Source organism: Streptomyces sp. 142MFCol3.1, assembly GCF_000424945.1.
Taxonomy (GTDB): domain Bacteria; phylum Actinomycetota; class Actinomycetes; order Streptomycetales; family Streptomycetaceae; genus Streptomyces; species Streptomyces siamensis.
The window spans coordinates 9817-66639 of sequence record NZ_KE384280.1; the positions used below are offsets into that span (position 1 = coordinate 9817).

Here is a 56823-nt window from a genome sequence, read left to right on the forward strand (position 1 = left end):
GCTCCGGGCTCCGGGCTCCGGGCTCCGGGCTCCGGGCTCCGGGCTCCGGGCTCCGGGCTCCGGGCTCCGGGCTCCGGGGATCGTGGGCCGCCCGGGGTCAGCCGGCGAGGTTGTCCGCCATCTCCTCGGTGAGGTTCGACTCCGTACCGGGGATGCCGAGGTCTTGGGCCCGCTTGTCGGCCATCGCCAGCAGGCGGCGGATACGTCCCGCGACGGCGTCCTTGGTCAGCGGCGGGTCGGCGAGCGCTCCCAGCTCCTCCAGGGAGGCCTGCTTGTGCTCCATGCGCAGCCGACCGGCGGCGGCGAGGTGCTCGGGCACCTCGTCGGCGAGGATCTCCAGGGCGCGCTGCACGCGGGCCCCGGCGGCGACGGCGGCACGGGCCGAGCGACGCAGGTTGGCGTCGTCGAAGTTGGCGAGACGGTTCGCGGTGGCGCGGACCTCGCGGCGCATCCGCCGCTCCTCCCAGGCCAGCACCGACTCGTGGGCACCCAGCCGGGTGAGCAGCGCGCCGATCGCGTCACCGTCCCGGACGACCACGCGGTCCACCCCGCGCACCTCGCGGGCCTTCGCCGCGATCGAGAGCCGGCGGGCGGCGCCGACCAGGGCGAGCGCGGCCTCCGGACCGGGGCAGGTCACCTCCAGGGAGGAGGACCGGCCCGGCTCGGTGAGCGAGCCGTGTGCGAGGAACGCTCCGCGCCAGGCCGCCTCCGCGTCACAGGTGGCCCCCGAGACCACCTGTGGGGGCAGTCCGCGGATCGGACGGCCGCGACCGTCCACGAGACCCGTCTGGCGGGCCAGCTGGTCGCCGCCCGCGACGACGCGCACGACGTAGCGTGAGCCGCGGCGCAGTCCGCCGGGCGCCATCACGATCAGCTCGGAGCTGTGACCGAAGATCTCCAAGATGTCCCGCTTCAGGCGGCGTGCCGCCATCGCGGTGTCCAGCTCCGCTTCGATCACGATGCGGCCGCTCACCAGGTGGAGGCCGCCGGCGAACCGCAGAATGGCGGAGACCTCCGCCTTTCTGCAGCAGGTCCGCGTGACGGGAAGCCGGGAGATCTCGTCTTTCACCGCTGCCGTCATCGCCATGGGCCGATCCTTCCATGCATCCGAAAAATACGGTCGTACGCGGCTGCCAACAGCTCCGGGTCGTGCCGCGGAGATCCGTCGGGCCGGGCCACCGGCGCCAGCTCGACCGCGGCGCCGAACCCCTTGGCGGCGTCGGTGAGTGAGTCGCGGTCGGGCACGGCGGCCTCGTCGGCCAGCACCACGTCCAGGGCGAGTTTAGGGGCGTGTCGCCCCAAAACCTCCAAATGACGCTGCGGGGAGAAGCCTTCGGTTTCTCCGGGCTGCGGGGCGAGGTTCAGGGAGAGTACCCGGCGTGCCTTGGTCTGCGTGAGCGCGTCCAGCAGCTCCGGCACCAGCAGATGCGGGATCACCGAGGAGAACCAGGAGCCCGGCCCGAGGACCACCCAGTCCGCGTCCAGGACCGCCGCCACCGCCTCGGGGACGGCCGGCGGGTCGTGCGGCACGACGTGCACGGACTGCACCTCGCCGGGCGTGAGCGCCACCGTGGCCTGGCCCCGCACCGTGTCGACGTCGTCGGGCCGGTCCGGGTCGTGGCCCTTGACCAGGGCCTGCAGTTCCAGTGGGACGGCGGACATGGGCAGCACCCTGCCCTGCGCGCCCAGGAGTCTGCCGACCAGGTCCAGTGCCTGGACGTGGTCGCCGAGCTGCTCCCAGAGGGCGACGATCAGCAGATTGCCGACGGCGTGTTCGTGCAGGTCGCCCTTGGACTGGAAGCGGTGCTGGATGACCCGCGCCCAGGTCTGGCCCCAGTCGTCGTCGCCGCACAGGGCGGCCAGGGCCTTGCGCAGGTCGCCGGGCGGCAGGACGCCCAGCTCGTCGCGCAGGCGCCCGCTGGAGCCTCCGTCGTCGGCCACGGTCACGACGGCGGTGAGGTCGCCGGTGATCCGGCGCAGCGCGGCGAGAGAGGCGGACAGGCCCATGCCGCCGCCGAGGGCGACGACCTTGGGCTGGGTGCCCCGACGGCGCGGGCGCCCGCCGCGCGCCTCGGCGGGCGCACCACCCCGTCCCTCCGGGGTGGTCCGCCGCAGCCTGCTCAGCCGCAGTGCGGCACGTCCTGTCATTCGCGTCCCATGTCACGGTGCACGACGACGGTCTCCACACCCTGGGAGGCGAGTCGCGCGGCTAGCTTCTCGGAGGTGGCGACCGAGCGGTGCTTGCCGCCGGTACAGCCGACCGCGATGGTCACATACCGCTTGCCCTCGCGGCGATACCCGGCGGCGATGAGCTGCAGCAGCTCGGCGTAGCGGTCGAGGAACTCCTTGGCGCCGGGCTGGTTGAAGACGTAGGCCGCGACCTCTTCGTTCAGGCCGGTGAAGGGGCGCAGCTCCGGGACCCAGTGCGGGTTGGGCAGGAAGCGCATGTCCACCACGAGGTCGGCGTCGACCGGCAGGCCGTACTTGAAGCCGAAGGACATGACGGTGGCCCGCAGCTCGGGCTCCTCCTCGCCCGCGAACTGGGCGTCCATCTTGGCGCGCAGCTCGTGCACGTTCAGGCTGGAGGTGTCGATCACCAGGTCGGCGTCGCCGCGCAGCTCGCGCAGCAGCTCACGCTCGGCGTCGATGCCGTCGACGATGCGGCCGTCACCCTGGAGGGGGTGCGGGCGCCGCACCGACTCGAAGCGGCGCACCAGGGCCTCGTCGGAGGACTCCAGGAACACGATCCGCCGGGTGACGTGCTTCGACTCCAGGTCGGCGAGGGACTCGCGGAGGTTGTCGAAGAAGCGGCGGCCGCGTACGTCGACGACGACCGCGATCCGTGCCACATTGCCCTGGGACCGGGCGCCGAGCTCCACCATGGTGGGGATCAGGGCGGGCGGCAGGTTGTCGACGACGAACCAGCCGAGGTCCTCCAGACACTTGGCCGCCGTCGAGCGGCCGGCTCCGGACATGCCGGAGATGATCACCAGCTCGGGGATGGCCGTGTCGGGAACCCCGGCCGTCTCGATGCCCGTACCCACTTGTGCTCCGTCTTCCTGGGGCGCTTCGCCCGCCAGGTGATCCTCGCTCGCTTCCCTGTGCGCCTCGTCCGCGGGCGCCGCGTGCGGCGCTTCGTGTGCGGGCGCTTCGTGTGCGGGGCGGGCCCCTGGGCCCTGCGGCTGTTGTTGTTCTTCGTGTGCGTCGTGCTCGGTCATGTCTCCTGCCCCCGTCGCTCGTCAGAGGCGCCCGCGGTCACGGGCTCCTCCGGGGAGCCCGCCGTCGATTCGGGCGCCCCGTCTTCCTCGTCTCCCATGATCTCTCCAGTCGCCGTGTTCACGGCGGGCGCGGCCGGGGCCGCCTGGGCGAGTGCCACGGCGATGGTCTCCGCCGTCTTGCGGCCTATGCCGGGAACATCGCAGATCTGGTCGATTGTCGCGGATCGCAGCTTTTTGACCGAACCGAAGTGCTTGATCAGCGCCTGCTTGCGCGTCTCCCCCAGGCCCGGCACGTCGTCCAGGGGGCTGGACCGGAAGCGCTTGGCCCGCTTGGCGCGCTGGTAGGTGATCGCGAAGCGATGGGCCTCGTCACGGACCCGCTGGAGCAGGTAGAGGCCCTCGCTGGTGCGCGGCAGGACGACCGGGTCGTCCTCCCCGGGCAGCCAGACCTCCTCCAGACGCTTGGCCAGTCCGCACACCGCGATGTCGTCGATGCCCAGTTCGTCGAGGGCCTTCTTCGCCGCCGCGACCTGCGGCTGTCCGCCGTCGACCACGACGAGCTGGGGCGGGTAGGCGAACCGCTTGGGACGGCCGTCCTCCTCGGTGAGCGCGCCCTCGCCGTCGGCCCACTCCCCCGTCTTCTCCTTCTCCGCCAGGTAGCGCCGGAAGCGACGGGTGATCACCTCGTGCATCGACCGGACGTCGTCCTGGCCCTCGAAGCCCTTGATCTGGAAGCGGCGGTACTCGCTCTTGCGCTGGAGCCCGTCCTCGAAGACGACCATCGAGGCCACCACGTCGTCGCCCTGGAGGTGGGAGATGTCGTAGCACTCGATCCGCAGTGGCGCGCTCTCCAGGTCGAGGGCCTCGGCGATCTCCTCCAGGGCGCGCGAGCGGGTGGTCAGGTCGGACGCGCGCTTGGTCTTGTGCAGGGCGAGCGACTGGAGCGCATTGCGCTGGACGGTCTCCATCAGCGCCTTCTTGTCGCCGCGCTGCGGGATGCGCAGCGACACGTTCGAGCCGCGGCGCTCGGTGAGCCATTCCTGGACCGGCTCCACGGGCGCGGGCAGCGCCGGGACGAGCACCTCCTTGGGGACGGAGTCGCCCTTCTCCTCGCCGTAGAGCTGCTGGAGCGCGTGCTCGACCAGGTCACCGGTGGTGACGGCCTCCACCTTGTCCGTGACCCAGCCGCGCTGGCCGCGCACACGCCCTCCGCGTACGTGGAAGATCTGCACGGCGGCTTCGAGCTCGTCCTCGGCGACGGCGATCAGATCGGCGTCGGTCGCGTCGGCGAGCACGACCGCGCTCTTCTCCATGGCCTTCTTAAGGGCCTCGATGTCGTCGCGGAGGCGGGCCGCCCGCTCGTACTCCATCTCCTCGGCCGCGTCCGTCATCTGCTTCTCCAGGCGGCGGATGTACGTCCCTGTACGGCCTGCCATGAAGTCACAGAAATCCTCGGCCAGTTCGCGGTGCTCCTCCGCGGGGACACGTCCCACGCACGGGGCGGAGCACTTTCCGATGTAGCCGAGGAGGCAGGGGCGTCCGGTGCGGGCCGCGTTCTTGAAGACGCCCGCGGAGCAGGTGCGGACGGGGAAGACGCGCAGCAGCAGGTCCACGGTGTCGCGGATCGCCCACGCATGGCCGTACGGGCCGAAGTAGCGCACGCCCTTCTTCTTCTGGCCGCGCATCACCTGTACGCGGGGGAACTCCTCGTTCATCGTGACCGCGAGGTACGGATAGCTCTTGTCGTCGCGGTACTTGACGTTGAACCGGGGGTCGAACTCCTTGATCCAGCTGTACTCCAGCTGAAGGGCCTCGACCTCCGTGGACACCACCGTCCACTCCACCGACGCGGCCGTCGTGACCATGGTGCGGGTGCGCGGGTGGAGACTGGCCAGGTCCTGGAAGTAGTTCGCCAGGCGCTGGCGGAGGCTCTTCGCCTTTCCGACGTAGATCACCCGGCGGTGCTCGTCGCGGAATTTGTACACCCCGGGCGAGTCCGGGATCTGTCCCGGCTTGGGGCGGTAACTGGAGGGGTCGGCCATGTCACACACCCTACTGGCGGGGACCGACAGCGCGGCGGGCTCCCGGCCTGCCTGTGGACAGAACTGCCGGGGCGGCTCGGACGCTCCCACGTGGCCTCGTCATCGGCCCGCGACCGCAGGCCGGCAACGACCCGGCACCGCGGGTCGGCGCCGCCCCCTCAGCGCGACTCCAGGAACGTCAGCACCACGAGGACCCGGCGGTGGTCGTCGGTGTCCTCCTGAAGGCGCAGCCTGCCCAGGATGCTGCGGACGCGCTTCTCGACGGTGCCCTCGGCGACCCACAGCCGACGGCCGATCCCGGCGTTCGAGCGACCCTCGGCCTTCAGCTCCAGGACTTCGCGTTCCCGGGTGCTGAGCAACGTCAGGGGTCCCGCTCCGCCCCTACCGCCCGCCCCGTCGGCCCCGTCGGCCGGGGACGGGCCGGGCGTAGGCCCCGCCCCCGGACGCCGGGCCGATCGCGGCGACCATCCCCGCTGCCGGGCCCGGTGCGGCGCCGCCCCGGTGCCCAGCCGAGCACCGTGGCGGCGCCGTCGGCCCCGTACCTCAGGACGGCGACGGCCCCGGTGCCCAGGACGAGTCCCACCGCGCGCGACCGCGGAGAACACCTCGCGCGGCGCATCACCACGGGCGACCAGGGTGGCGACGCGCCGCAGCGCGGCCTGCTCACGGTCGGCGCGGCGGGTCCGGGTGACGTCGCGGGCGGCGGCGGCGCCTTCGGCGCACGGCCCGCACGGCGCTGAGGACGAGGGCGACGAACGCGCCGACGCCCGCGACGACGGACGCCACGACGACCGCCGGGTCGGTGTGTTCCGCGCGGGCGGCAAGCACGCACAGCACGCTGTGGCGCATCGCGATGCTCCCGGGTGGGGGTGAGGAATGGAGGAGGGCTCCGGACGCCGCGGTGGAGCATGTTGAGCATCAGGTGTTGTCGCGGCTTGGTCAACACGCTTCAATGCGGGGGAACTCGGGGCGTGAACGGCTGCACCTGCGTGTGAACGGGCTCCCATGCGCCGACCTGGCGACCCCCGCGCCCCACACGAACGGCCTGACCAGCCGTTGTGGACATTCACAGAAAGGCCCCTGCATGCGGCACGGCACACAGCAGGCGGACAGCGCCGCGGCGGAACTGGAGACGGCCCTGCGGGGCGGGCCATTCCACGTCGCGCTCCGCGCCGCCATCACCGCCCGCGGCCTCCCCCTCCAGCGCGTGCAGCACCACTTGACCCGGTACGGGGTCAAGGTGGGGGTGACGAGCCTCAGTTACTGGCAGCAGGGCGCCCGGCGCCCGCAGCGCCCCGAGTCCCTGCGGGCCGTACGCGCCCTGGAGGAGATCCTGCGGCTTCCGGACGAGTCGCTGATCCGGCTGCTCACCGAGGCCGACGAACGGTCCGGCCCGGAACGCCCCGCGGGCCGCACCTACCGTTCCCTGGTGGCGGCCTCCAGCGTCCAGGAGCAGCTGCTGGCCGAGCTGGAGTCACCGCTCGACGGGGGACTGCACACCATCGGCCACCACGAACGCGTACACATCGGCGCGCACCGCGAACTGCTCGGCCGCGAATCGCACCACATAGTGCGGGCCCACAGGGACGGCGTGGACCGCTATGTCGCGATCCACCACGGCGACCCCGGCTGCGTGCCCGAGCGGATGACGGTGCGGGCCCTGGAGAACTGCCGTACGGGGCGGGTGCGCCGGCACCACGACACCGGGTTGCTCGTGGCCGAGCTGCTCTTCGACACACGCCTGCGCGCCGGCGACACGTTCCTCTTCCGCTACGGCTTCGACGACGGCACGGCCGGCGCGTCCACCGAGTACGTCCGCGGGTTCGGCTTCGCGGGCGGGCAGTACGCGCTCCAGGTGCGGTTCGCCGAGGGCGCCATGCCCGTGCGCTGCCACCGCTTCACGCAGCACTCGGCGGCCGCTCCGCGCGGCGGCCGCCAGGAGCTGACGCTGAGCGGCCACCACCGTTCGGTGCATCTGGTCGAGCCGCGTGTGCGATCGGGGATCGTGGGGATCGGCTGGGACTGGGAGTGACCGGGGCCGGGCGCCGACTCAGGCGCCCGGCCCCGCGACGATCCTCCCGCCCTTGGCCTCGACGGAAAGTTCGTTCAGCGGCACGGTCGCCGGCGCGTGCAGCACCTCGCCCGTCGCGGCGTCGAACTCGCTGCCGTGGCACGGGCACGTCAGTGTCGTGCCCTCCAGCTTGTTGATGGGGCACCCGGCATGGGTGCAGATCGTGCTGAACGCCTTCAGCGAACCGTCCTCGGCACGGCTGACCACGACGTTGTGATCCCGGTACAGCTTGGCGCCGCCCCTGGCGATCTCGCTCTCAGCGCCCAGCTCGACCGGCGCGGTCGGTGTCGCGGGGGCCGCGCCGCCCGTACCGCCGGAACAGGCGGTCAGGGCGAACCCGGCGACCGGGGCTGTCGCGGCTCCCCGCAACACGGTGCGGCGGCTCGCGGACGGACGGCCAGGCATGGCATCTCCACTGGTCGAGGGCGTTCTCGAAGGGCATCGGGCGGCATGGAGCGAGCCCTGTGCGTCCCTGCCTTCGGCGCCCGAGCGCGCCTGGGCACGCTTCGGGCCGTTTCGGCCGCCTCGACGGACGCGATCGCGTCGTTCGTCGACGATACCGGTACCGGTCATTCCGCCCGAGCCGGGGGAGGCCGGAGCCGAGCCGCGGCGAGCGCCGGCAAGGACACCCGCGCGTAAACGCTTACGCGCATCCTTGCGTAAGCGTTTACGCCGTGCCGCGGATGAGATACGTTCCCCGGCTAGGAAGCGGCTACGGGCGGAGGGAACGCCATGGCGACGATGGTCGATGTGGCTCGGCGCGCGGGCGTGTCCATCGCCACCGTCTCGCACGTGCTCAACGCCACGCGCCCCGTGCTGCCCGCGACGCGCCAGGCCGTCCTCGACGCCATCGACGAGCTCGGGTACACGCCCAACACCCTGGCCCGCTCGCTGGTGACCTCCCGCACCCGGTCCATCGGGCTCGCGGTGTCGGCGATCAGCAACCCGTACTTCACGGAGATCCTCCAGGGTGTCGAGGCCGGCGCTCTGCAGCACGGCTACAGCCTGCTCATCGCCGATCCGCACGACGACCCGGAGCACGAGCGCAAGGTCGTGCAACTGCTGCACGAACGACGTGTCGACGGCATGATCATCGCGCCCTCGGCGGAGCCGGAGGGGCTGCTGCGTCACCTCGCGCAGCACGAGGTGCCCACCGTGTTCCTGGACCGACTCGTCGACTCCCCCGCCGGCTCCTCCTTCCGCTTCGACCAGGTGTGCACGGAGAACACCGAGCCTGTGGCGCACCTGGTCACCCACCTCGCCGAACGGGGGCACCGGCGCATCGCCCTGGTCGCGGGCCTGCCCGGGCTCAGCACCACGACCGAGCGGATCACCGGCTACCGGCACGGCCTCGCACAGGCCGGGCTCCCCTACGACGAACGGCTCGTGGCCCACGGCAACTCCCGGGCGGACGCCGCCGAGAAGGCCACCCACGGCCTTCTGTCACTCCCGGCACCGCCCACCGCGCTCGTCACCGCCAACAACGCGATGACCATCGGCGCTCTGCGAACCCTGCGCGGCCTGCGCCTGTCCGTGCCGGACGACCTGGCGCTGTGCTGCTTCGACGACTTCGCGTGGGCCGACCTGTTCACCCCGCGGCTGACCGCGATCTCCCAGCCCAGCAAGGAGATCGGCGCCCAGGCCGTACGCCTGCTCCTGGACCGGCTGGCGTCCCCCGATCGGGCGGGCCGTACCCTCCGGCTGCCGTCCTCCTTCGTCCATCGCACGTCGTGCGGCTGCCCCGACAACTCCCCCGAGCCCGAGCACCGCAGGAAAGGACCCGAGTCGTGATCGTCGTCGCCGGTGAGGCCCTGATCGATCTGGTACCGCAGGGCGCGGGCGCCCTCGTGGGCCTGCTGCCGCGCCTCGGCGGCGGACCGTACAACACGGCGGTGGCCCTCGGCCGCCTCGGCTCCCCCACCGCCTTCTGCTCCCGCGTCTCGGCGGACGCCTTCGGCGAGGCGCTCCTGGGCGGGCTGCGCGAGGCGGACGTCGACGTCTCCCTCGTGCAGCGCGGCGCGGAGCCGACGACGCTCGCCGTCGCGACGATCGGCCCGGACGGCTCGGCGGGATTCTCCTTCTACGTCGAAGGCACGGCGGACCGCCTCTTCTCGGCGGCCGACGGGCTCCCCGACGCCGCGAGGGCGGTGTCCTTCGGTACGTGCTCGCTGGTCCTGGAACCGGGCGCGACCGCGTACGAGGAGTTGATGCGGGCCGCCGCCGCGCGTGGCGTGTTCACCGCGCTCGACCCGAACATCAGGGCCGTGCTCATCCCCGACCCGGACGCCTACCGGGCCCGGTTCAAGAGCTGGCTGCCGTCCGTGTCGCTCCTCAAGCTCTCGCAGGAGGACGCCGAATGGCTCGGCGGGACCCCGCGCGAGTGGCTGGCGTCCGGCCCCGGTGCCGTGGTGATCACCCGCGGCGGCGACGGGCTGACCGTGTTCACCCTCGACGGCCGGGAACTCTCCGTGCCCGGCGAACCGGTCGAGGTCGTGGACACCATCGGCGCGGGCGACACGGTGAACGCGGCGCTGCTGCACGGTCTGGCCGCCCGAAATGCCCTCTCACCGGCCGCGCTGACGGAACTGGACACCGACGACTGGACCCGACTGCTGCGCTTCGCGGCCCGCGCCGCGGCGATCACGTGCTCGCGCGCGGGGGCCGAACCGCCGTACGCCTCCGAACTCGGAGCCTTGTGAGCGACGCGCTCAGCCGCCGACCGCCCGCAGAGCGCCCGGCTGCCGCCCGTCGAGCCGGTCGAGCGCGGCGGCCGTGGCCTCGTCCGCGGGCAGGTGCACGACCATGCGGTGGCCGTCGTCCGGCAGTGCGAGCGTCTCGTACGACAAGCGCAGCGGTCCGACCTCGGGGTGGGTGACGAGGTCGATCCCCGCGCGGCGGGGCATGGCCGGTACCGCGGCGAGCCGGTCGGCGAAGCGGGCTCCCGCCGTGACGGTCAGCTCGTCGGCCAAGGCGGTGACATGGGGGTCGTGGAGCGGCGCCTCGTGCCGCAGGTGCGCGACCTGTGTGTCGGCGACCTGGTCCCAGTCGGTGAATGCGGTGGGGGCCCGCTCGTCGGTGAACACGTACCGGAGGATGTTCGGCTGCCGGCCGTCGAGCATCCCCAGTGGCCCGGTGAGGCGGCGATAGCCGCTGGTGTACGCCAGGATGTCGCCGATCCAGTTCAGGAGAACGGCCGGTGTGGGTTCCAGCCGCTCCAGCAGGGCCTGGACGGAGGGGCGCACCGCGTGGGTGGGCGCCGCGGCCGCCGAGCAGAGGATGGCGTCGTGACCGGACTCCTTGGCGAGCCGGCGCAGCAGGAACCGTTCCGTCACGGGCAGCTGCAGGGCGTCGGAGAGCGCGCCCAGGACCTGGGGCGAGGGGTTGCGGTCTCGGCCCTGTTCCAGACGGATGAGGTACTCGACGCTGATTCCGGCGAGCGTGGCCAGTTCGGCGCGGCGCAGTCCCGGCGTGCGGCGGCGGGGGCCGACCGGCAGCCCCGCCTGGGCGGGTGTGATCGCTTCACGTCGTGTGCGCAGGAAGGTGCCCAGTTCGTTGTCGCTCACCTGTCGAACGTACAGCGCGCGTGGCCTCGGATCGTGGCCCTGTCACTACCACCATCCGTCCGGTCTCCCTCCTTTCCCTCCGGCCCCGCACGGTGGTGCCATGACTTACGACAACTCCCCTGCCACGCACGCTTCGCTGCCGCTGTCCGCCGGCGACTGGGAGCTCGATCCGCTGCACTCGGCTGTCAACTTCACCATCCGCCACCTCGGGATCGCCAAGGTGCGCGGACGTTTCGCCGACGTGCAGGCCTCGCTCCACGTCGGTGAGACGGCCGACGCCATCAAGGTGGGAGCCGAGATCGCCCTGGCCTCCATCGACACCGGCAACCCGGACCGGGACGCGCACACCCGCTCGGCCGACCTGCTCGACGTCGAGAAGCGGCCGACGATGTCCTTCGCTTCGACGCGGGTCTTCGGCGACGGCGAGGAGTGGTCGATGGAGGGGGACTTGACCATCGGAGGCGTGACCCGGCCGGTGACGCTCGCCGTCGAGTTCGGCGGGGTGGTGGACTCCCCCGCCGACCAGCGCAGGCATGCGGGCTTCGAGGCCACGGGTGAGATCCGGCGCAGTGATTTCGGTCTGGACTTCGGGACCGGTTTCCTCGGTGATGTTGTCAAGGTGCAGTTGGACATGCAGTTCGTCGAGCCGCAGGGACAGGGCGGCTGACTGTTCAACGGGCGGCGCCCCACGGGGAGTTCCCGTCGGGCGCCTTGTCTCTGGCGATTTGTCGGACTCGGCCGCGCGTCGTGCCTGCGGGCGGCCTGCCTTCGCACCGGCGGTGGGAAGGTCTTCCCACCGCCGGTCGACCGGCCGGGACCGCCGGCTGTGTCAGCCGGTCAGGCCTGGCGGGCTCGCGTGGCCTTCTTCGCGGGGGTGGCCTTCTTGGCGGCCGTCTTCTTCGTCGCCGCGGCCGCCTTCTTGGTGGCCGTGTTGTTGACCGCCTTCGTGGCCGTCTTCCTCGTCGTGGCCCTGGCCGCCACCGACTTGGCCGCGGCCTTGCGCACGGCCTTCACGGGAGCGGCGTCACTGATCCGGTCGGCGCCGAGGATCTCCCGCAGGAACTTGCCGGTGTGGCTGGCCGGGACTCCGGCGACCTGCTCGGGAGTGCCCTCGGCGATCACGAGGCCACCGCCGTTGCCCCCTTCGGGGCCCATGTCGACGACCCAGTCCGCGGTCTTGATGACGTCGAGGTTGTGCTCGATGACGATGACCGTGTTGCCCTTCTCCACCAGGCCGGACAGCACGGAGATGAGCTTGCTGATGTCCTCGAAGTGCAGACCGGTGGTCGGCTCGTCGAGCACGTACACCGTGCGGCCCGTGGAGCGCTTCTGGAGCTCACTGGCGAGCTTGACGCGCTGCGCCTCACCACCGGACAGCGTGGGCGCGGACTGGCCGAGCCGGACATAGCCGAGACCGACGTCGTTCAGTGTCCTGAGGTGGCGGGCGATCGCCGGGACCGCCTCGAAGAAGTCGAGGGCCTCCTCGATCGGCATGTCGAGCACCTCGGAGATCGACTTGCCCTTGTAGTGGACCTCCAGGGTCTCCCGGTTGTAGCGCGCACCGTGGCAGACCTCGCACGGGACGTACACGTCGGGCAGGAAGTTCATCTCGATCTTGATGGTGCCGTCACCGGAGCAGTTCTCGCAGCGGCCGCCCTTGACGTTGAAGGAGAAGCGGCCGGGCAGGTAGCCGCGGACCTTCGCCTCCGTCGTCTCGGCGAACAGCTTGCGGACGTGGTCGAAGACGCCGGTGTACGTCGCCGGGTTGGACCGGGGCGTACGGCCGATGGGCGACTGGTCGACGTGCACGACCTTGTCGACGAGGTCGTCGCCGTCCACGCGCGTGTGCCGCCCGGGGACGTTCCTCGCGCCGTTGAGCTCGCGGGCCAGGTGCGTGTAGAGGATGTCGTTGACCAGGGTGGACTTGCCCGAGCCCGAGACGCCGGTGACGGCCGTGAGGACGCCCAGCGGGAAGGACACGTCGATGTCCTGGAGGTTGTTCTCCCGGGCGCCGTGCACCGTGAGCCTGCGGCTCGGGTCGGTGGGACGGCGGATGTCCGGGGTCGCGATCTCCTTCTTGCGCGACAGGTACTGGCCGGTCATCGACTCGGCGTTGGCGAGGAGCTCCTTCAAGGGACCGCTGTGCACGACCTTGCCGCCGTGCTCGCCCGCGCCGGGGCCGATGTCGACGACCCAGTCGGCGACCTTGATGGTGTCCTCGTCGTGCTCGACGACGATGAGCGTGTTGCCCATGTCGCGGAGCCGGACCAGCGTCTCGATCAGCCGGTGGTTGTCCCGCTGGTGCAGACCGATGGAGGGCTCGTCGAGGACGTAGAGGACGCCGACGAGTCCGGAGCCGATCTGAGTGGCGAGCCTGATGCGCTGAGCCTCGCCGCCGGAGAGGGTGCCGGCCGCGCGGTTCAGCGACAGGTAGTCGAGGCCCACGTCGACCAGGAAGCGCAGCCGTTCGTTGACCTCCTTCAGGACGCGTTCGGCGATCTTCTTGTCGCGGGCGTTGAGCTTCAGCTCGCCGAGGAAGTCCGCGCAGTCGCTGATGGACATCGCGGAGACCTCCGCGATCGACTTCTCCATCACGGTGACCGCGAGGACGAGCGGCTTCAGGCGCGTGCCCTCACAGGTGGGGCACGGCACCTCGCGCATGTAGCCCTCGAAGCGCTCGCGGCTGGCGTCGCTCTCGGCCTCGCTGTGCCGCCGCTTCACGAAGGGGACGGCCCCTTCGAAGGGCGTGGTGTAGACCCGCTCGCGTCCGTACCGGTTGCGGTAGCGGACCTCGATCTGCGTCCTGTGCCCGTGGAGCAGGGCCTTCTTGGCGCGCTGCGGGAGTCCCGCGAACGGGATGTCGGTGCGGAAGCCCAGGGCGTCGGCGAGGGCTCCGACGAGGCGCCCGAAGTAGTCCTTGGTGTGTCCGTGCGACCAGGGGTGGATGGCGCCCTCGTCGAGGGACTTCTCCTCGTCCGGGACGATCAGCTCGGGGTCGACCTCCATGCGCGTACCGATGCCGGTGCACTCGGGACAGGCGCCGAAGGGCGAGTTGAAGGAGAAGGAGCGGGGCTCCAGCTCTTCGAAGGACAGGTCGTCGTACGGGCAGTACAGGTGCTCCGAGTACATGCGCTCGCGGTCGGGGTCGTCCTCGGGGAGGTCGACGAAGTCCAGCACGACCATGCCGCCGGACAGACCGAGGGCCGTCTCGACGGAGTCGGTGAGGCGGCGCTTGGCGGAGTCCTTCACCGTGAGACGGTCGACGACCACCTCGATGGTGTGCTTCTCCTGCTTCTTCAGCGCGGGCGGCTCGGTGAGCTGGATCGTCTCGCCGTCGACCCGGGCACGGCTGTACCCCTTGGTCTGGAGATCGGCGAACAGGTCGACGAACTCTCCCTTGCGCTCGCGCACCAGCGGCGACAGGACCTGGAAGCGGCTCCCCTCCGGCAGCTCCAGGACCTTGTCGACGATAGCCTGCGGCGACTGACGCGTGATGGGGCGACCGCACTCGGGACAGTGCGGCTTGCCGATGCGCGCGAACAGCAGACGCAGGTAGTCGTAGACCTCGGTGATCGTGCCGACTGTCGAGCGCGGGTTGCGCGAGGTCGACTTCTGGTCGATCGAGACCGCTGGGGAGAGGCCCTCGATGAAGTCGACGTCCGGCTTGTCCATCTGGCCGAGGAACTGCCGGGCGTACGACGAGAGCGACTCGACGTAGCGGCGCTGGCCCTCGGCGAAGATCGTGTCGAAGGCGAGGGAGGACTTGCCCGACCCCGACAGGCCCGTGAAGACGATGAGCGCGTCGCGCGGGAGGTCGAGCGAGACATTCTTCAGGTTGTGCTCGCGCGCTCCACGGACGATGAGACGGTCGGCCACGCCGGTCCGCACCTTTCTTGAGAGAAGTGACAGGGGCCGAGGCCCCCGTCTTTCTCAGACTAGGGGGAGCCACTGACAGCGCCGGTCGGTATTCGCTGGTTCACAACAATCCCCGGGCCTCCAGCATGCCCGACGCCGCACCCGAGCTTATAGCACGCACATTCGATTTGCGGGGGCGGTCGACCACCTTCACCCGAAGGGGTGGCGGGACTAGGGTCGACCTCATGATTGATCATGTGCGCGACCTGGCGTCTGTACGTGACGCGACCGAACGACTGCTCACCGCATCCACCAAACTGGACAACGCTTCCACGGCCGAGCCGTCACGGCTGCCCGGCTGGAGCCGCGGCCACGTGCTCGCCCACCTCGCCCGCAACGCGGACGCTCTGGTGAACGTCCTCGAAGGACGCCCCATGTACGTCTCCGGCGGCGCGCGCGACGCCGACATCGAACGGGACGCGCCGCGCCCCGTGGACGCGCAGCTCGCCGACGTGCGGGCGAGCGCGGCCCGCTTCCAGGACGCGGCGGCCGTTCCCGCGGACTGGTCCCGCACGGTGGAGCTGCGCAACGGGGTCACCGACACGGCGGCCCGGGTTCCGTTCCGGCGGTGGATCGAGGTCGAGCTGCACCACGTGGACCTGGGGATCGGCTACGAGCTCGAAGACCTCCCCGAGGAATTCGTGGCACGGGAGATCGAGTTCCTCACCGACCGCTTCCGCGGACACCCCGAGGTGCCGGCCACCCGCCTCACCGACGGCACGCGCGCGTGGAGCACGGGACGCGCCCCGCAGGGCGACCCCGATATCACGGTGACCGGTGCGGCGCCCGCGCTGCTCGGCTGGCTGGCGGGACGCCGTGACGGCGCCGGCCTGACCGTCGGCGGCGACGCGCTTCCCGCGCTCCCCCCGCTATAGGCTGCCGCCATGACGTACAGCGGAGCGGTGAAGGTCGGCGGCCCTGCCGATGTGCATGAGCTGCGGGACCTGATGATCTCCAAGATCGCGGTCGGCCCGATGGACAACAACGCCTATCTGCTGCGCTGCCGGGCCACCGACGAGCAGCTCCTGATCGACGCGGCGAACGACGCCTCGGCGCTGATCGGTCTGATCGGTGACGACGGCATCGCGTCCGTCGTCACCACCCACCGGCACGGCGACCACTGGCAGGCACTGGCCGAGGTCGTGGCGGCCACGGGTGCGCGCACCTACGCGGGCCGGGACGACGCCGACGGCATCCCGGTGCCGACCGACGTCCCCGTCGACGACGGCGACACGATCCGGGTGGGACATGTCGAGCTGACCGCGCGCCACCTGGTGGGACACACCCCGGGCTCGATCGCGCTCGTCTACGACGACCCGCACGGCCACCCCCATGTGTTCACGGGCGACTGCCTCTTCCCGGGCGGCGTGGGCAACACGCGCAAGGATCCGAAGGCGTTCGAGAGTCTCATCCACGACGTCGAGACCAAGATCTTCGACGCGCTGCCGGACGAGACCTGGGTCTACCCCGGTCATGGCAACGACACGACGCTGGGCGCGGAGCGGCCCCACCTGCCGGAGTGGCACGCGCGCGGCTGGTGAGTCACGCGCCGGGCCGTCGCGCGACCCGAAGCCTGTGTGCGGCCTGGCCCCCGGGCGCGATGCCGCTGAGCCCGCCGAGCCGCTGGGCGACTCTTAGGTCGGCGCTCTCCACGCACGGGCCGCGCGCCCTGAACACGCGCCCCGTGTGAACCGAGCGCACGCACCGGTGTCACGCGCGCGCTCCCGGCGCTGTCACTGGTGCAGTCCACTGGAGCCAGCCCCGCGCAGGATGACGGCTCCGGCGCGGAACGGGCCGCCGGCCTTCGATCCCCGCCCTCGGCCGGCGGCCCCGGCACACTCGGTTGACCGGCACGCGGTCCTGCACCGCTCGTCGCGTACCGTCGACGTGCCCCCGGCCACGTGCCGGGCGCACGTCGTGAGCCGGGTCGGCGCGACTGCCCGCGGCCCTCGGGTGTCTCAGCCCAGCGCCGCGGCGGCTCCTCGACACAGCAGCGGCGGTCGGTGACGCGTACGCCGCCCCTGCACCAGGCGTACGCGGGTTCGTACGCACCCCACGCCCTCGACGTGCCCCGGCTCCGACGCCCGCCGCCGGTTCAGGCGTCCGCCTTCCCCGTCCCGGCCAGCGCCGCCACCCGCTCCACCGCGAAGGCGTAACCCTGCACACCGCAGCCGGCGATGACCCCGTCGGCGCGGAGCGAGACGTACGAGTGGTGCCGGAACTGTTCGCGCTGGTGGATGTTCGAGATGTGGACCTCCACCACCGGAAGACCGTCGCAGGTGTTGAGCGCGTCCAGGATCGCCACGGAAGTGTGCGAGTAGGCAGCAGGATTGATCACGATCCCGGCATGGTGGACGCGGGCCTCGTGGATCCAGTCGACCAGCTCGCCCTCGTGGTTGGACTGCCGGAAGTCCACCGTGCCGCCGTGCGCGGCTGCCGCCTTCGCGCACAGCGCTTCCACGTCCGCGAGGGTGTCGGACCCGTAGATCTCCGGCTGACGCTGCCCGAGGAGGTTCAGGTTGGGTCCGTTGAGGATCATGATCGGGGCGTTGGCGAGGGTGCGGGGCACGGTTCCTCCGGTCCTTCCAGGTTCACGGCCCCTCGAGGACCGCTGCTCGGACCCGGTTTATCACGGTGCGGCGAAGCGGCGACGGCCCGTACCCTCCGGTCATGACGACGCCCCGCTATCCCCCCAAGCCCTCGCCCGGCGACCGCGTCGCCGTGCTCTCTCCCTCCGCGGGCCTGCCGGAACTCTTCCCGCGCCCCTACGAGCTGGGCCTGGAGCGGCTGCGCACGGAGTACGGCCTGGAACCGGTCGAGTATCCGACCACCCGCAAGATGGGGGCGACGCCGCAGCAGCGCGCGGACGACATCCACGCGGCGTTCGCGGATCCGGCGGTCAAGGCCGTGGTCTCGTCCATCGGCGGTGCGGACCAGATCACCGTGCTGCCGCTGCTGGACCGGGAGTTGATCCGCGCGAATCCGAAGCCCTTCTTCGGATACAGCGACAACACCAACCTGCTCGCGTACTTGTGGAACGCCGGAATCGTCGGCTATCACGGCGGCAGCGTGATGTGCGAACTCGGTCGCCCGGTCGCGATGCACCCGCTGACCGCGGAGTCGCTCCGCGCCGCGCTGTTCACCTCGGGACCGTACGAGGTGCGTCCCACTGACCGGTTCGGTGACGTCAACGGCCCCTGGGAGGACCCCGCGACGTTCGAGTCCGAACCCGCGTCGGAACCGGGCGGCGGCTGGACGTGGCACCGCCCGGACAGGATCGTGGAGGGCCGCTCCTGGGGCGGCAACATCGAGATCCTCTCCTGGCTGCTGATGGCCGACCGGGAGATCGCCCGCGATCCCGGCGTGTACGAGGGTCATGTGCTGTTCCTGGAGACCTCGGAGGACATGCCGAAGGCGGACGACGTGTTCTGGATCCTGCGCAGCATGGGCGAGCGCGGGCTGCTGCGGCGTTTCCCGGCGCTGCTGATGGGCCGTGCGAAGGCCTGGTCGTTCGAGCACCCCAACGACGCCGACGCCAAAGCCCGTTACACGCGGGAGCAGCGCGAGGCGGTGCTGCGGGCCGTCGACCGGTACGCGCCCGACACGATGGTCGTCTTCGACGTGGACCTCGGACACACCGATCCGCAGATCGTCATCCCCTACGGGGGCACGGTCCGGGTGGACGGCCCGGCACGGCGCATCACCGTGACGTACTGACACGGGCGCACGGCGGTCGCGACCGACGCGGCCGTCGTGCGCCGACGGCGTAGACCGACACCGTGGAGAGCACCCGCACGCCCCCGTAACCACCCGTCACCCTGGGTAGTTGACGCGGCATGCACGACGCACGCACCGTAAGGGCGCCCTCCATGCTGCGGCTGGCGGCCGCCTCCCTCGCCGGGACCGCAATCGAGTTCTACGACTTCTTCGTGTACGGGACGGCGGCCGCTCTGGTCCTGGGGCCGCTGTTCTTTCCGACGTTCTCACCGCTGGCGGGGACGCTGGCGGCCTTCGCGACGTTCGGTGTCGGGTTCGTCGCCCGCCCGCTCGGCTCGGTGCTCTTCGGGCATCTCGGGGACCGGCGCGGGCGGCGTCCCGTCCTGGTCGCCTCACTGCTGCTGACCGGTACGGCGACCGTCGCCGTGGGCTGTGTGCCGACGTACGAGCACATCGGCGTGAGCGCTCCGGTACTCCTTCTCGTGCTGCGGTTTCTCCAGGGCCTGGGCCTGGGCGGCGAGTGGGGCGGGGCAGTGCTGCTGACCGCCGAGCACGCGCCCGCCGAGCGGCGAGGGCTGTGGTCGAGCTTCCCGCAGGTCGGCCCGTCGCTGGGGTTCGTGCTGGCCAACGGCGTGATGCTGGCACTGTCGGCGACGCTGTCCGACGCGCAGTTCGCCGCCTGGGGGTGGCGAGTGCCGTTCTGGACCGCGGGCGTGCTCGCGGCGGCGGGGCTGTGGCTGCGCGGTTCGCTGGCGGAGAGCCCGCAGTTCCTGGAGATGCGGGACCACGCGCGCGTGCCGCTCGCCGAGGTGGTGCGCGACAACTGGCGGCTGGTGCTGCTGACGGCCGGCGGACTCGCGGTCGGCTACGCGGTGTTCTACGCGGTGACGACGTGGGCGCTCGCGTACGGCGTGGAGCGACTGGGCGTGAGCCGTACCGTCATGCTGACCTGCATCATGGCCGCGGTGGTGGTCAAGGGCTGTCTGACACCGGTGATGGCCCTGCTCGGCGACCGATTCGGGCGGCGCCCCCTGTGTCTGGTGGGCTGCACGGCCGCCGCGCTGTGGATGTTCCCCATGGTCGCCCTGCTGTCGACCGGCGAGCCGCTGCTGATGTTCGCCGGCTTCCTGGTGGCCCTGATCGCGTTCATCACGATGTTCGCCGTCATCGCCGCGTATCTGCCGGAGTTGTACGAGCCCCGCGTGCGCTGCACGGGCGCCGCCGTGGGCTACAACCTGGGCGGGGTTCTCGGTGGCGCGCTCACGCCCATTGTGGCGACCGCGGTGGCGAGCGGACCGGGTGTCCCCTGGGGTGTGGCCGCGTATCTGACCGGGATCGCGCTGCTCAGCCTGGGATGCTTCGCGCTGCTCCCGGAGACCCGGTCGGTGCCACACCTCGCGGTCGTACAAGCGGCCGACTGAGGGCGGGTGCCGTCCCTGGTGCGAGCCGCGCTCAGGGGTTGACCGCGAGTTCCAGATAGGCCGCGAACAGCACCAGATGGACACCGCCCTGGAGCGGGGTGGCGCGGCCCGGAACCACGGTCAGGGAGCTCACCACCACGGTGAGCGCGAGCAGCACCATGTGCGTGGCACCGAGGCCGAGGACGAGCGGTCCGGAGAGCCAGACGGACGCGAGGGCGACGGCGGGAATGGTCAGTCCGATACTGGCCATCGCGGAGCCGAGTGCGAGGTTCAGGCTGGTCTGCACCCGGTCGCGGCGGGCCGACCGGAGCGCGGCGATGGTCTCGGGCAGCAGGACGAGCAGGGCGATGATCACGCCGACCACGGCGGCCGGCATGCCGGCCGCCTCCACCCCGGACTCGATGGTGGGCGACACGCCCTTGGCGAGTCCGACCACCCCGACGAGGGCCAGGGCCAGCATTCCGAGGCTGAGCGCCGCCGCAGGACCCGAGGGTGCGTCGGCGTGGTCGTCCACGTGGATGACCTCGCCCTGCCGGGTGATCGGCAGGAAGTAGTCGCGGTGCCGCACGGTCTGGGTCGCGACGAACAGGCCGTAGAGGACGAGTGAGGACAGGGCGGCGAAGGTGAGCTGGGCCGAGGAGAATTCGGGGCCCGGCTTGCTGGTGGTGAAGGTCGGCAGGACGAGGCTGAGCGTGGCGAGCGTCGCGACGGTGGCGAGAGCCGCTCCGGTGCCTTCGGCGTTGAAGACGGCGAGCCTGTGGCGCAGGGAGGCGACGAGCAGACAGAGACCGACGATGCCGTTGCAGGTGATCATCACTGCCGCGAACACCGTGTCGCGGGCCAGCGTCGCGCTCTTGGCACCGCCGTCCGCCATCAGGGTGACGATCAGGGCCACTTCGATGATGGTGACGGCGACGGCGAGCACCAGGGACCCGAAGGGTTCGCCGACCCGGTGGGCCACCACCTCGGCGTGGTGGACGGCTGCCAGTACGGCTCCGGCGAGCACCAGTGTCACCAGGACCACCACCGGGCCGGGCACGTCGCGTCCCCAGGTGAAGACCAGCAGGACCACCGCCAGCATGGGCACGACGGCCGTCCACTGCGTGAGGGGTGACCGGAGCCGATCGATCATGCTGCGATCGTCGCAGTCCTTCGTGGGGCCCGCACTCCGGTCCTCCGGTGTCCGTTGCGCTGTCGTGGAGGACGATTCGCTTCCGGGATCGGCCGCCAGGTCGGCTCGGTCGTGTCCCGTGTGTCGCATCAGTCATCTCCCGTGTGTCGCGTTCGGCGGCCGGACGGCGGGACTGTGGGCCTTCGGATCGTCGCCGTGCCGTCCTGGTCGTTCGGTGTCGTGTGGTGCGTTCGGGGCTCCGTGGGGTCGGTGCACTCGCGGCCGCGGCCGGTGTGCCTGGTCGACGTCATGGGTGTGCTCCTCCGGACGAGTCGGGAGGAGCGGAGGTCGGTGCCGTCCGTCGCTGTGCCCGGACATGGTCCGGGAGCGGTGGTCGGCTCCTCGCCGCACGCCGCTCCCGGAGGCTGTTCGCGCAGTTCGACGCCGTCAGACGTCGACGCTCTTCGGGCTCTTGTCCCCGGCGCTCTCCTGCTCGTCGCGCGCCGCCTGCTTCCTGGAGGCCATCAGGCTGGTGATCGTGGTGACCACCAGGACCGCGCAGATCACGCCGAGGGAGACCGGGATGGAGATCTCGGGCACGTGGACGCCGGACTCGTGCAGCGCGTGCAGGACGAGCTTGACGCCGATGAAGCCGAGGATGACCGACAGGCCGTAGCTCAGGTGGACCAGCTTCTTGAGCAGCCCGCCGATGAGGAAGTACAGCTGCCGCAGCCCCATCAGCGCGAACGCGTTGGCCGTGAACACGATGTAGGGGTCCTGGGTGAGGCCGAAGATCGCGGGGATCGAGTCGAGGGCGAAGAGCACGTCGGTGGTGCCGATCGCCAGCATGACGACGAGCATCGGCGTCATGACGCGCTTGCCGTTCTGCTGGATCCACAGCTTGGTGCCGTGGTACCGGTCGGCCACGCCGAAGCGTCGCTCGGCCGCCTTCAGCAGGCGGTTCTCCTCGAACTCCTCGTCCTCCTCCTCGGTCCTGGCCTCCTGGATCAGCTTCCAGGCGGTGTAGATGAGGAACGCGCCGAAGATGTAGAAGACCCAGGCGAAGCTGGCCAGGATCGCGGCACCCGCGGCGATGAATATCGCGCGCAGTACGAGGGCGATGAGCACACCGACGAGGAGCACGCGCTGCTGGTACTGCGAGGGCACCGCGAACTTCGCCATGATCAGCACGAAGACGAAGAGGTTGTCGACGCTCAGCGACTTCTCGGTGATGAAGCCGGCGAAGAACTCTCCGGCGGGCTGGCCACCGGAGAAGACGAGCAGGCCGAGTCCGAAGAGGCCGGCCAGGGCGATCCAGACGATCGTCCAGATTCCGGCTTCCTTGATCGACACGTCGTGCGGCTTGCGGCCGATGAAGAAGTCGACCGCGATGAGGGCGGCGAGGCCCACGATCGTCAGGACCCACAGGGTCAGGGAAACATCCACTGCGCCTCCGGCAGTAAGTAACGGCAGGTCTCAGCGTCGTCGCTGCCGGAGGTCTCTTCCACCCGGGACGGCCGGGGCGCGTGATGCGCACGGTGTCCGCGGGCCGACGCCCCGGGATCTGGCCTGATCCGTATTGACGGGCACGTCGCCATAGGTAGGGAGTACTCCCCTCCGCACGAACGAGAGTACCCAACCACCAAGGAAAGGTAAAGCGATTGGTAAAAGAAGAGCCAAATCCCCAGGTCGGATGAGCTTTACCGTTACTTGACACACTCCAGAAGCTCGGCCCTGCGCATGCTCATCGATTCCACGGGCGCCGGGCCGCGGCCACCTGGGCCAGCACCTGCTGGAGCACCTGACTGCCCGATGGGACGAGCGTCGGCTCGTACGTCCAGGCGTGCCCCACCCACGGGTCGGCGAGGTGGTCGTCGGCCACCGGCGTGAGCCGCAGCAGCGAACGCCAGAGCGGGTCGAGCAGCGGCCCGTAGGCGGCGGCGTCCTCGCGGTCGGCCACCATCATCAGGTGCACCCCGACGGCCGGGCCCTCGTCCGCGAGATAGCGCAGCTGGGTCACGGCACGGTCGTCGAACCCGTGCGGGAAGTCATTGACGATCAGCAACTGCTCGGCGGTGTCGAACCCCGGCGGCAGCGAGTCGGACGCTCCGCCACGGATCGCCATCTGCACCAGGTCGACGCGCTGGGTGAGCCGGTCCAGGACCTCGGAGACGCCGGCGGCGCCGACAGCGGGCGGCACGTCGAGCACCCCGGACTGCGTCAGCGGTGCGAGAGAGGACGCTCCGGAACCGGCGGGGTCGATGACGTGCACCGTGAACTCGCCGGCGGGATAGACGGCGAGCAGCCGCGCGGCATGCGCGACGGCCGTGTCCATCGCCAGGCGGCGCAGCTCGTCGGCGTCGGCGAGGCCGCCGTCAGCGGAGGTGCGGCCGCAGTCGATCCACAGGCCGCGTTCCAGCGGCAGCCGCAGGAGCATCGGGATGCTCAGGCGTTCGCTCTCGGGCAGGCTGAGATCGCCCAGGCGCAGGGCCATGGGGATCTCCATCGGTACCCGGTAGCCGTGCCAGACGGGGTTGTCCCAGCGTGCGTATGCCATGGGTAGCGCGGGCTCGACGACCTCGGACTCGGCGACGAGCTGGGCGAGATCCCGGTCGAGTGCCGCGCGGGCCTGGTCGACGAGCTGGGCGTGCCTGGCGCGCGCCGCCTCACGGGCCGCGTCGCCCTGGCCGCCGATCCGGCTGCGCGGGTCGGAAAGCACCCGGTCGAGTTCCTTCTCCATTCGGGAGTCGGCGAAGTCGACGGCACTGCGGTAGGCGGCGGTGGTGCGGGCGAGGTCCTCGAACATGCCCCACACCTGGTTGTAGAGCCGCTCGTCCATGGACCAGCCGGTCGCGTCGCCCGCGACGGGCTGGGCGGGGCGGCCGGGTTCGGCCGGTGGCGCGGTCGGCGGAGGCGGGGGCGGTGCCGCGGTCTGCCGGCCGGGGTGGGTGTAGTCGATCCCGCCGCCGGCGGAGGCGGACGGCTGGGTGACGGCGGAGGGGTCGGGCGGTGTGGCGCCGCCCGGGTAGCCCTGCCCCTGCGTCGCACCCCCCTGTGGACCGGGCGTGTCGTACGGGGACTGCGGCGGCGTGACGGTCCCCGGGGCGCCCTGCGGTCCCAGGTACGGCTGGTCGGCTCCGGGCGCCGAACTGGCCGCCTGCCGCGACCGGTCCGCGTCCGCCGTACGCGGCGGGGGCGCGGCGACCGTACGGGCCATTCCGCGCGCCACCGCTTCATTGATGCTTCCGGCCAGCTGCTGGGCCTCGGGCAGGCCTTGGTCGGCGAGGAGTTCGGCGAGGCCGCCGGCGTACCCCTGGCCGACCGCGCGTACCTTCCAGGCGCCCTGCCTGCGGTAGAGCTCCAGGGCGACGACGGCGGACTCGGCGTCCAGGCCGGTGACGGTGTAGCTCGCGACCTCCGCGCCGTCGAGGCCGGTGACCGCGACGAAGGGGGCGGCGACGACGCCGAACCGGACCGGGCCGCCGACGCCGGACGGCAGTGCGAGCAGCACACTGACCCGGTGCACATGCTCCGGCAGGGCGTCGAGGTCGAACGCCAGGCGATGATCGGCCGCCGCCTGCTTGGAGACCTCCAGCCCCGGCAGTGTGGGCGCGCCCGGGTGAGCCACCCACTCGACGCCTCGGATCTTGCCCTGCTCGTCGCTGAGCGTGGCCCCGGCCACGACCGGTTTGCCGGCCGAGATCCGGACCTCGAGACGGACCTGGGAGAGCGGGTGGTTCTGCCCCCGGACCAGCTCGGCCGTCATCGCCTTGTCCCCCTGTGTCGCTATGTCGCTGTATCGCTTCGTGCGGTGTGGCGCGTCGCCTACAGGTGCGGCAGGATCGCCGGCATCAGGTCCTGGAACGTGCGGCCGTTGGCCGGCGTACCGAGGGCCGTCATCTGCCAGCCGGCTCCGGCCCGGTGCACCTTCGCCATGATCTGGGCCGTGTACTGCCCGCCGCCGGCGAGCGTGTAGCGGGCGAGCTCCTGGCCGTTGGTCTCGTCGACCAGACGGCAGAAGGCGTTCTGCACTTCCTGGAAGGTCTGGCCCGTGAAGGAGTTCACGGTGAAGACGATCTGGTCGATGTGGACCGGGATGCGCTGCAGGTCGACGAGAATCGACTCGTCGTCGCCGCCCTGACCCGCGCCGCCGACCAGGTTGTCACCGGTGTGCCGTACGGAGCCGTCGTCGCTGACGAGGTGACGGAAGAACACCACGTCGACGGGCTGCTTGTCCGCGAACAGCACGGCGGACGCGTCGAGGTCGATCTCCCGGGTGCGCGAGCCGAACAGGCCACGCCTCGGAGCGGCCTGCCAGCCGAGGCCCATGCGCACCGCGGTCAGCGTGCCCCCGTCGTTCTTCTGCAGACTGATGGCCTGACCCTTGGTCATGTTGACCGTCACGCGCTGTTCCCCTCTCGAACTGTCCCCTGTTGCCGCGGAGTCCGCGGATGACCAGAACCCTACGCAGGGGCACGGACAGCGCCGAACCCTGGGGCGCACTTTGTGTCGGTCTTGCAACACAGTGCGCATGTCCCGAGGTCCGGCGCCTCGGCAGGAGCGTCAGACCAGGCCCGCTTCCTTCATCTGCCGCAGCTCCTTCTTCATCTCGGAGACCTCGTCGCGCAGCCGGGCCGCGATCTCGAACTGGAGGTCGGCTGCCGCGGCACGCATCCGCTCCGTCAGCTCCTCGATCTGCTCGGTGAGTTCCGCCGCGGGCCGGTCCGTGGGCACCGTCTCCTTGGCCTTGCCCTTGGCCGTCTTGGCGGCCTTTCCGAGCGCGGGGACCGGCGCCTTGGCGCCCTTGCCGTCCTTCGACTTGCGGTAGCCCGAGCCGAGCAGCTGCTCCGTGTCGACGTCCTCGCGGGCGATCTGCGCCACGATGTCGTTGATCTTCTTGCGGAGGGGCTGCGGGTCGATGCCTCTTTCCTTGTTGTAGGCGATCTGCTTCTCCCGGCGACGGTTGGTCTCGTCGATGGCCTTCTCCATCGCCGGAGTGATCTTGTCGGCGTACATGTGGACCTGCCCGGACACGTTGCGCGCCGCGCGGCCGATCGTCTGGATCAGTGAGGTCCCGGAGCGCAGGAAGCCCTCCTTGTCGGCGTCGAGGATCGCCACGAGGGAGACCTCGGGCAGGTCCAGCCCCTCACGGAGCAGGTTGATGCCGACGAGGACGTCGTACTCTCCGGCGCGCAGCTCGCGCAGCAACTCGACACGGCGCAGGGTGTCGACGTCGCTGTGCAGATAGCGCACCTGGATGCCGAGCTCCAGGAAGTAGTCGGTGAGGTCCTCGGCCATCTTCTTGGTGAGCGTGGTGACCAGGACTCGCTCGTCCGTCTCGACACGCGTGCGGATCTCGTGCACCAGGTCGTCGATCTGCCCTTCGGTGGGCTTGACCACGACCTGTGGGTCGACGAGGCCGGTGGGCCGGATGATCTGCTCGACCTGGCCGTCCGAACGGGAGAGCTCGTACTGCCCCGGGGTCGCCGAGAGGTACACCGTCTGCCCGATACGCTCCTGAAACTCCTCCCACTTCAGAGGGCGGTTGTCCAGGGCCGACGGGAGCCGGAAACCGTGATCCACGAGCGTGCGCTTGCGGGAGGCGTCGCCCTCGTACATGGCACCGATCTGGGGCACGGTCACATGCGACTCGTCGATGACGAGCAGGAAGTCGTCCGGGAAGTAGTCGAGCAGCGTGTTGGGCGGGGAGCCGGGCTCACGGCCGTCGAAGTGCATCGAGTAGTTCTCCACGCCGGAGCAGGAGCCGATCTGGCGGAGCATCTCGAGGTCGTACGTGGTGCGCATGCGCAGGCGCTGGGCCTCCAGGAGCTTGCCCTGCTTCTCCAGCTCGGCGAGGCGCTCCTCCAGCTCCTTCTCGATGTCGTTGACCGCGCGCTCCATGCGTTCGGGGCCCGCCACGTAGTGCGAGGCGGGGAACACGTAGAGCTGGTCGTCGTCGCTGATGACCTCACCGGTGAGCGGGTGCAGCGTGGACAGGGCCTCGATCTCGTCACCGAACATCTCGATGCGGACCGCGAGCTCCTCGTACACGGGGAAGATCTCGATGGTGTCGCCGCGGACCCGGAAGGTGCCCCGGGCGAACGCCACGTCATTGCGTGTGTACTGGATGTCGACGAAGCGGCGCAGCAGGTCGTCCCGGTCGATCTCGTCGCCGACCTTGAGCGCGACCATGCGGTCCACGTACTCCTGCGGCGTACCGAGGCCGTAGATACAGGAGACCGAGGCGACCACGACGACGTCACGGCGGGTCAGCAGCGAGTTGGTCGCGGAGTGGCGCAGACGCTCCACCTCCTCGTTGATCGAGGAGTCCTTCTCGATGTAGGTGTCCGACTGCGGGACGTACGCCTCGGGCTGGTAGTAGTCGTAGTACGAGACGAAGTACTCGACCGCGTTGTTCGGGAGGAGTTCGCGGAACTCGTTCGCCAGCTGGGCGGCCAGGGTCTTGTTCGGAGCCATCACCAGGGTGGGGCGCTGGAGTTTCTCGATCATCCAGGCCGTGGTGGCGGACTTGCCCGTGCCGGTCGCGCCCAGGAGAACGACGTCCTTCTCGCCTGCGCGGATGCGCTTCTCCAGCTCGGCGATGGCGGTGGGCTGGTCGCCACTCGGCTGGTAGGGGCTGACGACCTCGAAGGGCGCCACCGAACGTTCGATCTTGGATACGGGCCGCATGGAATCAACCGTACGACCCCGCACTGACAACGGGGTCCGATCACCAGTTCTGCGGGGTGCGTGACCTCCGCTCTGCGCGGACCCGCCCGGGACGGACCGGGGGCCGGCCGCCGGTGCGCCGCACCGCGGTGTGGGCCGGGACACCCGGCCGGTTCTCCGTGGGAGTCCAGTCGGGCTTGCCCATGACCATCAGCGGATCGAACATCACGACGACGCCCGCGAGGCACAGGAAGGCCAGCGGGCCGATCATCATGGGCGCGAGCAGGGCGGCGGCCGAGTCCCCGCCGGGAGTGCTGGACGTGCCGTGCAGATGAACGCTGAGGGCGGCCATGCCCGTGTAGTGCATGCCGGTCACCGCCAGTCCCATCACGAGGCTCGCGCCCACGCTCCAGAGAAATCCCCGGACCTGTCCCGCCGCCCACAGGGCGGCTGTGGCGGCGACCACGGCTATGACGACGGAGGCGGAGACGGTGAGAGTGTTGTATTCGAGTTTCCCGTTCAAACGCATGCCCGCCATGCCGAGATAGTGCATCGAGGCCACGCCGAGGCCGGTGATCGTGCCCCCTGTGAAGAGCGCCGCCCCATTGGCACCGCGGTGGCCGACGATGAAGATCCCGATGCCCACCATCACGATGGCAACGCCCAGACTCGCGTACGTCGTCGGTCTGTCGTAGTGGACCGGCGTCTGCTCGACGCTGAATCCCATCATCGCGATGAAGTGCATGGTCCAGATGCCGGAGCCGATCGCGGCCGAGCCGAGTGCGAGCCAGCCGGCCCGCCAGGAGCGGGCGACCAGCATCGATCTGGTGGTGCAGCGAAGTCCGAGCGCTCCGCCCAGGCAGGCCATGAGGTAGGCCACCAGCGGTGTGACGAGTCCGTAAGTGAAGCCGTCGACCGTGCCCTGCATGCGCGGATGCCCTCCCCGCCGTGTTGCTCCTGAAAAGCCCTGAAATTCCCCCACCCGCAGGACCGCACGAGCGGACTGGGCCGAGGCGAAGAGTATGACTCCCACCGGAATGGTCGAACGATTTTCCGGCAAAGAATCACGGCCTCGCCGCACCTGTGCGGCGCCAGTGTGCGGACTTGGGCAACTCCATTCAATTTGTGGCCACCTCACACACCACCTTCATGACTCTCTGCTGTCACTCTTGTACTGTCCGTGATCGCACGATGCTGAGGAGGACGCATGTACGCGCGCGTAGCCGCCGCCACGACCGCCGCGTTTCTTGGAGGCGCTGCTGTGATAGTGCCCAGCCCGCACGCGCGCGCCGGGTCCAAGGGGACCGGTCCGGTCGTCGTCTCCCACCGCGGCGCCTCCGCCTACGCTCCCGAGAACACTCTGGCCGCCGTCGACAAGGCCGCCGACCTGGGGTTCGACTGGGTCGAGAACGACGTCCAGCGCACGAAGGACGGTGAACTCGTCGTCCTCCACGACGCCGGTCTGGCGCGCACGACCGACGTCGAGGAGCTCTACCCGGACAGAGCTCCCTGGAACGTCAGGGACTTCACCGCGGCCGAGATCGCCCGCCTGGACGCCGGGAGCTGGTTCGGCTCCCGGTACGCGGGCGCGCGCGTGCCGACGCTCACGCAGTACATGGACCGCGTCGCGCACAACCACCAGAAGCTCGTTCTGGAGATCAAGAACCCCCAGCTCTACCCGGGCATCGAACGGGAGACCCTCAAGCTGCTGAGCAACGAGGGCTGGCTCGACAAGGCGCACGTCACGGGCCGGCTGATCGTGCAGAGCTTCAACGCCGGCAGTGTGCGAACGGTGCACGACCTGCGCCCGGACATCCGCACGGCCTTCCTGGGCACGCCGTCGGTGGCGCAGCTGCCGCAGTACGCGCGATTCGCCGACCAGATCAACTCGGATCGGACCACGCTCTCCTCCGGCTACGTCTCGGCGGTCCACGCGTTCCGCGGCCCGCACGGCACGCCGATGAAGGCCTTCGCGTGGACCGTGAACGACGAGGACGGCGCCCGGCGGGTGGCGGGCTTCGGCGTCGACGGGATCATCACCAACGCCCCCGACGTGGTCCGCAAGGCGGTGGACGACTAGGGGGCTTCCCCGTTCAGGGCGGCGCGGCGGTCTCCTCCTCCGGGGCCCCTCGCGGCCGCTGTGCCGCCCCGGGCTCCACGACGACTCCCCCGCCCCTGGTGCGGACGCGCACCGGGGACCACACCACGGCCGGCCCGTCGGCGCGACGGGCATTGTCAGTGGCGGGCCGTACGGTGGGGCACATGGACAGCCACGGGCAGTACGGGCAACAGGTCGTGTGGACCGTCGTCGGGACGGACATAGGCCCGCTGCTGCTCGCGGCGACGCGCGCCGGCCTGGTGAACGTCGTGTTCCACGCCACGGACACGGTGCGCGACAAGGCCCTCGACCGGCTCGCGTCCCGGCTGGGCACCGACCCCGTCGAGGCACCCGGGTCCCCGCTGCTCGCGGAGGCGATACGCCAGGTCTCGGCTTACTTCGCGGGCGAGCGGCACGACTTCGAGCTGCCGCTCGACTGGTCCCTGATCTCCGGGTTCAACCGTCAGGTGCTGCGCGAGCTCGCGTCGGGCGTGCCGTACGGCTCCGTCGTGGGCTACGGCGACCTGGCCGGACGGGTCGGCCAGCCGGGCGCGGCGCAGGCCGTGGGCGTGGCCATGGGCTCCAATCCGCTGCCGGTCGTGGTGCCCTGCCACCGGGTGGTCGAGAGCGGCGGCGGCATCGGCGGGTTCGGGGGCGGCCTGGAGACCAAGCGGAAACTGCTCGCGCTGGAAGGCGTGCTGCCGGAGCCGCTGTTCTGACGCCGGCACCGCCGCTGACCGGGGCCCTCCGGCGGATGTTCGTACAGGGGTGCGAGCTGGGACACTGCGCCGGTGACCAGATCCTGTACCGCTTCCTGTTCCGTCGCGTCCCGGTGTCCCGCGTGACGTCCGTCGAGCGGCGGGCCGGCGCCCCCGTCGCCGCCGAGGCGATACCCGCGCTGCGCCGCCGCATCACCGCCGTGCTGATCGCCGGTCAGATCCTGGGCGGGCTCGGCGTCGCCACCGGCATCGCGCTCGCCACCGTACTGGCCCAACAGGTCAGCGGCACCGAGTCGCTGTCCGGACTGGCGCCGACCGCGACCGTGACCGGTACGGCGGTGCTGTCGGTGCCGCTGGCGGCGCTGATGACGGCGCGGGGACGGCGGCCGGGCCTTGTGCTGGGGTATCTCGTCGGTGCGGCGGGCTCGTGCGTCGTCGTGGTCGCCGCGAGCATCGGAAGCTTCCCGCTGCTGCTGCTCGGCATGGCCGGTTTCGGCGCGGCCTCCTCGGCGAATCTGCAGGCGCGGTTCGCCGCCGCCGACCTGGCCGAGCCCACGATGCGGGCCCGCGCCATCTCGAACGTGGTGTGGGCGACGACGATCGGTGCGGTGCTGGGCCCCAACATCGCCGCGCCCGCCGGACGCAGCGTCTCGGGACTCGGGATCCCCGAGGCGGCGGGACCGTTCCTGTGGGCGTCCGGCGTGTTCCTCGTGTCGGCGCTGCTGGTGGCCGTACTGCTCCGGCCCGATCCGCTGCTGACCGCCAGGGCGCTCGCACCGGCCGAGGAGCGGTCGGCCGACGCGCGCTCGCTGCGGGCCGGGTTCGCGGCCGTCGCGGCCTCGCCGCGGGCCAGGCTGGCACTCGTGACCGTGGCGGTCGCACACACGGCCATGGTCTCGGTGATGTCGATGACTCCCGTGGACCTCGGGCACCACGGGGCGAGCATCGATCTGATCGGGCTGGTGATCAGCGGACACATCGCGGGCATGTACGCGTTCTCGCCGCTGATGGGGCGGCTCTCGGACCGGCTCGGCAGGCTGTCCGGGATAGCCCTCGCGGTGGCCCTGACGGCGGCGGCGACGCTGCTCGCGGGGACGGCGGGTGCCCGCCATGAGCAGACCGCGCTGGGACTGTTCCTGCTCGGTCTCGGCTGGTCTTCCGCGCTCGTGTCGGGCTCCGCCCTCCTCACGGACTCCGTGCCGCAGGCGGCACGGGCCGCGGCCCAAGGGCTGTCCGACCTGACCATGAACACGGCGGCCGGTCTCGGTGGAGCGACCGCCGGAGTCGTCGCCGCGCAGGCGGGCTACGGCTGGCTGAACCTCGCCGCCGCCTGTCTTCTGGTGCCATTGGCCGGCCTGGCGCTGTTCACCCGGAACCGCCGCGGTCGATGAGCCGGGCCGGCGGATGCCGTCGAGCCCACCTGAGATGCCTTCAGACGTGCGAAAGCTCTGGGCTTCGGGCCTCAGGGCTTCCGGGCTTCAGGGTCTTCAAGAGCTGCTAAGGCTTCGAGGGCTTCGCTGCCTTCGAGCGCTTCGCTGCCTTCGAGGACTTCGCTGCCTTCGAGGACTTCGAGGCCTTCGTGGGCTTCGATGCCTTCAAAGGCTGATGTGGTACGCCTTGCGCAGCGTCTCGTGCACGGTCCACGTCGTGCGGTCGCCCTCGCGCAGGATCGCCGCGTCGCCCGGGCCCACCTCGATGACGTCGCCGCCCTCGAACTCGATCGTGGCGCGGCCGCCGACCACGACGAAGAGTTCGTTCGCCTCGGTGTCGGTCACCACGCCAGGCGTGATCTGCCAGATGCCGCGCAGCTGCTTGCCGTCGGGGGACTCCCACAGCACCTTGCCCGTCACGACCGGCTCGCCGGAGACGATCTGGGCCGGGTCCAGCGGCTCCGGTTCGAGCTCGGCGTCGGGGATGTGCACGGCGAAGGACGGGGTGGCCCCGGTGTTCGTGGTCATGGGCGGTCACCCTAAGGGCAGGGTCGTCGGGAGCGGCGACGAGGGTGCCCCGCCGCTCGACCGGCCGGATTCGCCGAGGGGCCCAGCAGGACTACTCGTAGTGCCGGGCCTCGAAGACGTTTCCGTCCGGGTCGCGGAAGTAGAAGCTGCGCTTGGCCGGCCCGCGGGCGCCGGACGCGTCGTAGGAGAAGCCCGAGACGGAGACGGACCGTTCCTCCAGACGGGCGCGCAGGGCGTCGAACTCGTCCTCCGGGAAGGACAGGCAGACGTGGTTCACCGGGTGGCCGGCGCTCTCCGTGCCGCCCGGGACCATGTTCATGTACTGCGCCAGGGACAGCGGCGCCAGGTCGAGGATGGTCTCCTCGTTGACGCGCACGGAGGGGAAGGACGCCTTTCCCGCGGCGTACTCGGCGACCATCAGGGGCTCCAGGCCGACGGCGTCCTCGTAGAAAGCGGCCGCGGCGGCCGGGTCGCGCACCCAGAGGACGACATGGTCGAGACGTGTCGAGTTGTCCGTCATGCCCCCAGGCTGGTGGCGTACGGCGCGGCTCGCAAGAGTTTGACCGGGTGCGCCGCCCGCCAGAGATCCAGATACGGGGGAACCTCGACCGACAGGAGGCAGACGCGTGATCGTGGTGTCCGAAGAGGTGCGAGAGGCGCTCGACGCGCGCCGGCCGGTGGTGGCCCTGGAGTCGACGATCATCGCGCACGGGCTGCCCCGCCCGCGCAATCTGCAGGTCGCGCTGGAGCTGGAGGAGGCCGTACGGCAGGAGGGCGCGGTACCCGCGACGATCGCGGTGCTCGACGGGCGGCCCCACGTGGGACTGGACAAGGGCCAGGTGGAGCGGGTCGCCAACGAGGACGGGATCCGCAAACTGGGCCACCGCGACCTGTCCCTCGCCATGGCGGCGGGCGCGAGCGGGGCGACGACGGTGTCCGCGACGGCGCTGCTGGCCGCGCGAGCGGGTCTGCGGGTGTTCGCCACGGGCGGGCTGGGCGGGGTGCACCGGGAGTGGACGGTGACGCACGACGAGTCCGCCGACCTGGGCCTGCTGGCGCGTAGCAGGATCACGGTGGTGTGCGCGGGCGTGAAGTCGATCCTGGACGTGCCCGCGACCCTGCAGCGCCTGGAGACGCTCGGTGTGGCGGTGGCCGGGTACGGCACGGACCGGTTCCCCGGCTTCTATCTGTCGGACTCCGGTCATCCCGTCGACTGGACCTTGGACTCCCCCGAGCAGGTCGCCGAGGTCATGCGCGCGCAGGACGCGCTGGACGGCCCGGACTCGTCCCTCATCGTGGCAAACCCGGTCCCCCAGGAGGAGCAGCTCGATCCAGGGCTCCACGCGCGCGTGCTCGCCGACGCGCTGCACGCGTGCGAGGCAGAGGGGGTGACGGGGCAGGCGGTGACGCCGTTCCTGCTGGACTACTTGGTCCGGAACACCGACGGTGCCTCGCTGAGCGCCAATCTGGCCGCGGTGCGCGGCAACGTACGCCTCGCGGCGCGGATCGCGGCGGCCTGGGCCCGGGTGTGAACGGGACGGGCCGCGGGGACTCCGGGCCGGGCTCCGCCAGCCCCGCGGGCGCGCTGCTGGTCGTCGGGGACGTGGTCACCGATGTCGTCGCCCGGCATCGGGGGCCGCTCACCACGGGCACGGACACGGCTGCCGCGATCCGGACCCTGCCGGGCGGGGCCGGCGCCAACGTCGCGTGCTGGGCTGCGCATAGGGGCTGCCCGGACGTACGACTGCTCGGCCGGGTGGGCAGGGACGCGGCCGAGTGGCACGGACGCGAGCTCGCCGCCTGCGGGGTACGTCCGCTGCTGGTCGTGGATCCGCGGTCACCGACCGGGACGGTGATCTGTCTGGTCGACGGGGGCGCCGCGGCCGAGCGGACGTTCCTCACGGACAGCGGGGCGTCCCTGCGGCTCGGACCGGCCGACTGGTCGTCAGCGCTCCTCGACGGTGTGGCGCGGCTGCACCTGTCGGGATACCTGCTCTTCTCCGAGCCTGGCAGGGCGCTGTTGCCGGTGGCGATGGAGTCGGCACGAGCGCGTGGCGTGCCGGTGAGTCTGGATCCGGCGTCGGCGGGTTTCCTCGTCGAACTGGGCGTGGACCGCTTCCTCGGACTCGTCGAGGGCATCGACGTCCTGCTGCCCAGCCGTGCCGAGGCACATCTGCTGACCGGGCTGCCCGATCCGGCCGACGCCGCGGCCAAGCTGAGCCACCACCTGCCCTTGGTCGTCGCGAAGCAGGGAGGCGACGGAGCGCTGGTGGCCCGTTCGGGGCGCATCCTGGCCCGCGTCCCGGCGGCGCCCGCGACCCCTCGCGACACCACGGGTGCCGGGGACGCCTTCACCGGGGCGTTCCTGGCCGCACTGCTCGCGGGCGCGGAACCCGAGGAGGCCGCCGTGGACGGGTGCGCGGCGGGAGCGAGGGCGGTCGAACGGGTCGGCGGCAGGCCTCCGGCCCGCGGCCGACCAGGGCCATGAGCAGCCGGCGACGGCACGATGGCCGCGCCGGCTACTTCTTGCGCCCCCACGCCGAGATCATCGGTGCCGTCGCCAGGTCCATGCTCCCGGAGGCGACGTTGGCGAGGTGCTGGTCGATCTCCTCGTGGGTGGCGAGGCCCGCGCCGACCAGCCGGTCGCGGATCTGCTGGACCGTCGCCTTCTCCAGCGCGGTGCAGGCGGGTGAGGCGACGGGGAAGTACGCGTCGGCCTCGACGCCGCTCAGGCCGGCCTCGCGGAGCAGACGCGGGAGCTTGCGCCCGTACGCGAGGTCGGCGCCGCGCTCCGCGAGCAGACTGCGGAACCCCTTGCGCAGCCGGTTCGCCAGCCGCTGTTCGGGGCCGTACTCGTCGGGGCAGAGCAGGGGCTGCAAGGCGGGGTCGGCGTCCTCGACGAGGAGTCGGCCGCCGGGCCGCAGGGCCCGGATCATCGAGCGCAACGCCCGCTCCCGGTCCGGCACATGGACCAGGACGAGTCGGGCGTGCACAAGGTCGAAACCCTCCCCCGGCGGTTCCTCCGCACCCACGTCGTGGACCCGGACCTCGACGGGCGAGCGCGCGGCCGAGGCCACCCATGAGGTGTCGATGTCGGTGGCGAGGACCTGTCCGGTCGGGCCGACCTTCTTGGCGAGCCAGGACACCACGGACGTGCCGCCCGCGCCGACCTCCCAGCAGCGCCAGCCGGATCCGATGCCGAAGCTCTCGAAGTGCCGGAAGGTCGTGGGGTCGAAGACGGCGGCGAAGGCGTCGAAGCGCTGCCCCGCCTCGTTCTGCCCGTTGTCGAGGAGGTATCCGTCGGTTCGCGTCATGGAGAGATCATCCCAGTTGACCGGCTTGCCGGGGATCGACGACGCTCCCGCCGTCGGCACCGGCGGGACCGCTCCCACCCGCGAGACCCCCTCGCGGCGCCCACGGGCCGCTCCTCGCCCACCCGCCCGCATGTACGAGCGCCCCGCGGGCACTCGTCCCCCCGCAGGTCCCCGCGGGTCTCGACCGGGCCCGGTCTCGCCGACATGCCGAGACGCTCAACTCGTCGGCGCCTGCGCGGACCGGCGGCACGGTCCCTTACCCACTCACACCCAACGGAACGGAATATTCCGTTCCCACAGGCTTTTCCGGCATCCGATCAGGGCTGGCAGACTGGCGCGCCAAGGCGCATAGTGCGGCGCGAGGAGATCCACGCAAGGAGATCCAGATGTCCATGGCAGGGAATCTGCGGAGGGTGACGACCCTCGGCGCGGTCGGCGGCCTCCGCAAGGTGGCACGGCTGACACGGCGGCGTGCCCGTGTCGACCTGAGCCACCCCGCCCGGTCTCCCCTGGGCTCCTCGGTGGTGAACTGCGTCGCCTACCGGGACGGCGCCAGAGTCCCAGGCGGCCGCGACCTGGTCGACACCGTGGAGCGGATCCGCAAGGACGAGGACGGTTTCGTCTGGCTCGGGCTGCACCAGCCGACGGATCGCGAGTTCGCCGGCATCGCCGAACTCTTCGACCTGCACCCGCTGGCCGTCGAGGACGCGGTGGAAGCCCATCAGCGCCCGAAGCTGGAGCGGTACGGCGACACGCTGTTCGCGGTGTTCAAGACCGTCTGCTACGTCGAGCACATGGAACTGACGGCGACCAGCGAAGTGGTCGACACCGGCGAGATCATGGTCTTCGTCGGACCGGACTTCGTCATCACGGTGCGGCACGGACGGCACGGCTCCCTGGGGCCGTTGCGCGAGGAGTTGGAGGCCGACCGCCTGCAGCTGTCCAAGGGACCGGCGGCCGTCCTGCACGCGATCGCCGACCACGTGGTGGACGAATATGTGAGCGTCACGGACTCGGTCCAGTCGGACATCGACCAGGTCGAGGCCGATGTGTTCGCTCCCAACGGAGCCCGTGCGGACGCGGGCCGCATCTACCAGCTCAAGCGCGAACTCCTGGAGCTGAAGCGTGCGGTGGCGCCTCTCGCACGCCCCGTCCAGGAGCTCGCCACCCGGCCGATACGTGTGGTCGACCCGGAGATACAGGCCTACTTCCGCGATGTCTCCGACCATCTGACGCGCGTCGCCGAGCAGATCGCAGCCTTCGACGAACTGCTCAACTCGATCCTCCAGGCCCACCTCGCGCAGGTGACCGTGTCGCAGAACGAGGACATGCGGAAGATCACGGCATGGGCGGCGGTCATCGCGGTGCCGACCATGGTCTGCGGCGTCTACGGAATGAACTTCGACAACATGCCGGAACTGCACTGGAGGTTCGGCTACCCCCTGGTCATAGGCGTGATGTCCGTCGCCTGTGTCGTCCTGTATCGAGGATTCAGGCGCAACGGCTGGCTCTGAGACGCCCCTCGCCCGGCACGACCGGCCGGACGAGAGTGCGCCCTCGGGGACGACTGGACATCCGTGTCAGCCGGCCAGGCTCTTCGCGTAGACGCCCTCGACCCAGGCGACGAGTTGTTCGTCCGTCAGATGCTGGGCCAGGTCCGCCTCGCTGATCATGCCGACCAGCCGCTTGTTCTCGATGACGGGAAGCCGGCGGATCTGGTGCCCCTTCATCTCCTGGAGCACTTCGTCGACATCTGCGCTCGAATCGATCCAACGCGGTGTGCCCTGGGCCAGGTCTCCCGCGGTGATCTTCGACGGGTCGTGACCCCTGGCCACGCATCCGACGACGATGTCGCGGTCGGTGAGAATGCCGCAGAGCCGTTCGTTCTCGTCGCTGATGGGCAGGGCGCCCACGTTGAGCTCGCGCATCAGCTGGGCGGCGCGGTCCAGGGTCTCGTGCGCGGGGATCCATTGGGCACCGCGGTGCATGATGTCTCCGGCGGTGGTCATGAAGTACCTCCCAGTGCCGGACGGCCGGCGCGGCGCGGGACGCACCGCTAGTCCCGGCGCCCTCAATTCTCGCCGCGTCGCCGGACGAACGCACCCGGAACTTCGGGATTTCCGGCGACTGGCGGAGCCCCCACCCGCGCGGTGGCCCCGGGATCAGGCGGAGAAGCCGACGACCTTCCGCGGGACGACGCGGATGATCAGGCGGACCTCGTCGTCCTTCTCCGCCGGGGGGTCGATCCCGAGGTACTTGTGGGAGAGCTCGTACGGGAGTCGCTTGGCGTCGTCGGGGAGGATCTCGGCGATACCACGGATCTCCACCGAGGAGTAGGGGTTGGCGAGATCGAAGACGGAGAGGCTGATGCGGGGGTCGCGCCGGAGATTGCGCACCTTCTGGCGTCCGGCGGTCGAGGAGAAGAGCACGGTGTCGCCGTCGCGCTTGATCCACACCACGGAGTTCTGCGGAGCGCCGCCGGGCCCCAGGGTGGCGACGCTGGCGAAGTTCTTGCCGTCGAGGAGGGCACGGACCGAGTCGTCGAAGGATGCCGGGCTGCCGGCTGGGGTCGTCATGGACCACAGGCTAACTACATGCGCGTGCATATAAAAGCCCTTTCGCTTCAGTGGCCGCGGATGACCGTTCAACCGTTCCAAGCCGGGTGGCGCGGATCGTCGGCGCGCACCATGAGGTCCGCCGCGGCACCCGGATCCACCTCGGCCTCGTAGCGCGCGAAGGCGGGGAGGGTCCAGCGCTCCGACTCGGGGGAACGGCGTCGCAGGGCGCCCGGAGAAAGGAGCACGTGAACGCTGAGGTCGAAGGGGAACCAGTGGCGAAGGAGGAAGGGGCCATGCATCAACAGGATTCCTCCGGGCGGGAGTTGTACGTAGGGGCTGCGGGTGGCGCGGTCTCTGACGGGGTCCCAGAGGTCGGGCAGCACGCGCCCGTCGCCGTCCGAATCCAGGGGGCCGAAGACCTCTCGCCACAGGGCGCCGGTGTCGAACCAGCCGTCGTAGTAGCTGTCGGCGTCCTGGTGACCGTATTCGAGGCGGAGCGAGGCGGGGCGCAGGAAGCCCTCCGTGCCGACGACGAGCGAGGTACGGCCGCGTATGCGCAGCGCTTCGGAGACGCGGTGCGCGAGATCGCCGGGGCGGGCGGCGGGGGCTCCGTCGAAGGCGATGCGCGGCCACGGGCTGCCGTCGTCCGGCTTCAGGTCGAGCAGGCGATCGGCGAGAAGATCGCCGAGCCGTTCCCAGGTGATCGCTTCGAGTCGCACAGAGGCCATGATGCCCCGTGCGGGCGAGGTTCTCGTCGGCCGACGGGGACGGAGGCGGGGCTCCGGAAGCAGCCGATACGGCCCGGGGACCTACTCGGCCGGGAAAGACGTCGTCCCTCGCATTCCGTACGGGGCGAAGGGGGGAAGGAACCGCCTATGGCACCGATGACAACTCCCTTGCAAGGGAGCGCACTTCTCGTCGTCCAGCCGCTCAAGAAGCGGCACTGCGGTGACTGCCGGACCGGACCGCTGACGCTGCTGGTGCTGGAGGAGGGGACACCTCGGTGCCTGGACTGTGCCGATCTCGGGCACCTGGTCTTCCTGCCGCGTGGGGACACCGCGCTGACGCGGAGGTCGCGGGAGGGCAGTGCGCTGTCGGCGGTGGTGGTGCGGTTCAACCGGCGGCGTGGCCGCTACGAACGGCAGGGCCTGCTCGTGGAGGAGGAAGCCCTCGCCCGTGCCGAGGCGCGGTGTCTGGCCGACGCGGAGGCGAGGAGGCGGCGCCGGGTGCGGGACGCGCGGCGGCGGGAGAGGGAGGACGTGCGGTTCACGGACGCGTTCGCACGCGAGATACGTCGTTTGTTCCCGCACTGTCCGGCCGACCGGGCACGGGTGATCGCCGGCCACGCCTCGGTGCGGGGAAGCGGGCGGGTGGGGCGCAGTGCGGCGGGCCGTGCACTGTCGGAGGGCGCGGTGACCGCGGCGGTCCGGGCGTCCGTACGGCACGTGGACACGTCGTACGACCAGTTGCTGATGGACGGCGTGCCACGCCACGAGGCACGCCGCCGGATCGAGGCCGTGGTGGAGGCGCGGCTCGGCGCGTGGCGCGAGGGGGGCACGGTTCACGCGTGAGGGGCGTGGCCCCAGCGCGCGGCACAAGGGCTCATGGCCCAGAGACCACAGCTCACGGCCCCACGGGTCACGGCCCCCGGGTCACGGCCCCCGGGTGCGGGTCACGGGTGCGGGTCACAAATCACGGCCACGGGTGCGGGTCACAAATCACGGGGCACGGCCCACGAGGCACGGCCCACGAAACACGGATCACGGGTCACGGCTGACGGCTGACGGCTGACGGCTGACGGCTGACGGCTGACGGCTGACGGCTGACGGCTGACGGCTGACGGCTGACGGTCAGCGGAGGCCGGGGCAGCCCTGGCTGGACGGGCGACCGGGCTCGTCGCCGGGGCGGGTGAGGAGCGAGCCCCACCCGTCTGCGGCGGGCGCGGGGCGTGTGAGCAGGGAACCCGACCCGTAGCGCACGGGTGCGTCGCGTGTCCTGGACGTTCACGCATGTGCCCGCGCTCCTCGGTGATGGTCACTGTGGACGCAGGGGGCTTCACTTGTGGTGACGCTCGGTGCAAGATCTTTGGTCTCGGGGACGGGGGGAGTGAGCATGATCGATGGACCGTACTTCGTACTGACGGTGCTGGGAGTACTCGGCTGCGGGGTGGTGGCCGGGGTCTTCTGCGGATTCTCGACATTCGTGATGAGGGGGCTCGCCGACCTGCCGCCCGCGCAGGGGGTGGCCGCGATGAACGCGATCAATGTCGCGGCGGTGCGACCGCCGTTCATGCTGGTGTTCGTCGGCTCGGCGGGGCTGTGCGCCGTGCTCGGAGTGGTCACGTTCGTGCTGCTGCCGGACGACGGGACGGTGGAGCTGCTGCTGGGCAGCGCGCTGTATCTGTTCGGGTCGTTCGGAGTGACGATCGTCGCGAACGTCCCACGCAACGACACGCTGCTCAAGCTGGAGCCGGGGACGCAGGAGGCCGCCGCGTACTGGCGCACGTACGTGCGGGAGTGGACGTGGTGGAACCACGTCCGCACGGTCGCGTCGGCCGCCGCCGCCGTGTCGTACACGCTCGCGCTGACCTGAGCCCAGGCCCTGGTCCTCCTCCCCGGGCCCTCCGGCTCGGCCCCGGGGACGCCCTCGGGACGACCTTGTGAGCGGCCCTCCGGACGACCGGGTGAGCGGCCCACCGGACGACTCGGGCGGCCCCGAGAAGGCAGCCCCTCACCTGAGCGGCGGGGCTCCTGAAGGGGACGTATCGTGGCGTGAAAGGAGTGCCGCGCGGAGGTCATGGCCCGTTCACGTGCGCCGGCGCGCGGCCCCCTGCCGGTACGCGTACGCGAGGGAGACGGCCATGGCCGATCCCAAAGGGTTCATGACCACGCCACGCGAGGAGTATCCGCGTCGGCCCATCGAGGAGCGGGTGCGGGACTGGAACGAGGTGTACGTTCCCGGAGCCCTGCTGCCGATCATCAGCAAGCAGGCCGACCGTTGCATGGACTGCGGAATCCCCTTCTGCCACGACGCCTGTCCCCTGGGCAATCTGATCCCCGAGTGGAACGACCTGGTCTCGCGCGAGGACTGGCGGGCGGCGAGCGACCGCCTGCACGCCACCAACAACTTCCCGGAGTTCACCGGACGGTTGTGCCCGGCTCCGTGCGAGGCCGGCTGTGTCCTCGCGATCAACCAGCCGGCGGTGACCATCAAGAACGTCGAGGTCGCCATCGCGGACCGAGCCTGGGAGGACGGCTTCACTCCCCCACGCCCGCCCGACCGGCTGTCCGGGCGGACCATCGCCGTGATCGGCTCGGGGCCCACCGGGCTCGCGGCGGCGCAGCAGTTGACGCGGGCGGGGCACACCGTCGCCGTCTACGAGCGGGCCGACCGGGTCGGCGGACTGCTACGATACGGGATCCCCGCGTTCAAGATGGAGAAGCGGCACCTCGACCGGCGGCTCGCCCAGATGCGTGCGGAGGGGACCCGCTTCCGTACGTCGACGGCGATCGGCAGGGACATCCGTGCCACGGATCTGAAGGCACGGTACGACGCGGTGATACTCGCCGTCGGCGCGACGGCCTGGCGTGAACTGGATGTGCCGGGCAGGGAGTTGGCCGGGATCCATCAGGCGATGGAGTACCTGCCGCTCGCCGACCGGGTCTGCGAGGGCGATCTGGAGGTCTCTCCGCTGTCCGCGGCCGGCCGGCACGTGGTGATCGTCGGTGGCGGTGACACGGGCGCGGACTGCCTGGGGACGGCGGTGCGGGAGGGCGCCGCGTCGGTGACGCAGCTCGACATCTACCCGCTGCCGCGGGCCGAGCGTGACGAGGACGTCGAGCCGTGGCCGACGTATCCGAAGATCTACCGGCTCTCGGCCGCGCACGAGGAGGCCGGGGCGCTGGAGACGGCACCCGCGGCGGACGCGGACGCACGGCTCTTCGCCGCGTCCACGCTCCGCTTCGCCGGGGACGCGGACGGGCACGTCCGGGAACTGCACCTCGTCGAGGTCGACGAGCGGCGCCGCCCGATCGCCGGGTCGGGGCGCACGCTCCCCGCCGATCTGGTGTTGCTCGCCCTCGGGTTCTCCGGCCCCGACCGCCAGGACGGCCTGATCGACCAGCTCGGTCTCGCCCTCGACCCACGCGGCACGATGGCGCGCGACGCGGACTTCCAGACCAACGTCCCCGGCGTGTACGCCGCCGGGGACGCGGCCCGTGGCCAGTCCCTCGTCGTCTGGGCGATCGCCGAGGGCCGTGCGGTGGCCGCGGCGGTGGACCGTGCCCTGACCGGAACGTCCCGGCTGCCGGCACCGATAGGTCCGTACGACCGCCCCATGACGACGTCCTGATCCCGGAAACCTGCCGCGCGGTCGCCGGTCACGGCTCCCGCTGAGACTGCGGGCCGTCGCGTGCCGCGCGGTCAGCGATGCTCTTCTCCCGTCGCCCGGGGCCGTGCCCCGCTCACCGCGGCCCGGCCCCCGGCCCCCGTCGCCCCGCCGCGCGGCCCGTGCCGAGTGCGGCCCGCCTCCTCGTCGCCCCGCGGCCGGCCGTGCTCAGCGGCGCTCGTCGGTGCCCGCTACCTTCGCGGTGGACAGCGCCACTCGGTTCCAGGTGTTGATCGTGAGGATCAGGGCCAGGACGCGGGCCAGTTCCTGGTCGTCGAAGTGGGCCGCGGCCTGCGCGTAGACGTCGTCGGGCACGCCCGCGTCGGCGACACGCGTGACGGCCTCCGTGAGCGCCAGGGCCGCCTGCTCCCGTGGCGTGAAGAAATGGCGGGCCTCGCGCCACACGGCGACCATGTGCAGCCGGTCCTCGCTCTCTCCGGCCCTGCGGGCGTCATTGGTGTGCATGTGGAGGCAGTAGGCGCAGTGGTTCAGGTGCGAGGCACGGATCTGGACCAGTTCGACGAGCGCCGGGTCGAGCCCCTCACGGGCCGCCGCATCGAAACCGATGAGGGACCGGAAGACCTTCGGTGCGGACTTCGCGAAGTCGAGGCGGGTGTTTTCGGCCATGACTGCTCCCGGGACGCCGGTGACGCCGGTCCCCCCGGCCGCTCCGGCCGTCTCCGCGGGCCCGGCGGTGTGGGCGACTGCGGTCCCGGCGGTGGTCGTGTGCGTCGTGTTCGTCGTCATGACCATGAATCTACGAGCCCGAAAGACCGACTGTAGGGTTCATTTCCATGGTGGAATCGTGGGTCAATTCGGCGGAGCGGATCGGCGCCGACCTGCACCTGGAGCTGTCCGGCTCGGGGGGCCGGCGGGCCGCGCTGATCCGTGCGCTGCGTGAGGCGGTACGCGGCGGGAGGCTCGCCCCGGGCAGTCGGCTGCCGCCGTACCGTTCGCTCGCCGCCGACCTGGGCCTCGCGCGCAACACGGTCGCCGACGCGTATGCCGAACTCGTCGCCGAGGGCTGGCTGACCGCACGGCAGGGATCCGGCACGCGGGTCGCGGAGCGGGCCACGCCGTCGGGCGCCGCCCCGGCACGCGTCCCCAAGAAGGCGCCGCCACGCGCGCGTGGACCCCGCCACGATCTGCGACAGGGCACGCCGGACGCCTCGTCCTTCCCGCGCGCGGCATGGCTCGCGTCGTATCGACGCGCCATGCAGCAGGCTCCCGGCGAAGCCTTCGGGCCCGGCGATCCCGCGGGTCGCGTCGAGCTGCGCGAGGCACTCGCCGAGTACCTGGCACGCGCGCGTGGCGTCCGTACGGAGCCCGGGCGGATCGTGATCTGCTCCGGCTTCGCGCATGCCCTGCGTCTGCTCTTTCCTCAGGTCCTGCGGGGTCCGCTGGCCGTCGAGGCGTACGGTCTCGGCTTCCACCGGGATCTGCTGGCCGCCGCGTCGGTACGCACCGTGCCGCTGCCCCTGGACGAGGACGGGGCGCAGGTGAGCGAGTTGGGCCGCGAGCGGGCCGTACTGCTCACCCCCGCGCACCAGTTCCCGACCGGTGGGCCGCTGCATCCGACGCGCCGCGCGGCGGTGATCGACTGGGCCCGCGCGCGTGACGGGGTGATCCTGGAGGACGACTACGACGGGGAATTCCGTTACGACCGCAAGCCCGTGGGCGCGGTCCAGGGACTGGACCCGGAGCGGGTCGTCCACATCGGTTCGGTCAGCAAGAGCCTGTCGCCCGCGCTGCGGCTGGGCTGGATGGTACTGCCCGAGCGGTACGTCGACCCGGTGCTCGCCGTGAAGGGCGAACGGGAGGCGTGGGCCGGCACGTTGGACCAACTGGCGCTCGCCGACTTCATCGTCTCCGGGACGTACGACCGCCATGTCCGGCGGATGCGGCAGCGGTACCGGGCGCGGCGCGACCGGCTGGTCGCCGCGCTCGCCGAGCAGGCGCCGCACATCGAGGTGACGGGGATCGCGGCCGGACTGCACGCGGTGCTGCGGCTGCCGCCCGGGACGGAACAGTCGGCGGTGAAGGCGGCGGTGTGGCAGGGCATCGCGCTCGACGGACTCGACGAGTTCCGGCATCCCGGGACGGACATGTCCGCGCCTGACGGGCTGGTGGTGGGGTACGCGACGCCCGCGGAACACGCCTACGCGGCGGCGCTCGACGCGTTGTGCGGGGTGCTCCCGCCGGGCTGACCACTGGACCGCACCCGGCCCGCGTTCGGGCCGCATTCGCGCCGAAAGGGGTTCAGCGTTGTCGTGGACCCGCGCGCCGAGGATCTCACGGCGGCGCGGCTCGCCGGGCTCGATGTGGTGCGCCTCCCCTCCCGTGGCGGGCAGACCCCGACGCCCCGCCAGGCGGAGCGTTTCCTCCGGGTGGCCGGCGGAGCCCCGGGGCCGGTGTTCGTGCACTGCGGCGCGGGCGTGGGACGCACGGGGGCCATGACGGCCGCGTATCTCGTACGGACCGGCCAGGGGCCGGCACCGGCGGCGGGCAGACGGAACCTGGCGGTCGGAGCGCCGCCGGTGGAGCAGATCTACTAGGGGCTCAGCCTGGACGGGACCGCGCGGACCAGCCGCCGTTGCCGGTGATCGCCGTGAGCCGCCTGGTGGACGCCCCACGGCGTATGTGGCCCCGGCTGTGACACCTCTTCTCGGGCCGCGGCGCGTCGCACCACGGCAGGCGTGCGGTCGGCAGACGGTCAGTCGGCCGACGGGTGTCGGCCGGTTGACATCGGATGTCGGCCGGTGGATATCGGGTGTCGGACACGTGTGTCGAACATCGGGTGTCGGGTGTCGGACATCGCGTGTCGGACATCAGTTTCGGATATCGGGTGCCTGGTTCAGGAAAGTCGCAAGGTTCTCTGGGGAATCAGGAGACAGAGGACGTCCGGAAGCGTCAAGTAATCGCGGAATCAAGGCAGATCAAGAAAACGGAGAACGCGCAGAATACGGAACGCAAGTGCCTCAGGACAGCAGGAAGTCGGCCTCCCCCGCCTTCGCGCCCTGGATGAACGCGGTGATCTCGCCGGGTGTGTAGATCAGCGCGGGGCCGTCCGGATCCGCCGACTGACGGACCGCGATGCGGCCGTCGGCGAGTTTCATCGCCTCCAGGCAGTTGCCGCCGTTCCCGCCGCTCCACGGCTTGTGCCAGCCCTCGCTGCCCAGTTCACGGGCGGGCATTCCGTTGTAGATGCGCACGTTGCCTATTGCGGGCTTGATGCGTTCCATTCACAGCTCCTTGCGGAGATCACGGAGGATCTCCTTCGTGCGATGTGCCGTAGCGGCCTGAGCCGCCATGCGGTCCATGACCTCGAGATGGGTCGCCACCTCTGAGCGCGCGTCCAGGTAGACGGCGCCGGTCAGGTACTCGCTGTAGACCATGTCCGGGAGTTCCGGCATGGCGAAGCGGAACAGCACGAAGGGGCCGTAGGTGCCGGGGTGCGGGCCCGAGGAGAACGGGATCACCTGCAACGTCACATGGGGCAGTTTCGTGGCCTGGAGCAGCTTGTCGATCTGGGCGCGCATCACCTCGGGGCCGCCGATGGGGCGGCGTAGGGCCGTCTCGTCCATCACGGCCCAGATACGGGGTGCGTCCTCACGAGTGAGCAGATCCTGGCGTTGCATGCGCAGCGCCACATGGCGCTCGATGTCTTCCGGCTGGGTCTGGCCGATGGCCCCCGCCTTCAGAACGCCGCGGGCGTAGTCCTCGGTCTGCAGCAGCCCGGGCACGAAGTGGGGTTCGTACGAGCGGACGAGGGCGGCGGCGCCCTCCAGGCTGACGTGCATGGAGAACCAGTCGGGCAGGATGTCGTGGAAACGCTGCCACCAGCCCGGCTTGTTGGCCTCCTCGGCGAGTTGGACGAATGCCTCGGCCTCCTCGTCGCCGACACCGTACGACTTCAGCAGGAGCTGGAGGTACGGGATCTTGAGGGAGACCTCGGCCGTCTCCATGCGGCGGACCGTGGCGGGCGCGACGCGCAGGATGCGGGCCGCCTCCTCGCGCTTGAGACCCGCGCGTTCCCGCAGGTCCAGCAGGCGCCGACCGAGGACGACCTGGCCCACCGTCGGCGCGGACCGCGGTTCGCTCACGCCCCACCTCCACTGTGTCCGGGCAGGCCGGGCGGCGCCGTCCGGGGTCTCTTCGACTGGTCCCAACTGGCGCCGCTCGACGTGCTGTTGCGAGCAGTGTGCCACGCGTCCTCACCGAGTCACACGGCACTCTGCAACTTTCAGAGTGACACTTGCCAAGTGTTCACGTCGGGGCGATAGTGGCAAGCGTGACTCCGTCCGCGCCGTTAGGAACAGACGCCGCCGAAGACCGGTCCGGTCTCCGCGCCGCCGCAGGGCTCCGCCCCGGCGCGGCTGCCGAGCGCCGGTTCCGTTTCGAGCTGTCCGCACACCCGGGCTCCGTGGCTCAGGCGAGACGCCTGACCCGTTCCCGCCTGGCCCGCTGGGCGGTGTGCGAGGACACCTGCGACACGGCAGCTCTCGTCGTCTCCGAGCTGGTCACCAACGCGATCGTCCATGCCGCGGGTGAACGTGTCGTCTGCGAGCTGCACGACGGCGACGACCTGGTGCGGATAGCCGTGCTTGACGAGGGATGCGCTCCGGGTGAGCCGCACCCCTCCCCGCAGCGGCCCGAGGAGGAGCACGGGAGGGGATTGCTCCTCGTCGCGGCCGTGTCCAGGGCCTGGGGGGCCCAGGACACCGGCCCCGGCCTGCTGGTCTGGGCCGAACTGGAGCGATCGGCCGGGTCCGAGCACATGGCGGGCTCCGAGCACGCGGCAGGTAGCGGCCGGTCGGCGCGTTCCGAGCACGGGACGGCGTCCGAGCGGTCGGCGCAGTACGACCGGCCGGCCGGAGGGGACCACTCGGCGGGCATGGAGCGCACCGCGGCGCGGGAGCACTCGGGCACCGGCCGGGAGCGCGTGACGGTGCCGTCCCAGCCCGAGGCCGCGACGCAGCGGCCGTGCACGGCCGGCCGGCCCCCCGCGGACACCGAGGTCCGTTCGGACCTGGGCTGGAGCGCCAAGAAGCCCCCGGCCGACGGCCGGGGTTCCGGGGCCGAGGCGTCCTGGGGAACGGGGACCGCATGGGTGTGAGGGGATCGTCGGCGACGGGGCCCTCGGCACGGGTCCTGAGCCTGGACACGCTGGTGCGCGTGAGGCGCGCGCAGCCGGGGTCCGGGCAGCCGAGGCGTCTCCTCGTACCGGAGGACATGACGGTGCCGCTGGGCTGCGACGCCGTGTCGGTGCCGGCCCGGTTCGGGCCGCTGCTGCTGCCCCGGCTGCCGCGGGTGGGCTGCGTATACGCCGACGGGGCGCACTGGTGGTGGATCGTGCCCTCGGATTCCGACGTCTCGCTGGAGTGGCCCGCGCCCGCGCACTACGCCACGGGGGCGGTCGTCGTGGACGCGCCCGCCGAACCCGGCCTGATCCACCGGCCGGAGGGAACTGTTCCGTACACCCCGCCGATCCCCCTCTACCTGGCCGTGTGCCGGGTGACGGGGACGACACCCGTCTGGTCGCGTCCGATCAGTGCGTGAGGCCCGCTCCGGACCGGGGCCGCGGGACGCCCGCCGATGGTGGCCGATCACGGGCAAAGGACACGGGGCGCGCAGGTCAGCAGCCGTCGGACATCTGCGGCGACCGTGGGGCGCACGGGGTGACGGCCCGGCACCCGGCTGAGGGCGCACGGGGTGACACCCGGCGCCCGGCTGAGGGCGCGAGCGCCGCCCGGGCCTGTACGGCGTGTCCGAAGTGCGCCGGTCGCCGCAAGACCCCGTTGCCGTCATGGGTGGAGCGCTGCGTTCCTGGGAAGTGCACCGTTCGTGCGTTCTCGGGGGAGGCCATCGGTGGAGAAACCCGCACGGAAGAAGAACGGCGACTCCGGCGAGCCGCCGCCGTCCGACTCGGAACATCTGCTCTTCGGCGGCCCGCTCCGGTACGACATGGGCTGGTCGCAACACTCCGACGCGTTCCTGGAGTTGAACTTCCGCGCGATGGTGACGCGGCTGCCGTCACTGCTCGCGTCCAGTTTCCGGCTCGCCTGGCGGGCGGACCCGCGCGCCGCCCGGGTGGTGCTGGCCGCCGAGCTGGCCCGCGGCGGAGCCCAGGCCGTCAGCCTGCTCGCGGTCAACAGCGTGCTGGGGCGGCTGATGGCGGGCGGCCCGGTCGAGGACAGGCTACGCGGCGCACTCCCGGCGCTGGTCACGGTCGCCGCCGTGATGCTGGTCGCCGCACTGCTGCGGGCCGCGTCGACGTACGCCACCGGGCGCCTGGAGCCGAAGGTGGAGCGGGTGGCGACCGAGCTCTACCTGGAGCGGGCAGCGGCGGTGGAACTGTCCGCGATCGAGGACGACGCCTTCCACAAGCTGCTGGACACCGCGCAGTACGGCGCCCAGTCCGCGCGCCGCATGATCTCCATCGCGACCCGGGTCGTGAACGCGCTGATCTCGCTGTGCGCGGCCGCGGGCGTCCTGACGGTGCTGCACCCGGCGCTGCTGCCGCTGCTCGTCACGATGACGCTGCCGAGTGCCTGGAGCGCCCTGACCAACGCCCGGCGGCGCTACGAGTCGTTCCACACCTGGGTGCAGCACGCCCGTGCCGGGCACCTGATCAGCAGTCTGCTCACCGAGCCGGCCGCGGCTCCGGAGATCCGGGTGCACGGTGTCGGGCCGTTCCTGCTGCGGCACTTCCGCTCGATGTCGGAGACCGCCGAGGCCGAACAGGCGCGCCTGGCACGGCTCTCGGCCCGCACCGGGCTGATCGCCGCCGCCTGGACGGGACTTGCCACGGTGGCGACGTACGCGACGCTGGGCGGGCTGCTGCTCGCCGGGGCGATGGCGCTGTCCGTCGCCGGGACGGCCGTGATCGCGATCCGCACCGGTTCGGCGAGCCTCGACACCCTCGTCCTGGAGATCAACTCCCTGCACGAGGAAGCCCTGTTCGTCGGCGACCTGCACCGCCTGTACGTGGAGGCGGCCGAGCGCGCGATCCCGGTGGGCGGCGATCCGCTGCCCGAGCGCCCGCGGGAGATCCGCTTCGAGAACGTCACGTTCACCTATCCGGGCGCCTCGGCCCGGCCGGCGCTCGCGGACGTGACGCTCACCGTGCCGCTGGGCAAGATCGTGGCGCTCGTCGGCGAGAACGGCTCGGGCAAGACGACCCTGGTGAAGCTGCTCGCCGGACTGTACGCGCCCGAGAGCGGCCGCATCCTGTGGGACGACGTGGACGCGGCGACCGCGGACCGGCAGCAGCTCGCCGAGCGCATCGCGATGGTGGCTCAGGACTTCAAGCGGTGGCCCTTCACGGCCCGCGTCAACGTCGCGATCGGCCGTGCCTCGGCATCCCTGACCAGGGAGCGCGTCACGGCGTCGGTCGCCGAAGCGGGGGCCGAGGAGGTCGTGGCCGACCTCCCGCGGGGGCTGGACACGCTTCTGGCCCGCGGTTTCAGCGGCGGTCACGAACTGTCGGGCGGACAGTGGCAGCGCCTGGGCATCGCCCGGGCCGCGTACCGGCGCGGCACCATCCTGATCGTGGACGAGCCGACGGCGGCGCTCGACGCCCGTGCCGAGCTGGAGGTCTTCGAGAAGATCCGGGCGCTGGCGGGCACCGGCCAGACCGTCATCCTCATCACACACCGGCTGGCGTCGGTGCGTCACGCCGATCTGGTCCATGTGCTCGACCAGGGCCGTCTCGTGGAGTCGGGGAGCCCGGACGAGCTCCTGGCGACGGGGGGCGTCTACGCGGAGTTGTACTCGCTCCAGGCGGAGCAGTTCGCGGCGCGGGTACCGACCGGGGAGACCGGCTGACGCGGCGCGGGCAACGACCCGGAGACCGGCCGACACGGCACGGGCACCCACCCGGAGACCGGCCGACACGGCGCGCCGTCACGCCCTGTCACTCCACGGACTCGCCACCGCGCACGACGACCAGGAACGCGTCCGTGGCTAGGTCCATCACGACCTCCGCCGCCTGGCCCTCCTGGCGGCGCGCCTGCGCGAACTCCTCAGCGGGCCACGAACCGCGCGGTCCACCGGCGGGAAAGCGCTCCAGCACCGTTCGCCCGTTCACCCTGCACCTCCATGTCGCGCTGCACTCGAAGAGTTAAACGCCCGGCATGGGGTCGGCGGCTCGGGAAGTGACGGTACTGAGACATTGCCGACACTCGGCTGTGGGTGCGGCGTGACGGATCTGACGATTCCGCTCACTCCTGGTCACCGGTGGTGTCGATACGGACCTGCCCGGTCAGTCCTCGTACTCGTCGTGGTACCGGATGCGCGCGCTGCCCGCGGGCGCCCCCAGAGAAGACGCCCGCCCCTCGGGCTCCTCCCACTCCTCCTGCCGGCCGAGGGCCGTGAGGTCGAGAAGGCTGGTCGTGGAGCCCAGCCCGTCGAGACCGCGTTCGTAGGTGGAGTACGTGTGGAAGACACGGTCACGGTCGCGCAGGAAGCAGCTCATCCCCGGGCGCTCGTAGGGTTCGCCGGCGCCGTCGCCCTCGTCGCCCGTGCAGGACACCTGGAAGTCGTGGTTGAAGTCGCTGTCGTACGACGAGTACCAGGGCACCGTCCAGCCCATGCGGGCCTTGAAGGGCAGGATCCTGGTGTACGGCGCCCTGGACACGGCCGCGAACTCGGTGCCGCGGGCCCGCAGATGGGCGAGGTGCCCGATCTGGTCGAGGAAGGCCGAGCAGCTGCGGCAGCCCGCGTCCCACTCGGGCGCGAACATGAAGTGGTAGACCACCAGTTGCTGCCGTCCGCGGAAGAGGTCGAGCAGCGTCGCCTTCCCGTCGCCGCCCTCGAACACGTACTCCTTGTCGATCTCGACCATCGGCAGGCCGCGCCGCTCGGCGTTGAGCGCGTCACGCGCGCGTGTGGCGGCCTTCTCCTGGACCAGCAGTTCCTCGCGCGCGGCGCGCCACTCCTCGCGCGAGACGATCCGCGGAAGCGTCATGTGCTCCTCCTACGCAACAGTTCCTTCTCTGTGGTGACCGGCGGGAGAAGCAGAACTCATCGGCGTATCGGGGAGTTTTCTCGTCAGTGCGTCGCCACGAGCGTGAGCGGCCCTCGGGCGCACCGGGCGGATCAGGTGTCGTACTGCTGGATCCGCCTGCCGTGGCTCCGGTCGAGGAGCGCGGGCAGCCGCTGCCCCAGCTCGGCGACCGTGGCGGGCAGATCGATCGTGAGCAGGCGCCGGTCCCGCATCAGTACCCTCCCGTCGACGACGGTCGTGCGCACGTCGGCGGAGCGGGCGCTGTGCACGAGCGTGGCCGCCAGGTCGTGGACCGGTTGGGTGTGCGGTCCGGTGAGGTCGACGAGGACGATGTCGGCCCGGCGTCCCGGGGCCAGGCTGCCGATCCGCTCCCCCAGTCCGACGGCCCGTGCGCTCTGCAGCGTCGCGTGGTGCAGGGCCTGCCGGGACGTCAGCCAACGGGGGTCGCCCTCGGCCGACTTCTGCACGAGGGAGGTGAGCGCCATCGACTCCCATACGTCGAGGGAGTTGTTGGAGGCGGCGCCGTCCGTGGCCAGGCCGACCGGGACGCCTATCTGGCGCAGCGCCCGCACGGGCGTGGGGCCCCAGGCGAACTTGAGGTAGCCGCGCGGGGCGGTGGCGACGGCGATCCGCCCGGGCGCGTCACGCAGCACGGGAAGGTCGCGCTCGACGATGCCCGTGCCGTGCGCGATGAGCACGTCGTGGTGGAGGAGCCCTGTGCGCTCCAGCACGTCGATCGGGGTCACACCGTGGCGGGCCAGGCTGGTCTCGGTCTGCGCGCGGCTCTCGGCGGCGTGCAGGTGCACCGGAAGTCCGTGGTCGCGGGCGAGTTCGGCGGTGGCGGCGAGGTCGGCGTCGTCCACCGTGTAGGGGGCGTGCGGTGCCAGCGCGGTGGTGATGCGGCCGTCGGCGGCTCCGCGGTGGCGCAGCGCGAACTCCAGTGAAATCTCCCGCCCTTCGGGCCCCTGCGAGGAGAAGAAGGCCTCGCCGAGGTGCGCGCGCAGCCCGCTCTCCGCCACCACCGCGGCGACGGCGTCCATGGAGAAGTAGTGGTCGGCGAAACAAGTGACCCCGCCGAGGATCATCTCGGCGCACGCCAGACGCGCGCCCAACTCCACGTCCTTCGCGGTGAGGTTGGACTCGATGGCCCAGATGCGGTCGTTGAACCACTCCTCGGCCGGCAGGTCCTCCGCGACTCCGCGCAGGGCGGCCATCGGGGCGTGGGTGTGGCAGTTGATCAGGCCGGGCATCGCCACCTGGCCGCGGCCGTCGATGTGTTCGACGGCGTCCGGGCGGGGCAGGCCGCCGCCGGTGACCGTCTCGATGACGCCTCCGCGTACGACGATCGAGGCGTCCTCGACGAATCCGGCCTCCTCCCGGTCGTCGTGCACCAGCGCGGTGCATCCCGTGATGACGAGATCGGCGGGCGTGGGTGTTCCACCGGACCGGGTCATTACGTCACCGTACGACGGTGTCGTGCCGTCGGGGGACGTGAACCGCGCATCCCGCACGAGCTCTGTCGGGACGGCGGACGGGCGAGCACTCTGGCGTCATCACCGTCGCCCTCGGTGCGTGTCACCACCGTCGCCCACGGCGCGCGTCACCGCCGTGGTGCCCGGCGCGTCCGTCGCCCCGGTGCGCGTCACCACCGTCGTCACCGGTGCGCTTCAGCCTCGCCTCGTCTCCGCGCGCCTCGGCGCGCCTTTCGGAAGGAGCCCGCATGCTCCTCGGCACGTGGAACCTGGAGAACCTGTACCGGCCCGGCGGTCCCTTCGGGCCGCAGGACAAGGCCGCGTACGAGTCGAAGCTCGCCGCTCTGGCCGGCGTCGTCGACGGACTCGACCCCGAATTGCTCGGTGTGCAGGAGGTCGGCGACCCGGAGGCCCTCGCGGACCTGGCCGACATGCTCGACGGCGACTGGCAGCTCACCGTCTCCGAGCACCCCGACGACCGGGGCATCAGGGTGGGCTTCCTCAGCCGCGCGGCCCCGCGGGTCGTCGCCGACACCGTCGCCTTCCCCGCGAAGCTGCGTCCCGTGCAGGCCGACGACAGCGGCGGCACGGCCTCGCACGCGGGCCGCGGCTTCCTCGCCGTGGAGGTGTCCACGGGTGCGCTGACCCTCACGGCGGCCGTCTGCCATCTGAAGTCCAAGCTGCTCTCGTACCCCGGCGGGCGGTTCCAGCCGCGCGACGAGGGCGAGCGGGCCCGTTACGGCGCCTACGCCCTGTATCGGCGCGCCGCCGAGGCCACTGCGCTGCGCGCGCTGGCCGACGAGCTCATGGCCGGAGAGGGCCGCACGCGGGACGTGGCGGTGCTCGGCGACCTCAACGACGAGGTGCAGGCGGCCACCACGCAGATCCTCCTCGGCCCGCCCGGTTCGGGGATCGGCACCTCGGGGTACGACCGCCCCGACGCGGGCGACGGGATGCGCCTGTGGGATGTCGCTCCGCTCATCCCCGCCGACCGGCGCTACTCCCGTGTCAGCTCGGGGCGCCGTGAACTGATCGACCACATCCTGGTCAGCCACCACCTGGTCCACCGGGTCACCGCGGCGGGCACGGGCCTGCCGGACGAGCAGCGGCTCCGGCTGCCGTCGGTGGCCGCGGACCCGGTCGAGCGGCGCGGTGCGCCGGGCTCGGACCATGCGCCGGTGTGGGTGCGGGTGCAGACGTAGCGGCTACGGCGGCCCTGCCGACGCCGGGATCGTGCGGCGGGCCGCCGCGGGGGCGGACGGTCGCACCGCGCCGGGGGCGGACGGTCGCACCGCGCCGGGGCCGGACGGTCGCACCGCGCCGGGGGCTACACCGCGGACGGGATCTCGGGGGCGGCCCCCGGCGCCCGGTGCGCGTCCAGGCCGGCCCGGTCACGGCGTTCGGCCAGCTCGTCGAGGAGTTCGGCGATCCGCCCGGTGTGCCAGGGGGTGAGCCACCCGGTGTCGTCGAGGTGCACGGCGCACGCCGTGGTCGTGTCGACGAGCCGCTCCAGCGTGGCCGCCACCTCGTCGGTCCCCTCGGCGTGCCGGGCCAGGGCGGGGAGTTCGGCGGCGGCGAGGTCGATCGCGGTGCGGGCCTCGGCCAGCGTGCGATACGCCTCCCGCCGCAGGACCCAGCGCCCGGCCCGGACGTCGGCCGCACCACCGCCCGGGCGCCTCTCGTCCACCCCTGCTTCTCCCCCACCCCCGTGGCGGCCTTCGCCGGATGCTCCGTGCTCGCCGCGGCCCTCACCTCGCCGTCCCCCGTCCGCGTCCACGCCCCGGCCCTCGTCGAGGACGTGTGCGAGATATGCCCCGGCGGCCCGTTCGGCGTGCCGGAGCCGTGCCCGCACGGTTCCCCCGCGCTGCCCGGGCATCGGCAGATGGCCCACGAGCAGCACGATCGCGCAGGCGAGCAGGGTCTCGCCGAGGCGGCTCCAGGAGGCCTGCGGCTCCCCTCCCAGCATCACCAGGGCGAGGACGAGGACGGTGACGACGGCGGTCTGCGCGGCGAAGTGCCGGGTGGCGACGGGGAGAAGGGCGCCACTGACCGCGACCAGGGCGACGAGGCCCTCGGGCCTCGGCAGCAGGGCCGCGAGCCCGGCGAAGGCGACGGCGCCGAGCACCGTCCCGGCCGCGCGGCACAGCACGCGCGAGGCCAGCGGCCCGAGGTCGGGCTTGACGAGGAAGACGGCGGTCGCGGGCAGCCAGTACCAGTGCGCGTGGTGCCCGTACCAGTGGGCCTGGTCCAGGGCCTGTGCGACGGCCGCGCCGGCGCCGAAGCAGAGCGCGACGCGGATCCCGTATTCGCGTCCGGCGGAACCGAGAACGGTGCGGACGGTGGAGGCGAATGTGCGCGTGCGGGTGTGCAGGTCGCCGCCCTCCGCCCGGTCGAAGGCCTCGGCGGCGTGCAGGAGGGCGTCGTCGAGGGCGCGCAGGGCGGGCGCGGTGCGGGTGGGGGCGGGCAGCGGGCCGGGGTGGGTGTTGTTCCGTACGGCGTCGGCGAGGCGCCGGAGCCCCGCGGAGGCGCGGGCGGAGCCGGCGTCCCCGGACCACGCGAGCGCGGTCGCGGCCTCGGCGAGCGGCAGCGCGGCGGCGTACTGCGCGTGCAGCCGCCGCTCGGCCGCGGAACTGGCGTACCGGCGCAGCCGGGGTCCGGCGAGTGCGTCCTGCGCGTGGTCGAGAGCGGCGGTGAGGGCGACGCGGCGGCGGGGCGCCTCCGGCGCTCCGGAGGCGTCGAGCAGATCGGCGATCGCGTCGTAGACGGCGCCGACGGCCGCGCGCTCCCCGTCGAAGCGGTAGTCGCCCGCGGTGGCGCCGGGGGTCGGCAGCGCGAGCCGCAGCAGGAGAAGCCATCCGGCGCCGCCGAGGAAGAAGAGGGCGCGTTGCCATCCCGGTTCGGGCAGCGGCATCCCGGCTCCGATCGCGGAGGCGACGAGCAGCTGGGTCCCGGCACCGGAGGCGACGGGCCCGACCGCGCTGACGGCTCCGGCGACGAGCCCGAGCCCGGTGAGAAGGACGGTGAGCGCGACCGCTCCCATGTGCTGTCCGGCGTACGACCCGACGAACAGGCCGGCGGCTCCGGCCAGGGCGGGCGCCCCGAGCCTCCTGACGGCGGCGCGCCTGCTGCCCGGCCGGTCGTTGATGCCGGCGAGCATCGCGCCGAGGGCGGCGACGACTCCCGCGGAGACCTGCTGGGCCGGCACGGCCACGAGGAGCAGGGGTCCGGCGGCGAGTGCGCCGCGCACGACGGCGCTCCAGGGCACGGGCCCGCGCTGTGCGCGCAGGGCATGGGCGAGCCAGGGCGGGGGGGTGAAGCCGAGGCGGGACACGGGGCTCCTGTCGGCGAGGGCGGGCATGTGCTGGCTGCTGCCTTCGGGCGACGTCGGCCGGGCGGTGTCGTTCCCACGATAGGCCGTCTCGCGTGCGGGAACGGAACGTACGCATTTCCACCGTGTGACGGCGTGCGGGAATTCCGCGTTCTTCATGAACGCGATCGGAAGGAAACGTCGGCGGTGGGAACCGGAGCGGGCGGAAGGACGCGTGGAACCTCCGGACGCGGAGCGGGCCCGAGGGCGTAGCCG

Annotated in this window: 51 protein-coding genes and 1 pseudogene; 23 read left to right on the forward strand and 29 right to left on the reverse strand. The window is 71.6% G+C overall.

The annotated features are described in order from the left end of the window. Positions 1–97: 97 nt before the first annotated feature. The 6 genes and pseudogenes from whiA to H305_RS49140 form a co-directional block, all read right to left on the reverse strand. Positions 98–1087 (reverse strand): DNA-binding protein WhiA, encoded by a 990-nt coding sequence (gene whiA, locus H305_RS0143685; RefSeq protein ID WP_010987695.1) that lies wholly within the window; start codon positions 1085–1087, stop codon positions 98–100. Continuing rightward, on the reverse strand, positions 1078–2148 hold the full coding sequence (locus tag H305_RS0143690; protein ID WP_028805954.1) for a gluconeogenesis factor YvcK family protein: 1071 nt from the start codon (positions 2146–2148) through the stop codon (positions 1078–1080). Before H305_RS0143690 ends, whiA begins: the two co-directional genes overlap by 10 nt. Beyond that, entirely contained in the window at positions 2145–3218 is a 1074-nt protein-coding gene (rapZ, locus tag H305_RS0143695) for an RNase adapter RapZ (RefSeq protein ID WP_028805955.1), read from the reverse strand. The genes H305_RS0143690 and rapZ overlap by 4 nt, the downstream gene beginning before the upstream one ends. After that, positions 3215–5260 (reverse strand): excinuclease ABC subunit UvrC, encoded by a 2046-nt coding sequence (gene uvrC / locus H305_RS0143700; protein ID WP_028805956.1) that lies wholly within the window; start codon positions 5258–5260, stop codon positions 3215–3217. Before uvrC ends, rapZ begins: the two co-directional genes overlap by 4 nt. A gap of 158 nt (positions 5261–5418) precedes the next feature. Beyond that, a pseudogene (locus tag H305_RS0143705) lies at positions 5419–5628 on the reverse strand (response regulator transcription factor); the annotation flags it as partial. 295 nt (positions 5629–5923) lie between these two features. Next, positions 5924–6109: a hypothetical protein gene (locus tag H305_RS49140; RefSeq protein ID WP_037767570.1), complete on the reverse strand. Its 186-nt coding sequence runs from the start codon at positions 6107–6109 to the stop codon at positions 5924–5926. Positions 6110–6344: 235 nt separating this feature from the next. Between H305_RS49140 and H305_RS0143715 the strand changes: the two genes are divergently transcribed. After that, positions 6345–7292 carry a hypothetical protein gene (locus H305_RS0143715; RefSeq protein ID WP_028805958.1) on the forward strand — a complete coding sequence of 316 codons (948 nt, stop codon included), beginning with the start codon at positions 6345–6347 and terminating at the stop codon, positions 7290–7292. 18 nt (positions 7293–7310) lie between these two features. Here H305_RS0143715 and H305_RS0143720 read toward each other — a convergent pair whose 3' ends face one another. Next, positions 7311–7736, reverse strand: a complete 426-nt coding sequence (locus H305_RS0143720) for a Rieske (2Fe-2S) protein (RefSeq protein ID WP_028805959.1) — start codon at positions 7734–7736, stop codon at positions 7311–7313. Between the two features lie 327 nt (positions 7737–8063). On the opposite strand from H305_RS0143720, the gene H305_RS0143725 reads away from it, so the two are divergent. Both H305_RS0143725 and H305_RS0143730 read left to right on the forward strand, forming a co-directional pair. Further along, positions 8064–9122, forward strand: a complete 1059-nt coding sequence (locus H305_RS0143725; protein ID WP_028805960.1) for a LacI family DNA-binding transcriptional regulator — start codon at positions 8064–8066, stop codon at positions 9120–9122. Further along, the gene (locus tag H305_RS0143730) at positions 9119–10030 is read left to right on the forward strand and encodes a carbohydrate kinase family protein (protein WP_028805961.1); all 912 of its coding nucleotides are present in this window, start codon (positions 9119–9121) and stop codon (positions 10028–10030) included. The genes H305_RS0143725 and H305_RS0143730 overlap by 4 nt, the downstream gene beginning before the upstream one ends. 9 nt (positions 10031–10039) lie before the next feature. Here the strand turns inward: H305_RS0143730 and H305_RS0143735 are convergent, their stop codons facing one another. Further along, positions 10040–10894 (reverse strand): helix-turn-helix domain-containing protein, encoded by an 855-nt coding sequence (locus H305_RS0143735; protein WP_028805962.1) that lies wholly within the window; start codon positions 10892–10894, stop codon positions 10040–10042. A gap of 100 nt (positions 10895–10994) precedes the next feature. Between H305_RS0143735 and H305_RS0143740 the strand changes: the two genes are divergently transcribed. After that, positions 10995–11561: a YceI family protein gene (locus tag H305_RS0143740; RefSeq protein ID WP_028805963.1), complete on the forward strand. Its 567-nt coding sequence runs from the start codon at positions 10995–10997 to the stop codon at positions 11559–11561. 170 nt (positions 11562–11731) lie between these two features. On the opposite strand, the gene uvrA is transcribed toward H305_RS0143740, so the two are convergent. Continuing rightward, complete coding sequence (uvrA, locus tag H305_RS0143745; protein ID WP_028805964.1) at positions 11732–14770, reverse strand: excinuclease ABC subunit UvrA; 3039 nt, start codon at positions 14768–14770, stop codon at positions 11732–11734. Positions 14771–14994: 224 nt separating this feature from the next. On the opposite strand from uvrA, the gene H305_RS0143750 reads away from it, so the two are divergent. Both H305_RS0143750 and H305_RS0143755 read left to right on the forward strand, forming a co-directional pair. Beyond that, on the forward strand, positions 14995–15684 hold the full coding sequence (locus H305_RS0143750) for a maleylpyruvate isomerase family mycothiol-dependent enzyme (protein ID WP_028805965.1): 690 nt from the start codon (positions 14995–14997) through the stop codon (positions 15682–15684). Between the two features lie 9 nt (positions 15685–15693). Beyond that, positions 15694–16350, forward strand: a complete 657-nt coding sequence (locus H305_RS0143755) for an MBL fold metallo-hydrolase (protein ID WP_028805966.1) — start codon at positions 15694–15696, stop codon at positions 16348–16350. Between the two features lie 554 nt (positions 16351–16904). Here the strand turns inward: H305_RS0143755 and aroQ are convergent. After that, positions 16905–17378, reverse strand: a complete 474-nt coding sequence (aroQ, locus tag H305_RS0143760) for a type II 3-dehydroquinate dehydratase (RefSeq protein WP_028805967.1) — start codon at positions 17376–17378, stop codon at positions 16905–16907. A gap of 101 nt (positions 17379–17479) precedes the next feature. Between aroQ and H305_RS0143765 the strand changes: the two genes are divergently transcribed. After that, entirely contained in the window at positions 17480–18526 is a 1047-nt protein-coding gene (locus tag H305_RS0143765; protein WP_028805968.1) for a S66 family peptidase, read from the forward strand. A 119-nt stretch (positions 18527–18645) separates the two neighbouring features. Then, positions 18646–19947 carry an MFS transporter gene (locus tag H305_RS0143770; protein WP_199791554.1) on the forward strand — a complete coding sequence of 434 codons (1302 nt, stop codon included), beginning with the start codon at positions 18646–18648 and terminating at the stop codon, positions 19945–19947. A 31-nt stretch (positions 19948–19978) separates the two neighbouring features. Here the strand turns inward: H305_RS0143770 and H305_RS0143775 are convergent, their stop codons facing one another. The 6 genes from H305_RS0143775 to H305_RS0143800 form a co-directional block, all read right to left on the reverse strand. Then, a complete protein-coding gene (locus tag H305_RS0143775) occupies positions 19979–21079 on the reverse strand; it encodes a calcium:proton antiporter (protein WP_028805970.1) in 1101 nt (366 codons plus the stop codon). Between the two features lie 426 nt (positions 21080–21505). Beyond that, positions 21506–22504 carry a TerC family protein gene (locus H305_RS0143780; RefSeq protein WP_028805971.1) on the reverse strand — a complete coding sequence of 333 codons (999 nt, stop codon included), beginning with the start codon at positions 22502–22504 and terminating at the stop codon, positions 21506–21508. Between the two features lie 298 nt (positions 22505–22802). Further along, positions 22803–24824, reverse strand: a complete 2022-nt coding sequence (locus H305_RS0143785; protein WP_028805972.1) for a TerD family protein — start codon at positions 24822–24824, stop codon at positions 22803–22805. A 59-nt stretch (positions 24825–24883) separates the two neighbouring features. Next, positions 24884–25462 carry a TerD family protein gene (locus tag H305_RS0143790; RefSeq protein WP_028805973.1) on the reverse strand — a complete coding sequence of 193 codons (579 nt, stop codon included), beginning with the start codon at positions 25460–25462 and terminating at the stop codon, positions 24884–24886. Positions 25463–25621: 159 nt separating this feature from the next. Then, positions 25622–27748, reverse strand: a complete 2127-nt coding sequence (uvrB, locus tag H305_RS0143795) for an excinuclease ABC subunit UvrB (protein ID WP_028805974.1) — start codon at positions 27746–27748, stop codon at positions 25622–25624. Positions 27749–27788: 40 nt separating this feature from the next. Beyond that, positions 27789–28655, reverse strand: a complete 867-nt coding sequence (locus H305_RS0143800; protein ID WP_028805975.1) for an MHYT domain-containing protein — start codon at positions 28653–28655, stop codon at positions 27789–27791. A 279-nt stretch (positions 28656–28934) separates the two neighbouring features. Here H305_RS0143800 and H305_RS0143805 point away from each other — a divergent pair, with 279 nt between their 5' ends. The 3 genes from H305_RS0143805 to H305_RS0143815 all read left to right on the forward strand — a co-directional run bounded on the left by H305_RS0143805 (position 28935) and on the right by H305_RS0143815 (position 31935). After that, complete coding sequence (locus tag H305_RS0143805) at positions 28935–29807, forward strand: glycerophosphodiester phosphodiesterase (protein ID WP_028805976.1); 873 nt, start codon at positions 28935–28937, stop codon at positions 29805–29807. Positions 29808–29989: 182 nt separating this feature from the next. After that, a complete protein-coding gene (locus tag H305_RS0143810) occupies positions 29990–30544 on the forward strand; it encodes a methylated-DNA--[protein]-cysteine S-methyltransferase (RefSeq protein WP_028805977.1) in 555 nt (184 codons plus the stop codon). A gap of 122 nt (positions 30545–30666) precedes the next feature. Further along, positions 30667–31935: an MFS transporter gene (locus H305_RS0143815; protein ID WP_028805978.1), complete on the forward strand. Its 1269-nt coding sequence runs from the start codon at positions 30667–30669 to the stop codon at positions 31933–31935. Between the two features lie 204 nt (positions 31936–32139). Here the strand turns inward: H305_RS0143815 and H305_RS0143820 are convergent, their stop codons facing one another. Continuing rightward, on the reverse strand, positions 32140–32502 hold the full coding sequence (locus H305_RS0143820) for a cupin domain-containing protein (protein WP_028805979.1): 363 nt from the start codon (positions 32500–32502) through the stop codon (positions 32140–32142). 91 nt (positions 32503–32593) lie between these two features. Then, on the reverse strand, positions 32594–33022 hold the full coding sequence (locus tag H305_RS0143825) for a VOC family protein (RefSeq protein ID WP_028805980.1): 429 nt from the start codon (positions 33020–33022) through the stop codon (positions 32594–32596). Positions 33023–33128: 106 nt separating this feature from the next. Here H305_RS0143825 and H305_RS0143830 point away from each other — a divergent pair, with 106 nt between their 5' ends. Beyond that, on the forward strand, positions 33129–34034 hold the full coding sequence (locus H305_RS0143830) for a pseudouridine-5'-phosphate glycosidase (protein WP_028805981.1): 906 nt from the start codon (positions 33129–33131) through the stop codon (positions 34032–34034). After that, positions 34031–34990: a carbohydrate kinase family protein gene (locus tag H305_RS0143835; protein ID WP_051371629.1), complete on the forward strand. Its 960-nt coding sequence runs from the start codon at positions 34031–34033 to the stop codon at positions 34988–34990. The genes H305_RS0143830 and H305_RS0143835 overlap by 4 nt, the downstream gene beginning before the upstream one ends. Before the next feature lie 31 nt (positions 34991–35021). On the opposite strand, the gene H305_RS0143840 is transcribed toward H305_RS0143835, so the two are convergent. Further along, complete coding sequence (locus H305_RS0143840; protein WP_028805983.1) at positions 35022–35816, reverse strand: class I SAM-dependent methyltransferase; 795 nt, start codon at positions 35814–35816, stop codon at positions 35022–35024. Between the two features lie 386 nt (positions 35817–36202). Here H305_RS0143840 and corA point away from each other — a divergent pair, with 386 nt between their 5' ends. Continuing rightward, the gene (gene corA, locus H305_RS0143845) at positions 36203–37330 is read left to right on the forward strand and encodes a magnesium/cobalt transporter CorA (RefSeq protein ID WP_028805984.1); all 1128 of its coding nucleotides are present in this window, start codon (positions 36203–36205) and stop codon (positions 37328–37330) included. A 66-nt stretch (positions 37331–37396) separates the two neighbouring features. Here the strand turns inward: corA and H305_RS0143850 are convergent, their stop codons facing one another. The 3 genes from H305_RS0143850 to H305_RS0143860 form a co-directional block, all read right to left on the reverse strand. Beyond that, a complete protein-coding gene (locus H305_RS0143850) occupies positions 37397–37825 on the reverse strand; it encodes a CBS domain-containing protein (RefSeq protein WP_028805985.1) in 429 nt (142 codons plus the stop codon). A 153-nt stretch (positions 37826–37978) separates the two neighbouring features. After that, positions 37979–38392: a PPOX class F420-dependent oxidoreductase gene (locus H305_RS0143855; protein WP_028805986.1), complete on the reverse strand. Its 414-nt coding sequence runs from the start codon at positions 38390–38392 to the stop codon at positions 37979–37981. A 68-nt stretch (positions 38393–38460) separates the two neighbouring features. Further along, a complete protein-coding gene (locus tag H305_RS0143860; protein ID WP_037767573.1) occupies positions 38461–39102 on the reverse strand; it encodes a uridine kinase in 642 nt (213 codons plus the stop codon). Positions 39103–39249: 147 nt separating this feature from the next. Between H305_RS0143860 and H305_RS49145 the strand changes: the two genes are divergently transcribed. From H305_RS49145 to H305_RS0143880, 3 genes are all read left to right on the forward strand, one after another. Continuing rightward, a complete protein-coding gene (locus H305_RS49145; protein ID WP_037767576.1) occupies positions 39250–39945 on the forward strand; it encodes a DUF2293 domain-containing protein in 696 nt (231 codons plus the stop codon). A 541-nt stretch (positions 39946–40486) separates the two neighbouring features. Next, complete coding sequence (locus H305_RS0143875; RefSeq protein ID WP_028805988.1) at positions 40487–40966, forward strand: DUF1772 domain-containing protein; 480 nt, start codon at positions 40487–40489, stop codon at positions 40964–40966. Between the two features lie 268 nt (positions 40967–41234). Then, positions 41235–42725, forward strand: coding sequence for a glutamate synthase subunit beta (locus tag H305_RS0143880; RefSeq protein WP_028805989.1), 1491 nt, complete (start codon positions 41235–41237; stop codon positions 42723–42725). A 204-nt stretch (positions 42726–42929) separates the two neighbouring features. On the opposite strand, the gene H305_RS0143885 is transcribed toward H305_RS0143880, so the two are convergent. After that, positions 42930–43514: a carboxymuconolactone decarboxylase family protein gene (locus tag H305_RS0143885; RefSeq protein WP_028805990.1), complete on the reverse strand. Its 585-nt coding sequence runs from the start codon at positions 43512–43514 to the stop codon at positions 42930–42932. A gap of 41 nt (positions 43515–43555) precedes the next feature. Here H305_RS0143885 and H305_RS0143890 point away from each other — a divergent pair, with 41 nt between their 5' ends. After that, entirely contained in the window at positions 43556–44968 is a 1413-nt protein-coding gene (locus H305_RS0143890; protein WP_028805991.1) for a PLP-dependent aminotransferase family protein, read from the forward strand. Positions 44969–45031: 63 nt separating this feature from the next. Then, complete coding sequence (locus H305_RS55635) at positions 45032–45316, forward strand: fused DSP-PTPase phosphatase/NAD kinase-like protein (protein ID WP_051371630.1); 285 nt, start codon at positions 45032–45034, stop codon at positions 45314–45316. Positions 45317–45739: 423 nt separating this feature from the next. On the opposite strand, the gene H305_RS0143900 is transcribed toward H305_RS55635, so the two are convergent. Then, positions 45740–46003 carry a DUF397 domain-containing protein gene (locus tag H305_RS0143900; RefSeq protein WP_028805992.1) on the reverse strand — a complete coding sequence of 88 codons (264 nt, stop codon included), beginning with the start codon at positions 46001–46003 and terminating at the stop codon, positions 45740–45742. Continuing rightward, entirely contained in the window at positions 46004–46864 is an 861-nt protein-coding gene (locus H305_RS0143905; RefSeq protein WP_028805993.1) for a helix-turn-helix domain-containing protein, read from the reverse strand. It abuts the gene before it with no gap. 179 nt (positions 46865–47043) lie between these two features. Here H305_RS0143905 and H305_RS56600 point away from each other — a divergent pair, with 179 nt between their 5' ends. The 3 genes from H305_RS56600 (at position 47044) to H305_RS0143920 (ending at position 50588) form a co-directional block, all read left to right on the forward strand. Beyond that, positions 47044–47877, forward strand: coding sequence for an ATP-binding protein (locus tag H305_RS56600; RefSeq protein WP_051371631.1), 834 nt, complete (start codon positions 47044–47046; stop codon positions 47875–47877). Further along, positions 47868–48320 carry a hypothetical protein gene (locus H305_RS0143915; RefSeq protein ID WP_028805994.1) on the forward strand — a complete coding sequence of 151 codons (453 nt, stop codon included), beginning with the start codon at positions 47868–47870 and terminating at the stop codon, positions 48318–48320. The genes H305_RS56600 and H305_RS0143915 overlap by 10 nt, the downstream gene beginning before the upstream one ends. Positions 48321–48725: 405 nt before the next feature. After that, positions 48726–50588, forward strand: a complete 1863-nt coding sequence (locus H305_RS0143920; RefSeq protein WP_078629564.1) for an ABC transporter ATP-binding protein — start codon at positions 48726–48728, stop codon at positions 50586–50588. Between the two features lie 88 nt (positions 50589–50676). Here the strand turns inward: H305_RS0143920 and H305_RS54270 are convergent, their stop codons facing one another. The 3 genes from H305_RS54270 to H305_RS0143935 form a co-directional block, all read right to left on the reverse strand. After that, positions 50677–50850, reverse strand: coding sequence for a hypothetical protein (locus tag H305_RS54270; RefSeq protein WP_095933592.1), 174 nt, complete (start codon positions 50848–50850; stop codon positions 50677–50679). 174 nt (positions 50851–51024) lie between these two features. Further along, complete coding sequence (locus H305_RS0143930) at positions 51025–51729, reverse strand: DUF899 domain-containing protein (protein ID WP_028805996.1); 705 nt, start codon at positions 51727–51729, stop codon at positions 51025–51027. Between the two features lie 131 nt (positions 51730–51860). Beyond that, entirely contained in the window at positions 51861–53222 is a 1362-nt protein-coding gene (locus H305_RS0143935) for an amidohydrolase (RefSeq protein WP_028805997.1), read from the reverse strand. A gap of 266 nt (positions 53223–53488) precedes the next feature. Between H305_RS0143935 and H305_RS0143940 the strand changes: the two genes are divergently transcribed. After that, positions 53489–54442, forward strand: a complete 954-nt coding sequence (locus H305_RS0143940) for an endonuclease/exonuclease/phosphatase family protein (RefSeq protein ID WP_028805998.1) — start codon at positions 53489–53491, stop codon at positions 54440–54442. A 125-nt stretch (positions 54443–54567) separates the two neighbouring features. Here H305_RS0143940 and H305_RS0143945 read toward each other — a convergent pair whose 3' ends face one another. After that, complete coding sequence (locus tag H305_RS0143945) at positions 54568–56598, reverse strand: FUSC family protein (RefSeq protein WP_063611409.1); 2031 nt, start codon at positions 56596–56598, stop codon at positions 54568–54570. Positions 56599–56823 lie beyond the last annotated feature (225 nt).

Coding starts and splice junctions, on each gene's coding strand:
- H305_RS0143775 (WP_028805970.1), bottom strand. CDS start 21,079: ATGATCGATCGGCTCCGGTCACCCCTCACGCAGTGGACGGCCGTCGTG.
- H305_RS0143860 (WP_037767573.1), bottom strand. CDS start 39,102: ATGGCCTCTGTGCGACTCGAAGCGATCACCTGGGAACGGCTCGGCGAT.
- H305_RS0143690 (WP_028805954.1), bottom strand. CDS start 2,148: ATGACAGGACGTGCCGCACTGCGGCTGAGCAGGCTGCGGCGGACCACC.
- H305_RS0143915 (WP_028805994.1), top strand. CDS start 47,868: ATGGGTGTGAGGGGATCGTCGGCGACGGGGCCCTCGGCACGGGTCCTG.
- uvrC (WP_028805956.1), bottom strand. CDS start 5,260: ATGGCCGACCCCTCCAGTTACCGCCCCAAGCCGGGACAGATCCCGGAC.
- H305_RS0143770 (WP_199791554.1), top strand. CDS start 18,646: ATGCACGACGCACGCACCGTAAGGGCGCCCTCCATGCTGCGGCTGGCG.
- corA (WP_028805984.1), top strand. CDS start 36,203: ATGTCCATGGCAGGGAATCTGCGGAGGGTGACGACCCTCGGCGCGGTC.
- H305_RS0143725 (WP_028805960.1), top strand. CDS start 8,064: ATGGCGACGATGGTCGATGTGGCTCGGCGCGCGGGCGTGTCCATCGCC.
- H305_RS0143805 (WP_028805976.1), top strand. CDS start 28,935: ATGTACGCGCGCGTAGCCGCCGCCACGACCGCCGCGTTTCTTGGAGGC.
- H305_RS0143755 (WP_028805966.1), top strand. CDS start 15,694: ATGACGTACAGCGGAGCGGTGAAGGTCGGCGGCCCTGCCGATGTGCAT.
- H305_RS0143855 (WP_028805986.1), bottom strand. CDS start 38,392: ATGACGACCCCAGCCGGCAGCCCGGCATCCTTCGACGACTCGGTCCGT.
- H305_RS0143940 (WP_028805998.1), top strand. CDS start 53,489: ATGCTCCTCGGCACGTGGAACCTGGAGAACCTGTACCGGCCCGGCGGT.
- H305_RS0143765 (WP_028805968.1), top strand. CDS start 17,480: ATGACGACGCCCCGCTATCCCCCCAAGCCCTCGCCCGGCGACCGCGTC.
- H305_RS49140 (WP_037767570.1), bottom strand. CDS start 6,109: ATGCGCCACAGCGTGCTGTGCGTGCTTGCCGCCCGCGCGGAACACACC.
- H305_RS0143850 (WP_028805985.1), bottom strand. CDS start 37,825: ATGACCACCGCCGGAGACATCATGCACCGCGGTGCCCAATGGATCCCC.
- H305_RS0143715 (WP_028805958.1), top strand. CDS start 6,345: ATGCGGCACGGCACACAGCAGGCGGACAGCGCCGCGGCGGAACTGGAG.
- H305_RS0143750 (WP_028805965.1), top strand. CDS start 14,995: ATGATTGATCATGTGCGCGACCTGGCGTCTGTACGTGACGCGACCGAA.
- H305_RS49145 (WP_037767576.1), top strand. CDS start 39,250: ATGGCACCGATGACAACTCCCTTGCAAGGGAGCGCACTTCTCGTCGTC.
- H305_RS0143740 (WP_028805963.1), top strand. CDS start 10,995: ATGACTTACGACAACTCCCCTGCCACGCACGCTTCGCTGCCGCTGTCC.
- H305_RS0143720 (WP_028805959.1), bottom strand. CDS start 7,736: ATGCCTGGCCGTCCGTCCGCGAGCCGCCGCACCGTGTTGCGGGGAGCC.
- H305_RS0143810 (WP_028805977.1), top strand. CDS start 29,990: ATGGACAGCCACGGGCAGTACGGGCAACAGGTCGTGTGGACCGTCGTC.
- uvrB (WP_028805974.1), bottom strand. CDS start 27,748: ATGCGGCCCGTATCCAAGATCGAACGTTCGGTGGCGCCCTTCGAGGTC.
- H305_RS0143920 (WP_078629564.1), top strand. CDS start 48,726: ATGGGCTGGTCGCAACACTCCGACGCGTTCCTGGAGTTGAACTTCCGC.
- H305_RS0143800 (WP_028805975.1), bottom strand. CDS start 28,655: ATGCAGGGCACGGTCGACGGCTTCACTTACGGACTCGTCACACCGCTG.
- rapZ (WP_028805955.1), bottom strand. CDS start 3,218: ATGACCGAGCACGACGCACACGAAGAACAACAACAGCCGCAGGGCCCA.
- H305_RS0143885 (WP_028805990.1), bottom strand. CDS start 43,514: ATGGTCATGACGACGAACACGACGCACACGACCACCGCCGGGACCGCA.
- H305_RS0143930 (WP_028805996.1), bottom strand. CDS start 51,729: ATGACGCTTCCGCGGATCGTCTCGCGCGAGGAGTGGCGCGCCGCGCGC.
- H305_RS0143900 (WP_028805992.1), bottom strand. CDS start 46,003: ATGGAACGCATCAAGCCCGCAATAGGCAACGTGCGCATCTACAACGGA.
- H305_RS0143875 (WP_028805988.1), top strand. CDS start 40,487: ATGATCGATGGACCGTACTTCGTACTGACGGTGCTGGGAGTACTCGGC.
- H305_RS0143945 (WP_063611409.1), bottom strand. CDS start 56,598: ATGCCCGCCCTCGCCGACAGGAGCCCCGTGTCCCGCCTCGGCTTCACC.
- H305_RS0143785 (WP_028805972.1), bottom strand. CDS start 24,824: ATGACGGCCGAGCTGGTCCGGGGGCAGAACCACCCGCTCTCCCAGGTC.
- whiA (WP_010987695.1), bottom strand. CDS start 1,087: ATGGCGATGACGGCAGCGGTGAAAGACGAGATCTCCCGGCTTCCCGTC.
- H305_RS0143880 (WP_028805989.1), top strand. CDS start 41,235: ATGGCCGATCCCAAAGGGTTCATGACCACGCCACGCGAGGAGTATCCG.
- H305_RS0143840 (WP_028805983.1), bottom strand. CDS start 35,816: ATGACGCGAACCGACGGATACCTCCTCGACAACGGGCAGAACGAGGCG.
- H305_RS0143890 (WP_028805991.1), top strand. CDS start 43,556: ATGGTGGAATCGTGGGTCAATTCGGCGGAGCGGATCGGCGCCGACCTG.
- H305_RS0143820 (WP_028805979.1), bottom strand. CDS start 32,502: ATGACCACGAACACCGGGGCCACCCCGTCCTTCGCCGTGCACATCCCC.
- H305_RS0143825 (WP_028805980.1), bottom strand. CDS start 33,022: ATGACGGACAACTCGACACGTCTCGACCATGTCGTCCTCTGGGTGCGC.
- H305_RS0143935 (WP_028805997.1), bottom strand. CDS start 53,222: ATGACCCGGTCCGGTGGAACACCCACGCCCGCCGATCTCGTCATCACG.